This window comes from Enterobacter quasimori (assembly GCF_018597345.1).
GTDB lineage: Bacteria > Pseudomonadota > Gammaproteobacteria > Enterobacterales > Enterobacteriaceae > Enterobacter > Enterobacter mori.
Window position 1 is genome coordinate 56765 of record NZ_JAHEVU010000002.1, and the last position, 57671, is coordinate 114435.

Annotated in this window: 50 protein-coding genes and 1 pseudogene (2 of these 51 running past the window's edge); 41 read left to right on the forward strand and 10 right to left on the reverse strand. The window is 55.1% G+C overall.

Features of this window, described 5'->3' with window-relative positions; translation table 11 throughout:
• The 4 genes from fdx to sseB all read left to right on the forward strand — a co-directional run.
• On the forward strand, positions 1-163 hold the end of the coding sequence (fdx, locus tag KK102_RS08720) for an ISC system 2Fe-2S type ferredoxin (RefSeq protein ID WP_003860652.1). The gene continues 173 nt to the left of window position 1, outside the view; 163 of the gene's 336 nt are visible here — the last part of the coding sequence; its start codon lies off the left edge, out of view; the stop codon is at positions 161-163.
• Position 164: 1 nt separating this feature from the next.
• Positions 165-365: a Fe-S cluster assembly protein IscX gene (iscX, locus tag KK102_RS08725; protein WP_003860650.1), complete on the forward strand. Its 201-nt coding sequence runs from the start codon at positions 165-167 to the stop codon at positions 363-365.
• 60 nt (positions 366-425) lie between these two features.
• Entirely contained in the window at positions 426-1712 is a 1287-nt protein-coding gene (gene pepB / locus KK102_RS08730) for an aminopeptidase PepB (RefSeq protein ID WP_216357385.1), read from the forward strand.
• A 111-nt stretch (positions 1713-1823) separates the two neighbouring features.
• Positions 1824-2600: an enhanced serine sensitivity protein SseB gene (sseB, locus tag KK102_RS08735; protein WP_126544242.1), complete on the forward strand. Its 777-nt coding sequence runs from the start codon at positions 1824-1826 to the stop codon at positions 2598-2600.
• Between the two features lie 17 nt (positions 2601-2617).
• On the opposite strand, the gene KK102_RS08740 is transcribed toward sseB, so the two are convergent.
• The 4 genes from KK102_RS08740 to KK102_RS08755 all read right to left on the reverse strand — a co-directional run bounded on the left by KK102_RS08740 (position 2618) and on the right by KK102_RS08755 (position 7248).
• Positions 2618-3388: a MurR/RpiR family transcriptional regulator gene (locus KK102_RS08740; RefSeq protein WP_216357386.1), complete on the reverse strand. Its 771-nt coding sequence runs from the start codon at positions 3386-3388 to the stop codon at positions 2618-2620.
• A complete protein-coding gene (sseA, locus tag KK102_RS08745; protein WP_100165745.1) occupies positions 3388-4233 on the reverse strand; it encodes a 3-mercaptopyruvate sulfurtransferase in 846 nt (281 codons plus the stop codon). The genes KK102_RS08740 and sseA overlap by 1 nt, the downstream gene beginning before the upstream one ends.
• Before the next feature lie 90 nt (positions 4234-4323).
• The gene (locus KK102_RS08750) at positions 4324-5691 is read right to left on the reverse strand and encodes a 6-phospho-alpha-glucosidase (protein ID WP_024908648.1); all 1368 of its coding nucleotides are present in this window, start codon (positions 5689-5691) and stop codon (positions 4324-4326) included.
• Between the two features lie 12 nt (positions 5692-5703).
• Positions 5704-7248, reverse strand: coding sequence for a PTS transporter subunit EIIC (locus KK102_RS08755; protein ID WP_126544246.1), 1545 nt, complete (start codon positions 7246-7248; stop codon positions 5704-5706).
• Positions 7249-7534: 286 nt separating this feature from the next.
• Between KK102_RS08755 and KK102_RS08760 the strand changes: the two genes are divergently transcribed.
• The 27 genes and pseudogenes from KK102_RS08760 (at position 7535) to KK102_RS08890 (ending at position 39361) form a co-directional block, all read left to right on the forward strand.
• Positions 7535-12487 carry an alpha-2-macroglobulin family protein gene (locus KK102_RS08760; protein ID WP_216357387.1) on the forward strand — a complete coding sequence of 1651 codons (4953 nt, stop codon included), beginning with the start codon at positions 7535-7537 and terminating at the stop codon, positions 12485-12487.
• Position 12488: 1 nt separating this feature from the next.
• Positions 12489-14813, forward strand: coding sequence for a peptidoglycan glycosyltransferase PbpC (gene pbpC, locus KK102_RS08765; protein WP_216357388.1), 2325 nt, complete (start codon positions 12489-12491; stop codon positions 14811-14813).
• 156 nt (positions 14814-14969) lie between these two features.
• The gene (gene ndk / locus KK102_RS08770) at positions 14970-15401 is read left to right on the forward strand and encodes a nucleoside-diphosphate kinase (protein WP_010433958.1); all 432 of its coding nucleotides are present in this window, start codon (positions 14970-14972) and stop codon (positions 15399-15401) included.
• 147 nt (positions 15402-15548) lie between these two features.
• Positions 15549-16715: a dual-specificity RNA methyltransferase RlmN gene (gene rlmN / locus KK102_RS08775; RefSeq protein WP_089597809.1), complete on the forward strand. Its 1167-nt coding sequence runs from the start codon at positions 15549-15551 to the stop codon at positions 16713-16715.
• 293 nt (positions 16716-17008) lie between these two features.
• Positions 17009-18007: a cytoskeleton protein RodZ gene (rodZ, locus tag KK102_RS08780; RefSeq protein WP_216357389.1), complete on the forward strand. Its 999-nt coding sequence runs from the start codon at positions 17009-17011 to the stop codon at positions 18005-18007.
• A 26-nt stretch (positions 18008-18033) separates the two neighbouring features.
• Complete coding sequence (gene ispG / locus KK102_RS08785) at positions 18034-19152, forward strand: flavodoxin-dependent (E)-4-hydroxy-3-methylbut-2-enyl-diphosphate synthase (RefSeq protein WP_216357390.1); 1119 nt, start codon at positions 18034-18036, stop codon at positions 19150-19152.
• 80 nt (positions 19153-19232) lie between these two features.
• The gene (gene hisS, locus KK102_RS08790) at positions 19233-20507 is read left to right on the forward strand and encodes a histidine--tRNA ligase (RefSeq protein WP_216357391.1); all 1275 of its coding nucleotides are present in this window, start codon (positions 19233-19235) and stop codon (positions 20505-20507) included.
• Between the two features lie 13 nt (positions 20508-20520).
• A complete protein-coding gene (locus tag KK102_RS08795; RefSeq protein ID WP_042718337.1) occupies positions 20521-21141 on the forward strand; it encodes a YfgM family protein in 621 nt (206 codons plus the stop codon).
• Positions 21142-21151: 10 nt separating this feature from the next.
• Complete coding sequence (bamB, locus tag KK102_RS08800) at positions 21152-22330, forward strand: outer membrane protein assembly factor BamB (RefSeq protein WP_010433943.1); 1179 nt, start codon at positions 21152-21154, stop codon at positions 22328-22330.
• 112 nt (positions 22331-22442) lie between these two features.
• Positions 22443-23918, forward strand: a complete 1476-nt coding sequence (gene der / locus KK102_RS08805) for a ribosome biogenesis GTPase Der (RefSeq protein ID WP_126544253.1) — start codon at positions 22443-22445, stop codon at positions 23916-23918.
• 206 nt (positions 23919-24124) lie between these two features.
• Positions 24125-25357, forward strand: a complete 1233-nt coding sequence (locus KK102_RS08810; RefSeq protein WP_216357392.1) for a tyrosine-type recombinase/integrase — start codon at positions 24125-24127, stop codon at positions 25355-25357.
• Between the two features lie 111 nt (positions 25358-25468).
• Entirely contained in the window at positions 25469-26323 is an 855-nt protein-coding gene (locus KK102_RS08815; protein WP_216357393.1) for a DUF6387 family protein, read from the forward strand.
• A 110-nt stretch (positions 26324-26433) separates the two neighbouring features.
• Entirely contained in the window at positions 26434-26634 is a 201-nt protein-coding gene (locus KK102_RS08820) for a helix-turn-helix transcriptional regulator (RefSeq protein ID WP_187170701.1), read from the forward strand.
• A 40-nt stretch (positions 26635-26674) separates the two neighbouring features.
• The gene (locus KK102_RS08825) at positions 26675-27301 is read left to right on the forward strand and encodes a BRO-N domain-containing protein (protein ID WP_216357394.1); all 627 of its coding nucleotides are present in this window, start codon (positions 26675-26677) and stop codon (positions 27299-27301) included.
• An 80-nt stretch (positions 27302-27381) separates the two neighbouring features.
• Positions 27382-27693, forward strand: a pseudogene (locus KK102_RS08830) (ash family protein); the annotation flags it as partial.
• Between the two features lie 47 nt (positions 27694-27740).
• The gene (locus tag KK102_RS08835) at positions 27741-27986 is read left to right on the forward strand and encodes a host cell division inhibitor Icd-like protein (protein WP_216357672.1); all 246 of its coding nucleotides are present in this window, start codon (positions 27741-27743) and stop codon (positions 27984-27986) included.
• Positions 27979-28854, forward strand: a complete 876-nt coding sequence (locus tag KK102_RS08840) for a tyrosine-type recombinase/integrase (RefSeq protein WP_048209323.1) — start codon at positions 27979-27981, stop codon at positions 28852-28854. The genes KK102_RS08835 and KK102_RS08840 overlap by 8 nt, the downstream gene beginning before the upstream one ends.
• A gap of 115 nt (positions 28855-28969) precedes the next feature.
• Entirely contained in the window at positions 28970-29173 is a 204-nt protein-coding gene (locus KK102_RS08845; RefSeq protein ID WP_020686326.1) for a hypothetical protein, read from the forward strand.
• A gap of 10 nt (positions 29174-29183) precedes the next feature.
• Positions 29184-29498 (forward strand): DUF4222 domain-containing protein, encoded by a 315-nt coding sequence (locus KK102_RS08850; RefSeq protein ID WP_006809968.1) that lies wholly within the window; start codon positions 29184-29186, stop codon positions 29496-29498.
• Positions 29495-31258 (forward strand): DNA primase family protein, encoded by a 1764-nt coding sequence (locus KK102_RS08855; protein WP_216357395.1) that lies wholly within the window; start codon positions 29495-29497, stop codon positions 31256-31258. Before KK102_RS08850 ends, KK102_RS08855 begins: the two co-directional genes overlap by 4 nt.
• Positions 31259-31669: 411 nt before the next feature.
• Positions 31670-31843 carry a hypothetical protein gene (locus KK102_RS08860; protein WP_014830800.1) on the forward strand — a complete coding sequence of 58 codons (174 nt, stop codon included), beginning with the start codon at positions 31670-31672 and terminating at the stop codon, positions 31841-31843.
• Positions 31840-32625: a hypothetical protein gene (locus tag KK102_RS08865; RefSeq protein WP_216357396.1), complete on the forward strand. Its 786-nt coding sequence runs from the start codon at positions 31840-31842 to the stop codon at positions 32623-32625. The genes KK102_RS08860 and KK102_RS08865 overlap by 4 nt, the downstream gene beginning before the upstream one ends.
• 35 nt (positions 32626-32660) lie before the next feature.
• The gene (locus KK102_RS08870; RefSeq protein ID WP_216357397.1) at positions 32661-33152 is read left to right on the forward strand and encodes a helix-turn-helix domain-containing protein; all 492 of its coding nucleotides are present in this window, start codon (positions 32661-32663) and stop codon (positions 33150-33152) included.
• 630 nt (positions 33153-33782) lie between these two features.
• Positions 33783-35903: a KAP family P-loop NTPase fold protein gene (locus KK102_RS08875; protein WP_216357398.1), complete on the forward strand. Its 2121-nt coding sequence runs from the start codon at positions 33783-33785 to the stop codon at positions 35901-35903.
• Positions 35904-36451: 548 nt separating this feature from the next.
• Positions 36452-37996, forward strand: coding sequence for a peptide MFS transporter (locus KK102_RS08880; RefSeq protein WP_216357399.1), 1545 nt, complete (start codon positions 36452-36454; stop codon positions 37994-37996).
• A 58-nt stretch (positions 37997-38054) separates the two neighbouring features.
• A complete protein-coding gene (locus KK102_RS08885; RefSeq protein WP_216357400.1) occupies positions 38055-39089 on the forward strand; it encodes a Gfo/Idh/MocA family oxidoreductase in 1035 nt (344 codons plus the stop codon).
• A gap of 50 nt (positions 39090-39139) precedes the next feature.
• Positions 39140-39361: a zinc ribbon domain-containing protein gene (locus KK102_RS08890; RefSeq protein WP_216357401.1), complete on the forward strand. Its 222-nt coding sequence runs from the start codon at positions 39140-39142 to the stop codon at positions 39359-39361.
• On the opposite strand, the gene KK102_RS08895 is transcribed toward KK102_RS08890, so the two are convergent.
• The 3 genes from KK102_RS08895 to xseA are packed head-to-tail and all read right to left on the reverse strand — an operon-like array spanning position 39358 to position 42160.
• A complete protein-coding gene (locus KK102_RS08895; protein ID WP_024908659.1) occupies positions 39358-39708 on the reverse strand; it encodes a protealysin inhibitor emfourin in 351 nt (116 codons plus the stop codon). The genes KK102_RS08890 and KK102_RS08895 overlap by 4 nt on opposite strands.
• Entirely contained in the window at positions 39709-40728 is a 1020-nt protein-coding gene (locus KK102_RS08900) for a M4 family metallopeptidase (RefSeq protein WP_216357402.1), read from the reverse strand.
• A gap of 58 nt (positions 40729-40786) precedes the next feature.
• The gene (gene xseA / locus KK102_RS08905) at positions 40787-42160 is read right to left on the reverse strand and encodes an exodeoxyribonuclease VII large subunit (RefSeq protein WP_070533430.1); all 1374 of its coding nucleotides are present in this window, start codon (positions 42158-42160) and stop codon (positions 40787-40789) included.
• Between the two features lie 158 nt (positions 42161-42318).
• Here xseA and guaB point away from each other — a divergent pair, with 158 nt between their 5' ends.
• Together guaB and guaA are read left to right on the forward strand one after the other, a co-directional pair.
• Positions 42319-43785: an IMP dehydrogenase gene (gene guaB / locus KK102_RS08910; RefSeq protein WP_216357403.1), complete on the forward strand. Its 1467-nt coding sequence runs from the start codon at positions 42319-42321 to the stop codon at positions 43783-43785.
• A 67-nt stretch (positions 43786-43852) separates the two neighbouring features.
• A complete protein-coding gene (gene guaA / locus KK102_RS08915) occupies positions 43853-45430 on the forward strand; it encodes a glutamine-hydrolyzing GMP synthase (RefSeq protein WP_216357404.1) in 1578 nt (525 codons plus the stop codon).
• 190 nt (positions 45431-45620) lie between these two features.
• Here guaA and KK102_RS08920 read toward each other — a convergent pair whose 3' ends face one another.
• Positions 45621-46439, reverse strand: coding sequence for a hypothetical protein (locus KK102_RS08920; RefSeq protein WP_216357405.1), 819 nt, complete (start codon positions 46437-46439; stop codon positions 45621-45623).
• A gap of 19 nt (positions 46440-46458) precedes the next feature.
• Complete coding sequence (locus tag KK102_RS22385) at positions 46459-46704, reverse strand: helix-turn-helix domain-containing protein (protein WP_126544262.1); 246 nt, start codon at positions 46702-46704, stop codon at positions 46459-46461.
• Between the two features lie 152 nt (positions 46705-46856).
• On the opposite strand from KK102_RS22385, the gene KK102_RS08930 reads away from it, so the two are divergent.
• Positions 46857-48173 carry an N-6 DNA methylase gene (locus KK102_RS08930; protein WP_216357406.1) on the forward strand — a complete coding sequence of 439 codons (1317 nt, stop codon included), beginning with the start codon at positions 46857-46859 and terminating at the stop codon, positions 48171-48173.
• A complete protein-coding gene (locus tag KK102_RS08935; RefSeq protein WP_126544264.1) occupies positions 48161-48832 on the forward strand; it encodes a restriction endonuclease subunit S domain-containing protein in 672 nt (223 codons plus the stop codon). The genes KK102_RS08930 and KK102_RS08935 overlap by 13 nt, the downstream gene beginning before the upstream one ends.
• 65 nt (positions 48833-48897) lie before the next feature.
• On the opposite strand, the gene KK102_RS08940 is transcribed toward KK102_RS08935, so the two are convergent.
• A complete protein-coding gene (locus KK102_RS08940) occupies positions 48898-49728 on the reverse strand; it encodes a MurR/RpiR family transcriptional regulator (protein WP_008502123.1) in 831 nt (276 codons plus the stop codon).
• A gap of 292 nt (positions 49729-50020) precedes the next feature.
• Here KK102_RS08940 and KK102_RS08945 point away from each other — a divergent pair, with 292 nt between their 5' ends.
• The 6 genes from KK102_RS08945 to KK102_RS08970 all read left to right on the forward strand — a co-directional run.
• On the forward strand, positions 50021-51526 hold the full coding sequence (locus tag KK102_RS08945; RefSeq protein WP_126544265.1) for a CoA-acylating methylmalonate-semialdehyde dehydrogenase: 1506 nt from the start codon (positions 50021-50023) through the stop codon (positions 51524-51526).
• Positions 51527-51537: 11 nt separating this feature from the next.
• Positions 51538-53463, forward strand: coding sequence for a 3D-(3,5/4)-trihydroxycyclohexane-1,2-dione acylhydrolase (decyclizing) (gene iolD / locus KK102_RS08950; RefSeq protein WP_126544266.1), 1926 nt, complete (start codon positions 51538-51540; stop codon positions 53461-53463).
• 301 nt (positions 53464-53764) lie between these two features.
• Positions 53765-54751: an inositol 2-dehydrogenase gene (iolG, locus tag KK102_RS08955; protein WP_216357407.1), complete on the forward strand. Its 987-nt coding sequence runs from the start codon at positions 53765-53767 to the stop codon at positions 54749-54751.
• A 31-nt stretch (positions 54752-54782) separates the two neighbouring features.
• Positions 54783-55712 (forward strand): sugar ABC transporter substrate-binding protein, encoded by a 930-nt coding sequence (locus KK102_RS08960; protein ID WP_023308788.1) that lies wholly within the window; start codon positions 54783-54785, stop codon positions 55710-55712.
• A 48-nt stretch (positions 55713-55760) separates the two neighbouring features.
• Positions 55761-57308, forward strand: coding sequence for a sugar ABC transporter ATP-binding protein (locus KK102_RS08965; protein ID WP_216357408.1), 1548 nt, complete (start codon positions 55761-55763; stop codon positions 57306-57308).
• 11 nt (positions 57309-57319) lie between these two features.
• Positions 57320-57671, forward strand: partial view of an ABC transporter permease gene (locus KK102_RS08970; RefSeq protein ID WP_028014045.1) — the 5' portion only. It continues 677 nt past the right edge of the window; the window shows 352 of its 1029 coding nt (coding positions 1-352); the start codon lies at positions 57320-57322; the stop codon falls past the right edge of the window.

Below are 57671 nucleotides of genomic sequence, written 5' to 3' on the forward strand. Positions count from 1 at the left end.
TTTTGACTCTCTCGCCGAGAGCACCGAAGACGAAGACGACATGCTGGATAAAGCATGGGGTCTGGAGCCAGACAGCCGCCTGAGCTGCCAGGCTGCGGTGACCGATGAAGATCTGGTCGTGGAATTCCCACGCTACACTATCAACCACGCACGCGAGCATTGATATGGGACTGAAGTGGACAGACAGCCGTGAAATCGGCGAAGCGCTCTACGACGCGAACCCGGATCTCGATCCGAAGACCGTACGATTCACCGACATGCACCAGTGGATCTGCGATTTAGAGGATTTCGACGACGATCCAAACGCATCCAATGAAAAAATTCTGGAGGCGATTCTGTTAGTCTGGTTAGATGAAGCAGAATAAATAACAAAACGGGCTGCCTTCAGGCGGCCCGTTTGCTAGTTGCTAATAAGGAAAAATAAAATGACCGAAGCGATGAAGATTACGCTCTCTACGCAGCCCGCCGACGCGCGCTGGGGCGAAAAAGCCACCTACAGCATCAACAACGACGGTATTACCCTGCACCTGACGGGCAACGATGATTTGGGCCTGATCCAGCGCGCCGCGCGTAAAATTGACGGGCTGGGCATTAAGCATGTCTCTCTGGAAGGCGAAGGCTGGGACACCGACCGCAGCTGGGCATTCTGGGCAGGCTACAAGGGCCCGAAAGGCACCCGCAAAATTGAGTGGGCAAACCTCGACGAAGCCGGTCAGAAAGAGCTGGAAAGCCGCCTGCAAATTATCGACTGGGTGCGCGACACCATCAACGCCCCGGCGGAAGAGCTTGGTCCTGAGCAGCTTGCGCAGCGCGCCGTTGACCTGCTGTGCGGCGTGGCGGGCGACAAGATGTCCTACCGCATCACCAAGGGTGAAGACCTGCGCGAGCAGAACTACATGGGTATCCACACCGTGGGTCGTGGCTCAGAGCGCCCCCCGGTCCTGCTGGCGCTGGATTACAACCCAACCGGCGATAAAGACGCCCCTGTCTTTGCCTGCCTGGTAGGTAAAGGCATCACCTTCGACACCGGCGGCTACAGCCTGAAGCAGAGCGCGTTCATGGACTCCATGAAGTCCGACATGGGCGGCGCGGCCACCATCACCGGCGCGCTGGCGTTTGCGATTACCCGCGGTCTGAACAAGCGCGTGAAGCTGTACCTGTGCTGCGCGGACAACATGGTGAGCGGCAACGCCTTCAAGCTGGGCGACATCATTCGCTATCGCAACGGCAAAAACGTTGAAGTGATGAACACCGACGCCGAAGGCCGCCTGGTGCTGGCCGATGGCCTGATCGACGCGTCTGCCCAGAAGCCAGAGCTGATTATCGACATGGCGACCCTGACCGGTGCGGCAAAAACCGCGCTGGGCAACGACTACCACGCGCTGTTCAGCTTCGACGACAGGCTGGCCGCTCGCCTGCTGGCAAGCGCCGCTGCGGAAAATGAACCGTTCTGGCGTCTGCCGCTGGCCGAGTTCCACCGCAGCCAGCTGCCGTCCAACTTTGCCGAGCTGAACAATACCGCCAGCGCGGCGTACCCGGCGGGCGCAAGCACCGCGGCAGGCTTCCTGTCTCACTTCGTTGAGAATTATCATGAAGGCTGGCTGCACATCGACTGCTCCGCAACGTACCGTAAAGCGGCGGTTGAGCAGTGGTCCGCGGGCGCGACCGGTCTGGGCGTGCGTACCGTGGCGAACCTGCTGACGGCTGGGTAATCCTCATTGCCCTCACCCTAACCCTCTCCCACGGGGAGAGGGGATGGTTTGCTCCCTCTCCCTTGAGGGAGAGGGCCGGGGTGAGGGGGAAATGCATCATCTGGAATTGTTATGTCAGAAACCAAAAACGAATTAGAAACCCTGCTGGAGCAGGCGGCGACCGAGCCCGCCCACCGTCCGGCATTTTTCCGCACGCTGCTGGAATCCACCGTCTGGGTGCCGGGTACCGCCGCGGAAGGAGAGCAGGTTGTCGAAGACAGCGCGCTGGATCTGCTGCACTGGGAGAAAGACGACGGCACGTCGGTGATCCCGTTCTTCACCTCGCTGGAAGCCCTGCAGGAAGCGGTTGAAGACGAACAGGCGTTCGTGGTGATGCCGGTGCGTACCCTGTTTGAAATGACGCTCGGCCAGACGCTGTTCCTCAACGCGAAGCTGCCTACCGGAAAAGAGTTCACGCCGCGCGAAATCAGCCACCTGATGGGTGAAGAGGGCAACCCGCTCAGCACCCAGGAAGTGCTGGAAGGGGGCGAAACGCTGCTGCTGTCTGAGGTGGCCGAGCCGCCCGCGCAGATGATCGACTCCCTGACGACGCTGTTCAAAACGCTCAAGCCCGTCAGGCGCGCGTTTCTCTGCTCCATTAAAGAGCGTGCGGACGAAAAGCCGGTGCTGTTGATCGGTATTGAGGCCGATGGCGATTTCGACGAGATCGTTCAGGCGGCGGGCAGCGTGGCGACCGATACGCTACCGGGCGATGAGCCGATTGATATCTGTCAGGTGAAAAACGGTGAGAAAGGCATCAGCCACTTTATTACCGAGCACATCACGCCGTTCTACGAGCGCCGCTGGGGCGGCTTCCTGCGCGATCTCAAAACTAACCGCATCATCTGATTACGGCGGGGTGAATATCACCCCGTTGCTTCCAGCAGCAGTAAATCCATCAGCAGCACCAGATTCGACTCAAACGACGTCACCCCCGCGGCTTCGGCGGCGTAGTGTACCGCTTCGTCATAGAGGGCAAAGTGCACGTCCGCCATCCCCGCCAGCGTATTGGCCGAGGCGCGGGTAAAGGCAACGATCGTCATGCCGACGTTTTTGGCAATCCGCGCTTTATCCAGCACCTGCTCCGTTTCGCCGCTGCGCGAGACGGCAATAAAAACCTGATAGCGTGCGGCATTGCTGAGAAAAATATTCCGGCTGTCTCCCGGCCCGGAGATAAACGCCGTTTTGCCCAGCACCTGCAGCTTCTTGGTCAGGTACTCCGCAAACAGATAAGAAAAACCGGCGCCGTAGAGAAAGAAGCTCTCTTTCTGGCGCAGCAGGTCGGCAAACTGCTGGCGCTTCTCCTGCGTGACCCAACGGAAGGTGTGCTGATAGTTGGCGATAAACTGATTAAACAGCGCCGGGAGTTCTGGAAGGGAGGGCGCCTGAGCGGCAATATGCGGCGTGTCGGAAAGCAACTGCTTGCAGTGCCAGATAAACTCGCTAAAGCCGCTGAACCCCAGCTTTTGGCACAGCCGCATGATGGTGGCGGTCGAAACAAACGTCGCCTGCGCCAGCTCGCGCACCGTGATGTTGCCCACCAGCAGCGGATGCTCCGTGAGGTGGGCGAGGACGCGATACTCCGCGCGGGTCAGCGATGTCCCGCGCGTTAACAGCGTGGCCAGGCGGTTATCCATTATTTCGCAGGTTCGACAGGCAGATCGTCTCGCGCACCCCATTCGCTCCAGGCGCCGTCGTAAAGCGTGACGTCGTTCGCGCCGAGCGTGGCGAGTGCCAGGATCACTACGCAGGCCGTTACGCCGGAGCCACAGCTGGCAATAATCGGACGATGTAAATCCACGCCTGCACGATCAAAAATGGCGCGCAGCTCGTCGGTGGTTTTCAGCTCGCCCTCAAACACCAGATCGCCCCACGGCACGTTCAGCGCGCCCGGAATATGTCCGCGCTTCAGTCCCGGACGCGGTTCATCCGCTTCGGCATTAAAGCGTGGAGCAGGACGGGCATCGACGATTTGCGCCGTTTTTTCATGGCTCACGACCAGCACGTCGGTCAGGCGTTTCACCACGTGCGCGTCGAACGTGGCATCGAATTCGCCTTCCGGCAGCGTCACGTCGCCCTGCTGAAGCGGCAGCTCGTCGCGCTTCCAGCCCGCAAGCCCGCCCGCCAGAATCGATACTTTTTCCACGCCAAAGTTTTTCAGCATCCACCACGCCCGCGGGGCGGAGAAGAGGTTACCCTCATCGTAAACAACGAGGTGTTTGTCTTTGCTGATGCCCAGCTCGCGCATCGCCACGGAAAATGCTTCCGGGCGCGGCAGCATGTGCGGCAGGGGAGAGGTGTGATCGGAGAGGGCTTCGATATCAAAAAATACCGCGCCAGGCAGATGTCCGGCACGGTATTCACCGGGCACGTCGCGATGCTCTTGCCCTGGCGGGGCCATACGCGCGTCAATAATCTGGACTTCCGGATCGTCGCCGTGCTCAATCAGCCAGTCGGCGGCGACGAAATATGAGGTGGACATGAGTTGCCTCCATTCTTTTCCGTAAAAAAGGATTGTCGGTGTTTTTTCTGACACCGACAAGCAAACCACGTTCAACTCGCGAGCAAGCCCCTATTTTTTCACCGTTTCGCCGTCCTGCCAGGCTTTTTGCAGCGCAGGCCAGTAGTCTCGGTTGGCCTCGATCATCTCATCCAGAATCGCTTTCGCGTGCTCCATGGTCGGCACGGTGCGGTTGAGGGTGAACGCCTGCAGCGCTTTCTCATAGCTTCCCTCGATTGTTGCCTCCACCAGCAGCTGTTCCGAGGCGAGCTGCTGTTGCAAAAGGGTCTGATGGAACAGCGGCACCTGACCGACGCGAATCGGTTCCGGGCCTTCGGAGGTGATATAAGCGGGTACTTCCACCACGGCATCGTAAGGCAGGTTGGTAATCGCGCCGCGGTTTTCCACCATCACCAGATGGCGGCTTCGCAGGTTAAAGGCCAGCGAACGGGCGACATCGACGATAAACTCGCCGTGAACGCCCACGTGGAAGGCATCCGGCAGGATCCCGGTGCGCTTGTATTCTTCAGCTGCGGCGAACAGCTTTTTCTCGCGCCCGTCCATCACTTCATTGGCGCGGGTATAGTCCGGGTTCTGGTGCGCCACAATCTGGTTCGGCATCAGGTAATACTGCAGATACGGGTTCGGCAGATACTCCGGGAAGTTGTCCATAATCGGCTTAATGTTGCGCCAGGTCTTCACCCAGGAGGGATCGGAATGCTGCGGGTCGGTTTTGGCCGCATCTTCCGTCAGCAGGCCAAACTTCGCGATATGCTTACGCAGCGCCGGGAGCTTGTCTTCGCCGTCCACCAGCACGCGGGTAAACCAGCCGAAGTGGTTCAGGCCGAAGTAGTCGACTTCGAGCTTGTGGCGATCGACGCCCAGAATCGCCCCCATATTGCGCATCGCTGCCACCGGCATATCGCAGATGTTCAGCACCCGCGCGTTCGGGCGCAGGCGGCGTACGCCCTCCGCGACGATCGCCGCCGGGTTGGAGTAGTTCACGATCCAGGCCTTCTCGTGCGCGTAGCGATCCACCAGATCGATAAGCTCCACCATCGGCAGGATCGTGCGCAGTCCGTACGCCAGACCCCCGGGGCCGCACGTTTCCTGGCCGACCACGCCGTGACGCAGCGGGATCTTCTCATCCTGCTCGCGCATTTTATACTGGCCGACGCGCATCTGGGCGAAGACGAAATGCGCGCCGCTGAAGGCCACTTCCGGGTCGCTGGTGACGGTAAATTTGATACTCTGGCTGTGGTCGCGAATGACCTTCTCGACGACGGGCGCAATGGTGTTCTGACGCGCCTCGTCGATATCGTAAAGGCGAATTTCGGCCAGCGGGAAATCCTGGAGGCGCACCATCAGGCTTTTCACAATACCCGGCGTGTAGGTGCTGCCGCCGCCGGCAATCGACAGGATAAATGGGGGTGTAAACATCTTTAGCTCCTTTCAGAGAAACGTCTCAACGGCTTCTCGCATTTTTTTGACGTGCAGCCCGTAGACCACCTGAACGTTGTTACCTTGTTTGATAATCCCTTTCGCGCCGGTCGCCTTCAGCCGCGGCTCGTCGATGATGGCGACGTCCTTCACCGTGACGCGTAAGCGGGTGTAGCAGTTATCCACCACTTCAATGTTTTCCCGACCGCCCAGACCCACCACGATGGATTCGCCCAGCCCGTCGTTATTGCCCTTCGCCTGGTACTCCTGCTTGCTGTAGAGGCGCGTCTCCTGGTCCTCATCTTCACGGCCCGGCGTTTTCATGTTGAAGCGCAGGATCAGGAAGCGGAACACCACGAAGTAGAGGGCGAACATGATCAGCCCGACCAGGATGTACATCGGCCAGTTGGACTTCTCCGTGCCGAGCGGCAGGTTGTAGAGGATGAAGTCGATAATTCCGTTGGCGCCGATGGCGTGAACGCCCAGCAGGGAGAACAGCATCATCCCGATGCCGGTCAGCACCGCGTGCACCACAAAAAGCAGCGGGGCGACGAACAGGAAGGAGAACTCAATCGGCTCGGTCACGCCGACCAGCAGCGAGGTCAGCGCCGCCGGGATCAGAATGGCTTTCGCAACGGCTTTACGCTCCGGCTTCGCGGTCATGTACATCGCCAGCGCGGCGGCAGGCAGGCCGAACATCTTGCTGATGCCGCGCGCGTCCCACACCACGGTGCTGCTGAGCTGCTTCACGTCCGGACAGGCCATCTCGGCGAAGTAGATGTTGCGCGCGCCCTGATAGGTTGCGCCACATACCTCCTGCGTGCCGCCCAGCTCGGTATAGAGGAACGGCGTATAAACCAGATGGTGCAGGCCGGTGGGGACCAGAATGCGTTCCAGGAAACCGTAGATTGCCACGCCAAACGGCCCGGAGCCTTTGATGGCCAGCGCCAGGGCGCTAATGCCGTGCTGGGCAAACGGCCACAGTTCACTCATCACCACGCCGAGCAGCATGGAGACGGGGAGCATGACGATAGCGACAAAACAGTGGCCGGAGTAAATCGCCATCGCGCCGTTAAACTGTACGCCGGAGTATTTGTTGTACAGATACCCGGAGAGCGCACCGGTGAGGATCCCGGCAAAAACGCCCATCTCGAGTACCTGCACGCCCAGCACCATGCTTTGCCCGGCGGCCTTCATCTGGTCGGCAGGCGCAAGCGCGCCCTGCAGCTGCAGCGTGACGTTCATGGCGTTGATGAACACTACAAATGTCACCAGCCCAATCAGCGCGGCATAGCCTTTATCGCGCGTCGCCAGGCCAATCGGGATACCGACGGCAAACACCAGCGCCAGGTTAACCAGTACCGATACGGCAGATTTCGCGATGAGTTGGCCGATATTCTGAATCAGCGGATGGCCAAGAAACGGCAGATACTCGGCGAGATTACCGTTACCCAGCACGTTCCCAAAGGCGATAAACAGACCGACGATCGGTAAGATAAGTACCGGTCCGTACAATGATTTTCCGAAATTTTGCAGGGCGTTCACGGCTCGTTTCATGGCGTTCTCTCTTTTTGAACCGCGCACTCGGGGTGCGACATGGTCATAAAACTAGCAGTCTTCAGGCACGCTTATCCAGCTATCTTCTTGTTTTAAAAACAAATGACGTGAAAGGTAACATGTGACGTTACGCGCTGTGATCGCGGTTCCATCGCGGCGTAGCGGCGGGATGTCATTCTGCGAGGCGCTTTCCAGATTCTAAAATTGGACTTTTTGAATTAATGAAACTTGCGGATAATACTTATCCGGACGACGACCAACAGGCTCCATGGGCCAGGGACAAAGGATGAAACCGTTTCGCTTAGCCGCGCTCACTCTTGCGCTGCTTACCACGTTTACGCTTGTCGGCTGTGATAACAGCGACGATAAATCTCAGGCTGCGGCTCCCGCGGCATCCACCGCATCCACACCGAAAGCCGCGGAAAAGCCCACTGCTGAAACGCTGGCTAAACTCGCCGCCCAGAGTGAGGGAAAAGCGCTGACCCTGCTGGATACCTCTGAAGTTCAGCTCGACGGTGCCGCCACGCTGGTGCTGACCTTTTCTGTTCCGCTGAATCCCGATCAGGATTTCGCGAAAACCGTGCACGTCGTGGATAAAAAAAGCGGCAAGGTTGATGGGGCGTGGGAACTTGCGCCTAACCTGAAAGAGCTTCGCCTGCGTCATCTGGAGCCTAACCGCAACCTGGTCGTCACCGTTGAACGTGACCTGCAGGCGCTGAACAAGGCGACGTTCGGCATTGATTACGAAAAAGCCCTGACCACCCGGGACGTTGAACCCACTGTTGGTTTTGCCAGCCGCGGCTCACTGCTGCCGGGTAAAGTGGTGGAAGGCCTGCCGGTGATGGCGCTCAACGTCAACAACGTGGACGTGAACTTCTACCGCGTGAAGCCGGAGTCGTTAGCTTCCTTTGTCAGCCAGTGGGAATACCGCAATTCTCTGACCAACTGGGAATCCGATAACCTGCTGAAGATGGCGGAGCTGGTTTACACCGGTCGATTCGACCTTAATCCGGCGCGCAATACGCGCGAAAAATTGCTGTTGCCCCTGAAGGAGATTAAACCGCTCCAGCAGTCTGGCGTTTATATCGCGGTCATGAACCAGGCAGGGCACTACAACTACAGCAACGCCGCAACGCTCTTTACCCTGAGCGATATCGGCTTGTCCGCTCACCGCTATCACAACCGCCTGGACATCTTCACCCAGAGCCTGGAAAACGGTGCTGCGCAGTCCGGCGTCACCGTCACCCTGCTGAACGACAAAGGGCAGACCCTTGCCGAAGCGAAAAGCGACGACGATGGCCACGCAAAGCTTGAGACCGACAAAGAGGCCGCGCTGATCCTGGCCAGTAAAGACGGCCAGACCACGCTGCTTGACCTCAAGCTGCCGGCTCTTGATCTGGCGGAGTTCGACATCGCAGGGAGTCCTGGCTACAGCAAGCAATTCTTTATGTTTGGCCCACGCGATCTTTATCGCCCGGGCGAAACGGTGATCCTTAACGGTCTGCTGCGCGACAGCGACGGAAAACCGCTTCCCGATCAGCCTGTGAAGCTCGACGTGCTGCGTCCGGATGGACAGGTTGCGCGTACGATTGTCGTCAAGCCAGAAAACGGACTCTATCGTTTCAACTATCCGCTGGACAGCGGGGCGCAGACCGGCATGTGGCATATCCGGGCCAACACGGGCGATAACCTGCAGCGGCTGTGGGACTTCAACGTTGAAGACTTTATGCCGGAGCGTATGGCGCTCAACCTGACCGGGCAAAAAGCCCCGGTTTCACCGCAGGATAACGTGGACTTTAACGTGGTGGGCTATTACCTGTACGGCGCCCCGGCCAACGGTAACTCTCTGCAGGGCCAGCTCTTCCTGCGTCCGCTGCGTGACGCGGTGGCCGCGCTGCCGGGCTTCCAGTTTGGCGATATCGCCGAGGAGAACCTGAGCCGCAGCCTGGATGAAGTGCAGCTTACGCTGGACGAGCAGGGACGTGGGCAGGTTTCTACCGAAAGCCAGTGGAAAGAGGTGCACTCTCCGCTGCAGCTGATCCTGCAGGCCAGCCTGCTGGAGTCCGGCGGCCGTCCGGTAACGCGTCGCGCTGAGCAGGCCATCTGGCCGGCGGCTGAGCTGCCGGGTATTCGCCCTCAGTTCGCCAGTAAAGCCGTTTACGACTACCGCACCGATACCACCGTCAACCAGCCGATTGTTGACGAGAACGGCAACGCCAGCTTCGATATCGTTTACGCCGATGCCAGCGGCGCGAAAAAAGCGGTGTCCGGTTTGCAGGTTCGCCTGATCCGCGAGCGGCGCGACTACTTCTGGAACTGGTCTGAGAGCGAAGGCTGGCAGTCTCAGTTCGATCAGAAAGACCTGGTCGAAGGCGAGCAGGAGCTGACGCTTAAGGCCGATGAAACGGGTAAAGTCACCTTCCCGGTGGAGTGGGGCTCATACCGTCTGGAAGTGAAAGCGCCTGATGAGATGGTCAGCAGCGTGCGTTTCTGGGCAGGGTATAGCTGGCAGGATAACAGCGACGGCACCGGGGTTGCGCGCCCTGACCGGGTGACCCTGAAGCTGGATAAGCCAGCCTATCAGCCTGGCGATACCATCAACTTGCACATTGCAGCACCGGCTGCGGGCAAAGGCTATGCGATGATCGAATCCAGCGAAGGGCCGCTGTGGTGGAAAGAGATCGACGTACCGGCAAACGGGCTCGATCTTGCGATCCCGGTCGACAAAGCCTGGAAGCGTCACGATCTCTACCTGAGTACGCTGGTGGTACGGCCTGGAGATAAATCCAAATCCGCCACGCCGAAACGCGCGGTTGGCCTGCTGCATCTGCCGATGGGCGACGAAAATCGCCGTCTGAATATTGCGCTCGATAACCCGCAGAAGATGCGTCCAAACCAGACGCTCTCGGTGAAGGTGAAAGCCAGCGTGAAAGAGGGGGCCGTGCCGCAGAAGGTGAACGTTCTGGTCTCGGCGGTGGACAGCGGCGTGCTGAACATTACCGATTACGTCACGCCGGATCCGTGGCAGGCTTTCTTCGGCCAGAAGCGCTACGGCGCGGATATCTACGATATTTACGGCCAGGTCATTGAAGGGCAGGGCCGTCTGGCCGCGCTGCGCTTTGGTGGCGACGGGGATGAACTGAAGCGCGGCGGAAAACCGCCGGTGAACCACGTCACCATCATTGCCCAGCAGGCACAGCCGGTCACGCTGGATGCCAACGGGGAAGGCACAATTACATTGCCGATTGGAGACTTCAACGGCGAGCTGCGTCTGATGGCGCAGGCCTGGACGGAAGAGGATTTCGGCAGCAGCGAAAGCAAGATTATTGTGGCCGCGCCGGTCATTACCGAGCTGAATACCCCGCGCTTCCTGGCAAGCGGAGATACCTCGCGACTGACGCTGGATATCACCAACCTGACCGACAAGCCGCAAACGCTGAACGTTGCCCTGACCTCTACCGGCAAACTGGCGCTGGAAGGCGCACAGCCGCAGCCGGTTCAGCTGCCTCCGGGTGCGCGCAGCACGCTGTTTATTCCGGTGCGCGCGCTGGACGGTTATGGTGACGGTGAAGTGACCGCGCAGGTGACAGGTCTGCAGCTTCCGGGCGAGACCTTCGCCCCGCAGCAGAAGAGCTGGAAAATCGGCGTGCGTCCGGCGTTCCCGGCGCAAACGGTGAATACCGGTGCCATGCTGAACCCGGGTGAATCCTGGACCGCACCGGCGCAGCACAGCAACGGCTTCTCGCCTGCCACCCTGCAGGGGAAACTGCTGCTGAGCGGCAAACCACCGCTCAACCTGGCACGCTATATTCGCGAACTGCAGGCCTACCCGTACGGATGCCTGGAGCAAACCACCAGCGGCCTGTTCCCGTCGCTCTACACCAACGCGGCGCAGCTGTCGGCGCTTGGCATTAAGGGTGATACGGACGATAAACGCCGTGCAGCGATCGATATTGGTATCTCCCGTCTGCTGCAAATGCAGCGTGACGACGGTGGTTTCGCGCTGTGGGATAAAAACGGTCCGGAAGAGTACTGGCTGACGGCCTACGTGACCGACTTCCTGGTGCGCGCGGGCGAGCAGGGCTACAGCGTGCCTGCTGATGCAGTGAATAACGCCAATAGCCGCCTGCTGCGCTATCTGCAGGATCCAGGCATGATGTCCATTCGCTATAGCGACGATACGCAGGCCAGCAAATTCGCCGTGCAGGCCTATGCCGCGCTGGTACTGGCGCGTCAGCAAAAAGCACCGCTGGGCGCGCTGCGTGAAATCTGGGATCGTCACGGTCAGGCGGCATCTGGTCTGCCATTGATGCAATTGGGCATGGCGCTCAAACTGATGGGCGATGCCCCGCGCAGCCAGCAGGCGCTGGACCTGGCGCTCAAAACGCCGCGCAACGACAGCAAAAACTGGATGGCCGATTACGGCAGCCAGCTGCGTGATAACGCGCTGATGCTCTCCCTGCTGGAAGAGTACAAATTGCTGCCGGAAGCGCAAAACGCTCTGCTCAATACCTTATCTGAAGAAGCGTTCAGCCAGCGCTGGCTGTCAACGCAGGAGAGCAATGCGCTGTTCCTGGCAGGACGTTCGCTGCAAACCTTGTCTGGTGCGTGGCAGGCAACGACCAGTCTTTCAGAACAAGCGCTGAGCGGCGATAAATCGCAGGTGCAAAACGTCAACGGTGACCAGCTTGGCGCGCTGCAGGTGACTAACACCGGTACTGCGCCGCTGTGGGTGCGCCTCGACAGCACCGGTTACCCTGACTATGCCCCTCAACCGAGCTCGAACGTGTTGCAGGTCGAACGTCATATCCTGGCAACCGATGGCAGCAGTAAATCGCTCTCTTCACTGAAGAGCGGTGAACTGGTGCTGGTGTGGCTGGAAGTTAAAGCCAGCCAGAACGTGCCGGACGCGCTGGTGGTGGATCTCCTTCCTGCGGGTCTTGAGCTGGAAAACCAGAACCTGGCGAACAGCAGCGCCAGCCTGCAGGACAGCGGTAGCGAAGTGCAGAATCTCCTCAGCCAGATGCAGCAGGCCGATATTCAGCACATGGAATTCCGCGACGACCGCTTTGTGGCTGCCGTGCCGGTAAACGAAGGTCAGCCGGTCACGCTGGTCTATCTGGCCCGTGCCGTGACGCCAGGAACCTACCAGGTGCCGGTGCCGATGGTGGAGTCTATGTACGTTCCGCAGTGGCGGGCAACGGGGGCGGCCAGCGGCCCGCTGATTGTTGTTCCGTAATATGCGAATGGCACGTTTGACACGCTCCCGCTGGCTGTGGCTGGCGGGAGCGCTTCTCGTTTTATGGGGGCTGATTGTTGCCGCTGACCGCCTGTGGCCGTTGCCGCTGAAAGAGGTTAACCCCGCCCGGGTGGTGGTGGATGAGAAAGGCACGCCGCTGTGGCGCTTTGCGGACAGCGACGGGATCTGGCGCTACCCGGTTACGATCGAAGAGGTCTCTCCCCGTTATCTTGAGGCGCTGATCCAGTATGAAGATCGCTGGTTCTGGGATCATCCTGGCGTAAACCCGCTCTCTGTCCTGCGTGCCGCCTGGCAGGATCTCAGTTCTGGCAAAGTCGTCTCTGGCGGCAGTACGCTCACCATGCAGGTAGCACGCCTGCTGGATCCGCATCCGCGCACCTTTGGCGGTAAAATTCGTCAGCTCTGGCGGGCGATGCAGCTGGAGTGGCATCTTTCCAAGCGCGACATTCTCACGCTCTATCTCAACCGCGCACCCTTTGGCGGTACGCTGCAGGGCGTAGGGGCTGCAAGCTGGACCTATCTCGGAAAACCACCATCGCAGCTCAGCTATTCCGACGCGGCGCTGCTGGCGGTGCTGCCGCAGGCACCGAGTCGATTACGTCCGGACCGCTGGCCTGAACGGGCTGAAGCAGCGCGAAATAAAGTGCTCGACCGTATGGTCACGCAGGGCGTCTGGTCTGCGAAGCAGGTCAAGGAATCGCGGGAAGAATCGGTATGGCTGGCGCCCCGACAGATGCCGCAGCTGGCACCGCTCTTTGCACGCATGATGCTTGGCAAAAGCCGCGACACTAAAATTGTCACCACGCTGGATGCCGGACTGCAGCGGCAGCTGGAAGAGCTGGCGATGAACTGGAAGTCCCGACTTCCTGCGCGCAGTTCGCTGGCGATGATCGTCGTGGATCATACGGACATGAAGGTGCGCGGCTGGGTCGGATCGGTGGATATTAACGATGACAGTCGTTTCAGCCATGTGGATATGGTCAATGCGATCCGATCCCCGGGATCGGTGTTAAAGCCCTTTATCTACGGTATGGCGCTGGACGATGGCCTGATCCATCCCGCCTCGCTGCTCCAGGACGTTCCCAGAAAAACCGGTGATTATCGGCCAGGGAATTTTGACAGCGGGTTTCACGGACCGGTCAGCATGAGTGAAGCGCTGGTGCGCTCCCTCAACCTGCCCGCGGTTCAGGTACTGGAAGCCTACGGGCCAAAACGATTTGCCGGTATGCTCAGTAACGCGGGGTTGCCGCTGATCCTGCCCGCGGGGGCGCAGCCGAATCTCTCCCTGATCCTCGGTGGGGCAGGCGCGCGGCTGGCAGATATCGCCGCTGCCTACAGCGCTTTTGCCCGACACGGTAAGGCGGGAAGGCTGCGGTTACAGCCGGGCGATCCGCTGACTGAACGTCCGCTGTTGTCACCGGGCTCGGCGTGGATTATTCGCCGTATTCTGGCCAATGAAGCGCAGCCGCTGCCGGATAATGCGCTACCGCAGGTTGCGCCGCTGGCGTGGAAAACCGGCACCAGTTACGGCTACCGTGATGCCTGGGCCATCGGTCTGAATGCCCGCTACGTGATTGGCATCTGGACCGGACGACCGGACGGCACGCCGGTGGCGGGGCAGTTTGGTTTCGCCAGTGCGGTTCCGCTATTAAACCAGGTCAATAACCTGCTTCAGTCGCGCTCAACGGTAGACGAAGCCCGCCTGCCGCGCGATCCGCGTCCGGCAAGCGTCGGGCGGGGCGTGATCTGCTGGCCGGGTGGCCAGCCGCTGCCGGAAGGCAGTGAAAACTGTCGACGTCGCCTGTCGACCTGGCTGCTGGAAGGCAGTGAACCGCCCACGCTGCTGTTGCCGGAGCAGGAAGGCATACGCGGCATTCGTTTCCCGGTCTGGGTGGATAAAACGGGCAAACGTGTGGCCGCAGATTGCCCTGATGCAACTGAAAAAGTCCTGGACGTCTGGCCGCTGCCGCTGGAGCCGTGGCTGCCTGCAACCGAGCGTCGCGCGGTGCGGATCCCTCCTTCATCCACAACATGTCCTCCGCTGTCGCAGGACGCACCTGCGCCACTCATCCTGACAGGCGTACGCGAAGGGGCCGTTATCAAACGTCTGCCGGGTGAATCCCGCGTTTCGCTGCCGCTTCAGGCGACCGGCAACAGCGGTGAGCGCTGGTGGTTTTTGAACGGTGAACCGCTGAGCGTGAAGGGAAGGGTTTACACATTACAGCTTGATAAATCGGGCGATTATCAGTTACTCGTTATGGATGAGACCGGGCAGGTCGCGACGGTGAATTTTACGCTGCAGTGACCTGAAAACAGCTTTCAGATGTGAGCTGTTGCTAAAACTCGTCTTATTTTAAAAAAATGTTACCTGAATCCATAGGCAATGGCGCCATTGCTCATTATAATCCGCGCCACACCATACTCAGGTATGCAAAACAACAGAACATTGACAGAGGTTATCATGGCTATTGAACGTACTTTTTCCATCATCAAGCCAAACGCGGTGGCAAAAAACGTTATTGGCAGCATCTTCGCTCGCTTTGAATCAGCAGGGTTTAAGATCGTTGGCACCAAAATGCTGCACCTGACCGTTGAACAGGCTCGCGGTTTCTACGCTGAGCACGAAGGTCGCCCATTCTTTGACGGCCTGGTCGAGTTCATGACCTCCGGCCCAATCGTGGTATCCGTACTGGAAGGCGAAAACGCAGTACAGCGTCACCGTGACCTGCTGGGCGCAACCAACCCGGACAACGCGCTGGCCGGTACTCTGCGCGCTGATTATGCGGACAGCTTCACCGAGAACGGCACCCACGGTTCTGATTCCGTTGAGTCTGCCGCGCGTGAAATCGCGTTCTTCTTCGCAGAAGGCGAAGTGTGCGCTCGCACTCGTTAATATTTTCGTAAATGCCGCGTGCAAACGTGGCATCCCTGCGTCAGACTTTGTACAATGCAACGCCCCGGACGAGCAGACTGCTTTCCGGGGCGTTTCTTTTCAACCCTCCACGGGCCATAACGTGTAACAACGAGGCCGGATAAAATTATGTCTGAATTAGTGAATACCTCCGAAGTCGCCATTCCTGCGGTTCCAAATAAAAATGGAAAAATCAACCTGCTGGATCTGAACCGTCAGCAGATGCGCGAGTTCTTCAAAGATATGGGTGAGAAACCGTTTCGTGCCGACCAGGTGATGAAATGGATGTACCACTACTGCAGCGACAACTTTGATGACATGACTGACATCAACAAGGTCCTGCGCAACAAGCTCAAAGAAGTGGCTGAAATCCGCGCACCGGAAGTGGTGGAAGAGCAGCGTTCGTCTGATGGCACCATCAAATGGGCGATTGCCGTTGGCGATCAGCGCGTCGAGACTGTCTATATTCCGGAAGATGACCGTGCCACGCTGTGCGTCTCTTCTCAGGTAGGATGCGCGCTGGAGTGCAAATTCTGCTCTACCGCGCAGCAAGGCTTTAACCGTAACCTGCGCGTGTCTGAAATTATCGGCCAGGTATGGCGTGCGGCAAAAATCGTGGGTGCAGCGAAAGTGACCGGCACCCGTCCAATCACCAACGTGGTGATGATGGGGATGGGTGAGCCGCTACTGAACCTGACCAACGTGGTTCCGGCAATGGAAATCATGCTCGACGACTTCGGTTTTGGTCTGTCCAAACGCCGCGTCACGCTGTCTACTTCAGGCGTTGTGCCTGCGCTGGACAAGCTGGGCGACATGATTGACGTTGCGCTGGCAATCTCCCTGCACGCGCCAAACGATGCGATCCGTGACGAAATTGTGCCGATCAACAAAAAGTACAATATCGAAACTTTCCTGGCCGGCGTGCGCCGCTACCTGGAGAAATCCAACGCCAACCAGGGCCGCGTGACCATCGAGTACGTGATGCTTGATCACGTCAACGACGGTACCGAGCATGCGCATGAGTTGGCAGAATTGCTGAAAGATACGCCGTGCAAGATTAACCTGATCCCATGGAACCCGTTCCCGGGCGCGCCTTATGGCCGTAGCTCGAACAGCCGTATCGATCGTTTCTCTAAAGTGTTGATGGAATACGGATTCACCACCATCGTGCGTAAAACGCGTGGTGATGATATCGATGCCGCGTGCGGACAGCTGGCGGGTGATGTCATTGACCGTACCAAACGTACGCTGCGTAAACGCATGCAGGGCGAGACAATCGCGGTCAAAGCTGTTTGATTATTATGCAGTCACGGCGCACGATCTGCGCCGTGAAGCATAATCTTACTGAATAATCAGTCAGATTCGTGATGTTTGATTAATAATTACGGTGCGTTTCATATGACTTTCGGGCAGTATGTAACGACGTAACAACAGTTTAGCCAGGCGGGCAGAGCTGCACTGTCATCTACCGGCTGACAGTCTTATACTGTCTGTTCAAGGTTAACTGACCAGAAGTTTCGCGGTGCGGGTGGCATTGTGACTCACCGGCACCTGAACCCTTATTTTTCACGTACCAGTAGTTGTAGCGAATGAATACTGAAGCCACTCACGACCAAACTGAAGCACTCTCCACTGGCGTTCGTCTTCGCAACGCCCGTGAACAACTCGGACTCAGCCAGCAAGCCGTTGCAGAACGCTTGTGCCTGAAGGTTTCCACGGTTCGCGATATTGAAGAAGATAAGGCGCCTGCCGATCTGGCTTCAACATTTTTGCGCGGTTATATCCGCTCTTACGCAAAACTGGTGCATATCCCCGAAGAAGAATTACTGCCAATGATGGAGAAGCAGGCACCGGTCCGTGCAGCAAAAGTTGCGCCGATGCAGACCTTCTCTCTGGGCAAACGCCGTAAAAAACGTGACGGCTGGCTGATGAGCTTTACCTGGCTGGTGCTGTTTGTGGTGATTGGCCTGACGGGCGCATGGTGGTGGCAAAACCACAAGGCGCAGCAGGAAGAGATCACCACGATGGCCGATCAGTCTTCTGCCGAGCTTAATCAATCCGGCAATGACAACGCACAGAGCGTGCCGTTGAACACGGACAGCGCGGCACCGTCCAGCGAGCCGCAAACAGCTGCGACCGATGCCGCTCAGGCTCCGGCCACCACGCCTGACGCCGCAGCAGCCACGCAGGCGCAGGATCAGAACGCGGTTGTTTCTCCTTCACAGGCCAATGTGGATACTGCCCCTGCGGCGACGGCACCAGCGGATAATACTGCTTCGGCACCCCTGCCTACCGACCCGGCAGCCACTGCGACACCTGCAGTCGATCCTAACGCGCTGGTGATGAATTTCACCGCGGATTGCTGGCTGGAAGTGACTGACGCCACAGGCAAAAAGCTGTTCAGCGGCCTGCAGCGTAAAGATGGCACGTTAAACCTAACGGGTCAGGCACCTTACAAACTTAAAATCGGCGCTCCGGCAGCGGTACAGATCCAGTATCAAGGAAAACCTGTCGACCTGAGCCGCTTTATCAGAACTAACCAGGTTGCGCGTCTTACCGTTAATGCCGAACAATCAGCAGCACAGTAACAGACGGGCAACGCGGGAGATTTTTCATGCATAACCAGGCTCCGATTCAACGTAGAAAATCGAAACGGATTTACGTTGGGAATGTGCCAATCGGGGACGGGGCACCCATCGCCGTCCAGTCGATGACCAATACGCGCACCACGGATGTGGAAGCAACGGTCAATCAGATCAAAGCATTAGAACGCGTAGGCGCGGACATTGTTCGTGTCTCCGTCCCGACGATGGATGCCGCCGAAGCGTTCAAACTCATCAAGCAGCAGGTCAGCGTTCCGCTGGTTGCTGATATTCACTTCGACTACCGCATTGCGCTGAAAGTCGCTGAATATGGCGTCGACTGCCTGCGTATTAACCCAGGTAACATCGGTAACGAAGAGCGTATCCGCACTGTAGTGGACTGCGCCCGCGATAAAAATATTCCTATCCGTATCGGTGTGAATGCCGGTTCCCTGGAAAAAGATCTGCAGGAAAAATACGGTGAGCCAACGCCGCAGGCGCTGCTCGAATCCGCTATGCGTCATGTCGATCATCTCGATCGTCTTAACTTCGATCGGTTCAAAGTCAGCGTAAAAGCGTCCGACGTGTTCCTTGCCGTAGAGTCCTATCGTCTGCTGGCGAAGCAGATCGACCAGCCACTGCACCTCGGGATCACCGAAGCGGGCGGCCTGCGTAGCGGTTCTGTGAAGTCTGCGATCGGTCTGGGTTTGCTGCTCTCTGAAGGGATCGGCGATACGCTGCGCGTCTCGCTGGCGGCCGATCCGGTCGAAGAGATCAAGGTCGGTTTCGATATCCTGAAATCGCTGCGCATCCGCGCCCGTGGGATCAACTTCATTGCCTGCCCAACCTGCTCGCGTCAGGAGTTCGACGTGATCGGGACGGTAAATGCGCTTGAGCAGCGCCTGGAAGATATCATTACCCCGATGGACGTCTCCATCATCGGTTGCGTGGTGAACGGTCCGGGTGAAGCGCTGGTGTCAACCCTGGGCGTGACCGGCGGTAACAAGAAAAGTGGTCTCTATGAAGATGGCGTTCGTAAAGATCGTCTGGATAATAGTGACATGATCGACCAGCTCGAAGCACGGATTCGTGCCAAAGCCGCCATGATGGACGAGACGCAACGCATCAACGTTCAGCAGGTTGAAAAATAACGTGATGGGAAGCCGCGAGCTTCCCATGTATGATTGAACCCATTCTTTGGGTTTTTTTTGTATATAGAAAGAGAATAAACGTGGCAAAAAACATTCAAGCCATCCGCGGCATGAACGATTATCTGCCTGGCGAAACCGCCATCTGGCAGCGCATTGAAGGCACGCTGAAGCAGGTGCTCGGTAGCTACGGTTACAGCGAAATCCGTTTGCCGATTGTAGAGCAGACCCCGTTATTCAAACGCGCGATCGGCGAAGTCACCGACGTGGTTGAAAAAGAGATGTATACCTTTGAGGACCGCAACGGCGACAGTCTGACCCTGCGTCCGGAAGGTACGGCGGGCTGCGTACGCGCCGGCATCGAACATGGTCTTCTGTACAATCAGGAGCAGCGCCTGTGGTATATCGGCCCGATGTTCCGCCACGAACGTCCGCAGAAAGGTCGTTATCGCCAGTTTAATCAGCTGGGTGTGGAAGTCTTTGGCCTGCAGGGCCCGGATATTGACGCTGAACTGATTATGCTGACCGCCCGCTGGTGGCGCGCCCTCGGTATCGCCGATCACGTTTCCCTCGAGCTGAACTCTATCGGTTCTCTGGAAGCGCGCGCTAACTACCGCGATGCGCTGGTGGCGTTCCTGGAACAGCATAAAGAGAAGCTGGACGAAGACTGCAAACGTCGCATGTACAGCAACCCGCTGCGCGTTCTGGATTCCAAAAACGCAGACGTTCAGGCATTGCTGAACGATGCGCCTGCGCTGGGTGACTACCTGGATGAAGACTCTCGCGAACACTTCGCGGGCCTGTGCAAGCTGCTTGAAGCGGCAGGCATTGCCTATACCGTGAACCAGCGCCTGGTGCGCGGTCTGGACTACTATAATCGCACCGTGTTTGAGTGGGTAACGACCAGCCTTGGTTCGCAGGGCACCGTGTGTGCGGGCGGCCGTTATGACGGCCTGGTTGAACAGCTTGGCGGCCGTGCGGCTCCTGGCGTTGGCTTCGCAATGGGTCTTGAGCGACTTGTTTTGCTGGTTCAGGCAGTTAATCCGGAATTTAAAGCAGATTCCGTTGTCGATATATACCTGGTGGCCTCAGGTGCGGATACGCAGTCTGCGGCGATGCAGCTTGCCGAACGCGTGCGCGATGAGCTGCCGGGCGTTAAGCTGATGACCAACCATGGCGGCGGCAACTTCAAAAAACAGTTTGCTCGTGCCGATAAGTGGGGCGCAAGTCTTGCACTGGTGCTGGGCGAGTCCGAAGTGGCTAACGGCGAAGTGGTAGTGAAAGACCTGCGCTCTGGTGAGCAAACAACGGTAACGCAGGACGGCGTTGCGGCGCACTTGCGCACTCTATTGGGCTAAGGAGAAAGACTGCGTGGAAATGTACGAGAACGAACACGACCAGGTCGACGCGATTAAACGCTTCTTTGCTGAAAACGGCAAAGCATTGGTTGTTGGGGTTATTTTGGGTGTAGGTGCGCTGGTAGGCTGGCGCTACTGGAACAACCATCAGGCTGATGCCGCTCGCGGTTCGTCTTTGAGCTACGAAAACACCGTTAGCGCCATTCGTGCCGACCAGCCGCAAACGCTGACGGCAGCGGAGAAATTTGCGGCTGACAACAAAAACACCTACGGCGCGCTGGCCGCGCTGGAAGTGGCTCAGCAGTACGTTGATAAAAACGAACTGGATAAAGCCGCTGCACAACTGTCACAGGGTCTTGCTGCTGCAAGCGATGAAAACCTGAAAGCAGTGATCAACCTGCGTCTGGCACGTATCCAGGTTCAGCAGAAAAAAGTCGATGACGCGCTGAAAACGCTCGATACCATCAAAGGCGACGGTTTTGCTGCCATCGTTGCTGATTTGCGCGGTGAAGCACTGCTGAGCAAAGGTGACAAAGCGGGCGCGCGTAAAGCGTGGCAAGCTGGCGTAGATAGCAAAGCTTCACCTGCGCTGAGCGAAATGATGCAGATGAAAATAAATAATTTGTCCGTCTGAGAGGGACCCGATGCAATTGCGTAAATTACTTCTGCCAGGACTGCTTTCTGTTACGTTATTGAGTGGTTGTTCACTGTTCAGTGGCGAAGAAGATGTTGTAAAAATGTCCCCGCTGCCAACGGTTGAAAACCAGTTTACCCCATCCACCGCGTGGGACGTCTCCGTGGGCAGTGGGATTGGCGATTTCTACTCCAACCTGCATCCTGCGTATGCGGACAGCGTTGTCTATGCCGCTGACCGCAAAGGTACCGTGAAAGCGGTGAACGCCGATGACGGGAAAGAAGTCTGGTCCGTTAACCTGGCGGAAAAAGACGGTTGGTTCTCCCGTAAGCCTGCGCTGCTTTCCGGCGGCCTGACCGTCGCTGGCGGTCACGTTTACGTGGGAAGCGAAAAAGCGCAGGTTTATGCGCTGAACACCAGTGACGGTTCTGTTGCATGGCAAACGACCGTTGCCGGTGAGTCTCTGTCTCGTCCTGTGGTGAGTGACGGTCTGGTGCTGATCCATACCAGCAACGGCCAGCTGCAGGCGCTGAACGAAGCGGACGGTCTGGTGAAATGGACCGTTAACCTGGATATGCCAGCGCTGTCTCTGCGTGGAGAATCCGCTCCGGCAACGGCTTTCGGTGCTGCGATTGTTGGCGGTGATAACGGTCGCGTGAGCGCAGTACTGATGCAGCAGGGCCAGATGATTTGGCAGCAGCGTATCTCCCAGGCGACCGGTTCAACAGAAATCGACCGTCTGAGCGACGTGGACACCACCCCGGTCATTGTTGATGGCGTTGTTTATACGCTGGCGTATAACGGCAACCTGACCGCGCTGGATCTGCGCAGCGGCCAGATCATGTGGAAACGTGAACTGGGCTCCGTGAATGACTTCATCGTTGACGGTAACCGCATCTATATGGTTGACCAGAACGATCGCCTGCTAGCGCTGAGCACTGAAGGCGGCGTAACGCTGTGGACGCAGAGCGATCTGCTGCACCGCCTGCTGACCGCACCAGCCCTGTACAACGGCAGCCTGGTGGTCGGTGACAGCGAAGGGTATATGCACTGGATCGATCCAGAAAACGGGCGCTTTGTTGCACAGCAAAAAGTTGACGGTTCTGGTTTCCTGACCGATCCGGTAGTGGCTGACGGCAAACTGCTGATTCAGGCAAAAGACGGCACGCTGTACGCGATCACGCGTTAATTACCCGGCGGTTGTAGTATACTAAACGGCTCCTGTTCACTCAGGAGCCGTTTTGACATTTTTAAAAACGCCGCAAAAGCGACGTTTATTTGAATTTTATGAGGCTTCAAACATGGTACCTGTGGTCGCGCTTGTCGGGCGCCCTAACGTTGGAAAATCCACTCTTTTTAACCGTTTAACACGCACCCGTGATGCGCTGGTTGCGGATTTCCCGGGGCTGACGCGTGACCGTAAGTACGGTCGTGCAGAGGTGGAAGGACGCGAGTTCATCTGTATCGATACCGGCGGTATCGACGGCACAGAAGACGGCGTTGAAACCCGCATGGCGGAACAGTCTCTGCTGGCGATCGAAGAGGCAGACGTGGTGCTGTTCATGGTGGATGCGCGCGCTGGCCTGATGCCTGCGGACTCCGCTATCGCTAAACACCTGCGTTCACGCGAAAAGCCGACCTTCCTGGTGGCGAACAAAACCGACGGCATTGATGCCGATCAGGCTATCGCAGATTTCTGGTCTCTGGGCCTGGGCGACATCTATCCTATCGCGGCATCGCATGGCCGCGGCGTTACCAGCCTGCTGGAAACCGTGCTGCTGCCGTGGGTTGACGAAGTGAACCCGCCGGAAGAAGTGGACGAAGACGCTGAATACTGGGCGCAGTTCGAAGACGGAGAAGAGGGCGAAGAAGAAGAGCCTGAAGACGACTTCAACCCACAGGATCTGCCGATCAAGCTGGCCATCGTCGGTCGTCCAAACGTAGGTAAGTCTACGCTTACTAACCGTATTCTGGGTGAGGATCGCGTAGTCGTGTACGACATGCCGGGCACCACCCGCGACAGCATTTACATCCCAATGCAGCGCGATGAGCGTGAGTATGTTCTCATCGACACCGCCGGGGTGCGTAAGCGCGGGAAAATCACCGATGTGGTGGAAAAGTTCTCCGTTATCAAAACACTGCAGGCGATTGAAGATGCCAACGTCGTGCTGCTCGTCATTGACGCACGCGAAGGGATCTCCGATCAGGACCTCTCTCTGCTCGGCTTTATCCTGAATAGTGGGCGCTCACTGGTGATCGTGGTCAACAAGTGGGATGGTCTGAGCAACGAAGTGCGCGAGCAGGTGAAAGAGACCCTCGACTTCCGTCTGGGCTTTATCGACTTTGCGCGCGTGCACTTTATTTCTGCGCTGCACGGCAGCGGCGTGGGCAACCTGTTCGAATCCGTTCGCGAAGCCTACGACAGCTCCACCCGTCGTCAGAGCACCGCTATGCTGACGCGCATCATGAATATGGCAGCAGAAGACCATCAGCCGCCGCTGGTGCGCGGTCGTCGCGTGAAGCTGAAATATGCCCACGCCGGTGGTTATAACCCGCCAATCGTGGTGATCCACGGCAACCAGGTGAAAGACCTGCCGGATTCCTACAAACGTTATCTGATGAACTACTTCCGTAAATCGCTGGACGTGATGGGTACGCCTATCCGTATTCAGTTCAAGGAAGGGGAGAACCCGTTCGCCAATAAGCGTAATACCCTGACGCCAAACCAGATGCGTAAGCGTAAGCGCTTGATTAAGCACATTAAGAAAAGCAAGTAACGAATCAAGAAGATCCAATAAACATCATTGTTATCATAAAGCCCGCATAAGTCGGGCTTTTTTGCTATCAAGGGCTGTTATAAAGACGCAACAAAACGCATAATTGCTGTGTACCCAAATGTGTACCCAGCTATGAGCTCTATTACTTTGGGTACAAATTCAGTCGATTTTGGGTACACAGTACGAGCCTATGTCGGGGATTTGTAATGCCAAAACTCACAGATATTCAGATTCGATCATGGATCAAATCTGGGGAATGCTTTGAAGGTCGAGCCGATGGTAACGGCCTCTACCTCAGATACCGGAAGGTGGACAAAAGTCCAAACTGGCGGTATCGCTATCGTTATGCCGGCAAAGCAAGAGCCATGCTAATTGGTTCATATTCTGATCTCTCCTTGGCCAAAGCGCGCGATATTGCTAAAGAACTGTCTGCTCGAGTAGCGCTTGGTTATGACGTTGCGGGAGAGAAACAGGAAAGGAAACTTGAGGCGCTGGCAAAAATTGAGGCTGAAAAGAATGCCCTAAGCGTCGCTGAATTGGCCGCTGAGTATTATGCCCGGCAGATTGAAAACACGTATAAACATCCTGAGCTTTTCCGTAGCAGCTTGCAAAAAAATATCGTGGCTCTCATTGGGAAAATGAAGGTAGAGGATGTTCGCCCGAGGCATGTTGATGTCGTTTTGCAGGATGTTATCAAGCGCGGTTCACCAACAGTCGCCAATGATGTTTTGAGAATGCTAAAGCGTCTATTTGATTACGCTGTGGTTAGGGGCATTATTGAGGTTAACCCTGCTATCTCTTTTAGTGCTAAGGATGCTGGTGGCAAGGAGCAGGGACGTAAACGAGCCTTATCACGCGAAGAGTTAATGATGTTCTTCAGGGCGTTGCGAAATGGGCGAGGTATCAGCCGAGAGAATGAGCTGGCATTCAAAATTATTTTAGCGCTTGGTGTGCGTAAAATGGAATTATGTGCAGCTGAATGGTCTGAGTTCGACCTTGCCAACGAAGTCTGGCACTTACCCGGTTCACGAGCCAAGAATGGCGATGATATTGATATTCCTCTGCCTCAACCAGTGATCGAATGGATTAAAGAGATTCGCTTATTTGCTGGCGATAGTCGTTGGTTAATTCCTGCAAGGCGAGCACAAACAGCGTCGCATATTAGCCGTGCAACACTAAATATGGTTATGCCATCCGTGATGAAAGAAATGTCAGGTGTCGAGCCTTTCAGTATCCACGATCTAAGGCGCACTATGCGCACGCAAATGGCCGGGTTAGGGATTGATCCACTGATAGCAGAGCGTTGCTTGAATCACAAGATACCGGGCATAGAGGGTATCTACAACCGCCACCAATATTTTAATGAGAGAAAAGCTGCGCTTGCGCAATGGGCCGATTTGCTTGTGGTCTTAGAAAACGGTGATGACTACAGTTTGTAACGCTTAGTAAAGCGAAGCGCAGGGATCGAATGAGCCTAACCGTTCGGGACGAAAAGTGCATTCCCTGCTATCTGGCTCAATTTCTTTCAACGCATTTAATAGGGGGAATCATTGAAAAGGGCAAAATATAACGAAATAACATCATGGTTTTCTTTAGAAAACTACGATTATATATTAGGTCTGAGTGTTCGCCATGTTTTAGCTGAGACATTCATGATGAATTATCACTATACAAGTCTGGAGTATAGAAAAGCGGAATCCTTCTCTGTCATGAATTTTCCCATGATAGATGATATAGCTCTTTTTGCAGATGATATAAGCAGAGAAAACGAACTTTCATATGATGATAGGGGGATTATGCCAATACCGTTCTCTATCATCTGCGCATTCGTAAATTCTTGCTTAGACGATGGGCGTATTAAACTTGATAGTTCAGGAAGATTGGAACCTAGGGAAGATATAGCTAATCATGATATTTATCAACAGCCAATGCGCTACGACATAGATGATCCGACCTCTGATGGGACTACTGGCATTTTTGTAGATATCGGATTGGATTTAATGAGTGATGAGGAGATGCTTGCCGGATTTAAAATTTTGCTAAAAAAATGGAGAGAACAGACCGGGATTCACGAGCGTACTACTGATGAGCGTAGGCGTTTTGGTTCATCAACTTTAGCAAAAATTCATCAATACAGAATCATCCCTTTCTTGGACATAGCGCGTTGGGCACGGATTAATGAAATGACAGTATCCAATGAGCTTTACGCAAGATTGTTGTTCCCTAATCCTTTACCCAATGGTGAAGTAAAAGGTGGTGCTCACATAAGGGACACGGTTAGACCATTCGCAGAGTCGGCTACAGACGTTCTCAACAGCGTTGTTCTTAAGAAATACTATGCAGATAACCCTCATGTTGAAAATATGAGATTTTCAGAGTTCCTAAAATTGGTAGAGTTTCAATAATCTGAAATTCTAAGGAATGTGATTTTTTGGAACTGTATAGATCAGAACTGTTTTTTTATTCAGTATACCCGTAACGGAGCAATAACTATCGCAAAGAGGTTACGGGCAGCATGAACCCACAAACAATCCCCACTAAAGGCTACATCCGACGCTTTCGCTTGGCTGAATTGCTAGGTGTCAGCGTATCTACTATCGACAGAAAGGTCCGCAATGGCACACTACCAAACCCAATAAAATTAGGAGAGAAAATCACCGCATTTGATGCGCAGGAGATCAATCGCTGGCTGCTAGAGCGGCGCAAAGCTAACTGAGTCAGATCTTCACTTCTGTAAATTAGATTCGAGGAACAGTATGAAATCAAATAATGGCCTTAATGGTCAGGGCTTCCCTCACCCTGAAAACTGTAGTGATGATATTTCCGTTATCAATTTTGAGGGGCTTAAAGTTCGCATTGTTAAGCTCAATGGTGAACCGTGGTTCGTTGCAAAGGATGTTTGCGCGGCGCTGGAATTATCCAATTCGCGTATGGCGTTGCAGGCTCTGGATGATGACGAGAGAAATACCGTAACTTTAACTTACGGTATTCGTGGAAACCCAAATCATAGTGCTGTCTCTGAATCTGGTTTCTACAAGCTGATCGCCCGTAGCCGCAAAGCTACTACGGCAGGCACATTCGCCCATCGTTTCAGTAATTGGGTATTTCGCGAGGTGATTCCCTCAATCCGCAAAACTGGCTCTTATGGCGTGCCATTCGTGTTCCTGAACGATTTTAGCCGGCGTATGGCAGCCTATCAGCAGGAGGCCAGTAAACGCGGTTATAAGTTGCAGCAATGTAAGGGTGCTAAAGAGGCTCTTGAGCGCGAGGAGATTCAACTATGGCGTAAGTATCAGCCTGAGCTATTAGGTGAAGATGTTCACGAGCCGTTAACTGAAGTTCGCTCAGCTACGGATGGAAACAAAAATCGAGTTCATGAATAACTTGCGTGCTCTTGCGATGTAGAGCACTCAAAATAAGTTTGTCGCGACAGCTCACTAAACAATTCGAAAAGGTTAATGCCATGAAGAACAATTATGCCCGTCTGGGGCAGGGCTTCGCTCATCCTAAAAACTCCTTGCCTTGTTATTCAACTGAAGGGTATGCTTTAAAAGCACCAGCAAAATCTGGTGTCGGGCGTGAGAACCCGGATAAGCAAAAGGCGATACCAGACGCCTATAGCGTCTTTTTTTGTGTCGTAAAGCCAGTACATCTTCATTCAGCGGGGAAGATCCGCGTCGAATCTATGGTGGCGCTGGCGGGGCAGCCGAAAGGCTGGCCGGTATCCTTTTGCACCGGTATTCTCACCCCCGTCAGTGTCACCACCCTTTATGAGCGTGAGAACTCAGGTGGTGACTCCAGTAAGCAAAAGGAGGCTGCCACATGGCTACTACCCCAACCCAAAAACTGCCCAAATTCACCTGGCTTTTCCTCGGTACGCCGAAAGGCCGGATCTGCACTCCCGTTGTTATCCGCATCGTTGCCGATAGTGAGCAAGAAGCCCGCGAGTTTTATTCCCGCTGGGATCTTATCTTTGCCGCCAAAATTCGCTCTGAATGTTCGCTTTATCAGTACAGCAGCGGCGCGTTTGAACTGGATGTTGCGAAATTGGGAGGTAGCCATGTTTAACCTCCAGACCCTGACAGCTAAAGCCCGCGAGCTGCGCGGCAACGTGGTAAAAGCCACTACCACGAAAGGCACCCGCACCATGACCCCCGTTTACGAACGGGAAGAGCAGCGCAAACTGCGCGAACGTATCCAGCAGACCCAGCCGGACTGGGTTTTACTCTGGTGGGATATTGCGACCGTTACCGGCTGGCGTACCAGCGACGTGTGCAACTTCCGTTACTCCTGCATCAACTGGGAAACCGGCATTGCCACAATCATCGTAGCTAAGCAGACCAAAGCAGCGGAAGCCAGAGCTACCCGGAAGGGGATCGAGATTGTTCGCCAGCAGCGCAAGGACGCTGCCCGGCTTGCTGGCGATCACATTGCTTACATGCAATGGGATAGCGTGAGCTGCGACGAACTGGCCGCCGGCATGACGGAAGAAGAACAGGCGATCGTGTTTGAGCTGGTGGCAAAGGCTGAAGTTAAGCACGATACCAAACAGCTGCCGCCGGGCATCATCAAGCGGCTGCGCGAACGCATGGAGCGCAATCTTATCGGTGACGACCTGGTATTTTCCCGCAGCCAGATCGAAAGTAACCGTTGCCAGTCTCTGGAAGGTAGCGTGAGTCGCCAGACAATCTGGAAGAAACTGCACAACGTTATGGTGTGGTTTACCCGCGTAGTAAACACGCGTCTGCGCCTTAGCGCCTATTCCAGCCGCAAAATTGCCGCCTTTAATCTCATGTCCGCCGGCGGCGAACAGGGTTTGCTGGTTGCCTCTGAAATGCTCGGGCACAGTAACCCGGCAATCACCCGAACTTACCTCCAGTTGGGCAGTAAGGCCTCCGCCATTCAATCCCGTCTGGCCATGGAGGTATCTGTATGAAAATGGTTATCCAATTTTGCCGTCTCGGCGCTTTTGCCGATCACATATCTGAGCAATTAAATAGTGCGCGATATTGTTTTGCCAGCCAGTCATTAAGGGAAGGGGAGGTGAAATTATGACTCCTGTTTACGATCTGGTTCGCCGGGCCGACGGCAAAAACGTTTTCAGTTTCCCGGCCGGCGGCCGCTATCTGGTGGACACGTCAAATGGTCTTCAGTCGATGCGCCCCCTTATGGACGACGAAATCATTTTTACGGTGGAGAGTGCCGCGCGCTTTCTGAGGAAAATTGGTTATCAGGTAATCCCGCCAGCGGCGTGAGGTAAAAAATATGACGATTAAAAATTCCGGCTTAGCTGCTGGTGGCCGCGCTCACCCTGAAATCAGGCCGGGCGATAAATGGAAGGACAGTCGGGGCAACATCGTAATTATCGAAAGTTACCGATTCGACAGAGTGACATATTGCCGCGAAGGGTACAGCTCGCCGTGTTTTTGCACGCCAGAAAGACTGGTGCGGGAATTTGAATTTGTTTCTTCCGCGCCGGTCGCCGGTGAAAAAGATATCGATCGGATTATGCGGGTGCAGGGCATCGAACGAATTCGGGTTATGCGGGAAATCATCAGGGAGCGAGGGAACAGAAAATGAAGAATGCACCAAACCTTAAAAAGCAGCCGGCGGATCTCATGGAGGAGTCAATTATCTTTGCCGGTACTGATGCCTGGACGTTCGCCAAAGCATGGCAGGAAATGAACCCGATTGGCGATACGGTGCCGCCGGTTGTGCTGGATAAAAAGCAGCTGGCGGAGCTGGAGAATATCCGCATTGTGGATGATGGCCGGCTCTATGCCCGGGTTTGCCGCGGCGGGCATCTGACCGAACGTCAGATAACCATTCTCGCCACAAAGCTGGCGGTGGCCGGCGTGGAGCGCGCGCAATTCTACTCTGAAGGTTATCAGCTTCTGGAGGACTGGACTCCACAGCTGCCGCGCCTCAAAGCCGATGCGGAAGCCGGCAAAAGCATGGTGATCGGCAAACCGCTGACGGATGTAAACCTCCGAGACCTGGCTGATAACGAAAAGGCGCTCATACTGGCCGCGCGTTACACCGGCATTGCGATCAATGAAAACAGCGAGGGCGTGTACGTCTACCGTGCCGGCATCTGGGAGAAAACGTCTCTGCTCGAGCTGAGCCGCGAAATGGTGGCTATCTACAACGAGAACAAAACCAACTTCAGCAAGCGCGCGATCAACAACGTTATCGACGCCCTGAAAATCGTTATCCCGGTAATGGGAGAGCCGCGGCGCAGCCTGATCCCCTTTGCAAACGGCGTCTACGATATGGAAACCGGCGTATTCTCCGAACACAGCCAGGATAACTGGCTGACCAACCATAACGGCGTGACCTACACGCCGGCGGTGCCGGGCGAAAACCTCCGCGACCACGCGCCGAACTTCCATAAATGGCTAAGTTACGCATCAGATAGAGACGCAATTAAGATGCAACGCATCGCTGCAGCGCTCTTTATGGTGCTGGCGAACCGGTACGACTGGCAGCTGTTCCTCGAGATAACCGGGGAGGGCGGCAGCGGGAAAAGCGTCTTCACCCATATCGCGACGATGCTGGCCGGCGTGCATAACACCGCCAGCGGGAACATGGCGGCGCTCGACAGTGCACGCGGGCGGGCGCAGTTCGTCGGCAAGAGCATGATAACGCTTCCTGATCAGCCCAAATATTCAGGTGAGGGCACCGGGATAAAGGCAATCACCGGCGGGGATGCGGTGGAGATCGACCCGAAACACGAGCACCAGTACACCGCCGTTCTGCGGGCGGTGGTTGTGGCCACGAACAACACGCCGATGATTTTCACCGAACGCGCCGGCGGCGTTTCCCGGCGCCGCGTAATTTTCCAGTTTAACCGGCGCGTCAGCGAAGAGGATAAGGATCCCGACCTGGCAGAAAAGATATCCGCTGAAATTCCGGTGGTTGTTCGCCGGCTGCTGGCGAACTTTTCGAACCCGGAAAAAGCGCGGGCGCTGCTGCTGGAACAGCGGAACAGCGAAGAGGCATTAGAGGTGAAACAGAAAACGGATCCGCTTTATGCCTTCTGCGCGCATCTTGAGCGGCTGGCTGATTGTGCGGGAATGATGGTAGGAAACCGTAATCCGCCTCACTATCCGCGAATTTATCTCTATCACGCTTATCTGGCATTCCTGGAGGCCAACGGTTTCGACAAGCCGCTGACGCTGAATAAATTCGCAGAGGGGATGGAAAGTGCGATGAGGGAGTTTAATCACGAGTACCGTAAGGAACGGAGAGCTCGTGGCATGGTGACTAACGTTGAACTTTCGGAAAGTGCGGAAGACTGGTTACCTCAGACGCATCCTGTAGCCGGTCATAAAGAATGAAGTTCAGATAAATATGGATAAAGGTATACATGGTATACATCGAGAGAATAATTTTTATATAAATCAGTGAAATAAACCATGTATACCTTGTTTTCAGGTATACACAGGGTGTACATGGTGTTCATTCTCTCATTAATCATCTGATGGTTTATTAAACAGAATGATGTATACCGTGTAGACCTGAAATCCCAAAATGTAGGCTGGTGTTCATGGGTTAATATATTGTTTTATAAGTAATATATTGCCTTTATGAACACCATGTATACCTTGAGGGCAAATTCTTTAAAACGCATCCACTCTTTTCACGTTGTGAACCCCTGCTATTTCATTAATATCGTTTCATAAATCGCAATTGATTATTTGATTGTTGCGATTAATGAAACTTTAACGGTCGCTTTAACAGGGGGCATCATGAGCAAGGTTAACGTTAAGCCCGTTCTGCTGAACGGGGAACAGATTCAGGCTCTGAAAACCATTCAGGAGAGGGAACGCCAGAAGTCGGGCATGGGGATCGCGCCGTCAATCCATGCTGTTGCGCGCAAGGTATTTGATGCAGGGCTATCAAAAATGGAGGCTGGCCAGTGAGCTACTCAATCAAGATAGGGAAACACAGTATCGAGCTGGCAGGTTATGCCGGTAAGGTTGTTGCGCCAAATACTCAGATGGCCGCTTTATTCCGTGGTATGGCGGGCGAACTCACCAGCCTGAGGACAACGGCGCAGCAGGCCGAAGCTGAGGCGGATTTGCTGGACGTTATCCGCAACGATCCGGATCTGAACGAACAGGCAAAAAATCGCAGGGCAGGTGAAGCCCGGAACCCGGACACGCTCAAAGACTTTACCCGCGGGGTGGCAGCCGTAAGCGAGCAGGCCGCAAACATTCTCGATTACCTGAAGAACAAGCTCTCTCCGGTTAAACCACTGGCATCTGATGACGTTCAGGGATTCATGCGTGACAGCGAAATGCGCCAGGCATTCGCCCGACTGGATCGCCGCAGCCAGGAAAAAATGCTGCTGTCGATGCACAGTGGAAAGCATCAGGAGCTGGCGGACGCCTTACTGAGGGCGCCCGCAGTGTGTTCGGGACTCGATACGGAACAGCTAAAACGTCTCGGCTTCTCCCGTATTGCATCAGAGAACGGGCAGGTGATTAACGCGGTTGCCGATCTGGTCGACGCGGTAAGGAAGGACGTCGCGCAAATTACAGCTGTCCGAACCTGGTATAACAATCTCGTCTACGGGAAGAACGACGATCCATCAGACGTACAGCCACGCATGACCGGCCTTGACCAGTTAAGCGAACATGTCAGCGCGATGCTCAAAGGCAGCCAGCGGCAGACACATTCAGAAGAGAAGCAGGCCGCCTGAGGGCGGCTTTTTTCTGCCCGGAGGAATACACCAGGATGCTGTTAAGTAAATCAGCCTACGCCAGGCATATGGGCGTCAGCCGGCAAACTGTTTACGGCTGGATAGCCCGCGGTGAAATTGTAATTTCAGGCGATAAAGTAGATGTCGAAGCATCGCAGGCTAAACAAAATTCTGCTGGTGCTGGCGAAAACCTGACTGAAATGACGTGGGCGCAGGCCGCCGCGTGGGTATGGGGGCATGACGGCGGGAAAGAGCTGCCGGCTGATATTAATGCTGGCCAGCGAATAGAGGCCGCAGCCGCTGAGCTGGGTTTTGATGTTCAGCACGAGCCCGATGAACAATTGCTGATTCTCTTCCGGCCGGATGAAGAAACCCACAGCTTCTATGGCAAAGACCGTGCAGCAGGCGCTTTACGGTTTCTTCGTTCTGAGCTGGCTTACGTTGCCACAATGCACCCCGATACGCTGGATGACTGGAACAAAACTGGTTTAATGTCACTCTGCCTGCTGGACGGCGAAAAACTGTAAACCCCCCAGCCCCTCAAACTTGACACTTTTCGCGAGAAACTGGGAAAAGTGTCAACCCAACCTAACGGATCCTGACGCCTACGAACAGCAGCTACAGCAGAAGTGTAAAGGGCTGGCGTTGAGATTTGTTGAGCCTAGGCTGTTAACTTTTGTTAATCCTGATGCGGAGCAGGGCAGGTGCCAGCCTGTTATGGTTTGTTATGCCTTACTAGGGAAAACTAGGGGGAAAGTGTCAACCGCTACCGCTTCAGAAAACTTCAGGTAGACGAACTCGTGAAGGGGAGGTGTTAAGCACTCCCCCCTTTGCAACCATCCTCGAGCCTCTTTCGGATCTCTGTTCTGGTTTGCCCGGACGTTGGCGTTCAGATTGAGTTGTCAAAAGTTGTCAATCACCGGCACCGCCAGCGGGGATTTTTGGCTGTAGACGCTCTAAGTTACAGTTGTATTGCTGTGTGAATTTGATTATTTTATGTAAATCGTTGTTTTAAAATACAATAATTCACGAGGCGTCATCATTTATGTTGCATGAATGCTTGATAAGCAAGGTTTTAACATTTGTTTTATAAGTAGCTATATTGTGTTATTAATACCGCTAAATGCTGTGGATATTTTCAAAGGACAAAATTTAATATGAGTACATATCATAATGATCACCCTATTCGAGGTGGTGAAAACGACCCTGATTTATTAAATAGACTTGATTTTGCCAATCATTTAGCAAATATTCTTTTGTTAAATCATGATGATGATTGCATTACTGTATCATTAGAGGCGGAGTGGGGATATGGTAAGACGTCAGTAATAAATCTCATAAAAGGGGCTTTGAATGAAAAAGATTCTTTTCCAATTATAATTGAATATAATCCTTGGTTAGCTGGTCAGCCTGAATCTTTAATTCAGGACTTTTTGTTACAGTTTTCTGCACAACTAAATATAAAAGATAAATCGGAATCTGCATTAAAAGCTTCTAAAGCTTTGATTGCATATTCAAGTCTATTCAGTGCAGCAAAGCTAGTTCCAGGAGCTGAGCCTTGGGCTTCCATTTTAGAAAAGGTTTTCTCAAGGTTTGGAAGTGCAACAAAAAAGATTGCAGAATTGAAAAAACTCGATCTGTTAGGAAGGAAAAAACAAGTTGAAGAGGCAATCAAAAAAATAAAATATCCTATTGTTGTGATTATAGATGATATTGATAGATTAACTCCTTCCGAAACATTTCAAGTCCTGCGATTGGTTAAAGCTGTAGCTGATTTTTCAGGAACTTCTTTTTTACTCGCATTTGACCCTAAGTATTTAGTTTCAGTATTAGATAAAAATAATATTGTTAACTCCTCCGAATATATTAATAAAATAGTTCAATTGCGAGTGCCGCTTCCCGTAATTTCAGATCGGGGTATGAATGAACTCGCTAATATAGAGTTTGAGAAACTTAGTGATAAGCCTCTAACTGACCGCTTTGAAAATGATCAAGAAAGATTAAGCTGGATTTATCATAATTATTTTAAACAACTTATAAAAAACCCGAGGGAATTAAAAAGATTTTTTAATCACTTAAGGTTTGTTTTAGAACAAATTGAAGGAGAAGTATGTTTTTCTGATCTCTTTGCCTTATCATTAATCTCTACAAAATCCAACATTATTTACGATCATATCAAAAATACACCAGAAGCCTACATAGGAAAGAGATTTAATAATGATGGGCTATTAATTGATAAGATTCAAGATATTGTCGATAGGTTTAGTGCTGAGCGGAATGATAAATTAAAAAACTTCAGTGATAGAGATCGTAAGCTAATGCAGGACCTTTTGGGCGATATTTTCCCTCTTGTACAATCAGGTGCGTATTCACATTTTAGAGTTTCTGATCCTGATAATGCAGGTAGAGTGGCTGCACCACAAAGGCTTCATATTGCCTTCCATTATAAAACTCCTAATGGGTATATTTCTGATGATGATATTTTAAAATTTATAAAAGGAGAGGATGACAGAAATGAGTTCCTGGAGGAAGTTATTTCTCAAAAAGCAGAAGAAAGATTTTTCGAAATGATGAATATTTACGCTGGTTTTTGTAAGGACGATAGTTTTGATATATTAACGTGTATCTATGATAACTTCCTTTTCTCTCAAGAATTACAAAAATCACTAGAAAGCAACTACGGCTTCCTAACAAAAGATCTTTATAAACGAATGAATTGGCTTACGAATAAGATAATATCTGAAAGTGATAATAAATACGAGTTAATTAGAAGGCTTGTTGGTAGGCATGAAAGTGCTCCACTAGGTGCAGACGTTTTATATGAATCTAGAGATCAGATTCAAAATGGTGGCCATAATAAATCGTGGATCAACCTTGAACAATTAACTGAGCTTGAAAGTATTTATCAGGAAATGGCAGTGAAAGTATTAAAGGATAGGACTTATTTAGATTATCATCTTGAGTCTCATATATTCTTTGAGTTAAAAAGAACTTCTGTGCAATTGACATCGAGTTTCATTAATTCCCTTCTAATAGAAGATGGGCTTGTTAGAGTTTGTGAGATAATTAGTGAAACAGGTAGTGACTCAACAAATGGACCTTTTGTTAGGATCAGTGAAAGTTACTTCGGTGAGATATTAGATATGGATAAAATAAGAAGTGAAGTTAAAAAGTTAGATTTTTCACTTTATTCTCCGCGTATTCAAGCGGTGTTTAATAGCATTTTGGATGGTCGGAAATATTATTTAAGAGATGCTTCTGTTGGCGAGAACTGGTAGCATTTATTGAAAAGCTTGAAATGGGATTTAACCCCTTTAGAGGTTTTTTCTTAGTTCTAATAACGATTTCAAGCTGAATGTTTACTCATGAAACTATTTCGGTAATAAACTTTATGAATCGAAACCAATTAATTTTGTGTACCCAAGTGTGTACACTTTTTCATTATCTATATAGTTTTTGATTTGTTTTTATAGCAAAAACAGATGGTTAATAATTTAATGTGTTTTAACATTAAGAAAAGCAAATAAACATTGCCGATCTCACGAAAACCCGCCTCTGTCGCGGGTTTTTTTTCGCGCTTCCACAGCAATGGCTAACCCGGTGTGAAGTCAATCACTATTCACCCCTAACCATCTTTAAATCCAGAAAAGTAGACAATCATCGAATTTTCGTCTTAAAGTCCCGGGTCTGGTACTGGACAAAACTAGCGTCTGGTTATCAAATGGTTAACTAATTTTTCGCCGCATGTAAAAAATCGGTCAGATACGTAACTGACCGGCGTACCTGCTGGTGTTTACAAGCACGACACATACCTTTCGGGAGAATTATGCAATCCTCTGTTAATCCAAAAGAGAGCCGAACGTTCTTCGGCCACCCGTATCCACTCGGTTCACTGTTCTTCACCGAGATGTGGGAACGTTTCTCATTTTACGGCATTCGTCCGCTACTGATCCTGTTTATGGCTGCGACCGTTTATGACGGCGGCATGGGGCTGGCGCGTGAAAACGCCTCGGCGATTGTCGGTATCTTTGCCGGTACCATGTACCTGGCCGCGCTGCCGGGGGGCTGGCTGGCGGATAACTGGCTCGGTCAGCAGAGAGCCGTCTGGTACGGTTCGATCCTGATTGCGCTCGGTCACCTGTCGATTGCCCTGTCGGCCATCATGGGCGACAACCTGTTCTTTATCGGCCTGATGTTCATCGTGCTCGGTTCTGGCCTGTTCAAGACCTGTATCTCGGTAATGGTCGGTACCCTGTATAAAAAAGGCGACGCGCGTCGTGACGGCGGTTTCTCGCTGTTCTATATGGGCATCAACATGGGCTCGTTTATCGCGCCGCTGATTTCCGGCTGGCTGATTAAAACTCACGGCTGGCACTGGGGCTTTGGTATCGGCGGTATCGGGATGCTGGTGGCGCTGATTATCTTCCGCGTGTTTGCCGTTCCGGCAATGAAACGCTATGACAGCGAAGTCGGTCTCGACTCCACCTGGAACAGCCCGGTGGTGAAGCGCAACGGCGTGGGCGCATGGCTGCTGGCGCTGGCCGTCGGCGTGGCAGCTATCGTGACGCTGATTGCGCAGGGCGTCATTGTGATTAACCCGGTGGCTGTTGCCAGCGTGCTGGTGTATGTGATTGCCGCCTCCGTCGCGCTCTACTTTATCTATCTGTTCATCTTTGCGGGCCTGAACCGCAAAGAGCGCGCCCGACTGCTGGTTTGCTTTATCCTGCTGGTCTCAGCCGCGTTCTTCTGGTCTGCGTTTGAGCAAAAGCCAACCTCGTTCAACCTGTTTGCCAACGACTACACTAACCGCATGATCGGCGATTTTGAAATCCCGGCGGTGTGGTTCCAGTCAATCAACGCCCTGTTCATCATCCTGCTGGCACCGGTGTTCAGCTGGGCGTGGCCGAAGCTCGCGAGCATGAACATTCGCCCGAGCAGCATCACCAAGTTTGTTATCGGTATTTTGTGTGCCGCAGCGGGCTTTGGCCTGATGATGCTGGCGGCACAAAACGTGCTGAGTAACGGTGGGGCGGGCGTATCACCGTTCTGGCTGGTGGGCAGCATTTTGATGCTGACGCTCGGCGAACTGTGCCTGAGCCCGATTGGCCTGGCGACCATGACGCTGCTTGCGCCGGAAAGAATGCGCGGCCAGATGATGGGGCTGTGGTTCTGCGCCAGCGCGCTGGGTAACCTGGCGGCGGGCCTGATTGGCGGCCACGTGAAGGCCGACCAGCTGGATATGCTGCCGGATCTCTTTGCGCGCTGCTCCGTCGCGCTGCTGATTTGTGCCGCGGTACTGATCGTCCTCATTGTTCCGGTACGCCGCATGCTGGAAAATGCGCAGACTAAACCGGCAGCTAACGCCTCATAAACCTCGAGCTTGCCGGGGCGGCGTTATGCCCCGGCAATTTACTCAACGAGGTAAGAATATGCTGTTAGGGTTTGTGGGTCTTGGCGCAGTCGTTGAAACGGCTTACTTGCCCGCAATACGAAAATGCTTTGATAATCTCCCTCACTGTTTAGGCTTTGATATCCAGCCCGTAAAACAGCCGGAGGGGGTAACGCGCTGCGCCACGCTGTCTAAACTTCTCTCCCGGCCGCTTGATACCCTGTTTATTACCACATCTTCACTGCACCATCTTGAGGTGCTTGAATACGCTCTCGCCTCATCGGTTTCCCGCATCGTGGTTGAAAAACCGATCGTCGCCACGCTTGCCCAAATCGAAAAGCTCAACGCGCTGCTGGCGACCCCCGACGCCGCATCCCGCGTGCTGGCGCTCGATCACTGGATGGCGCGTATCGAAACGGTGAAGCGGTCGCTGGTTGGCAGCATCTTTGACATCGTCAAAATCGATGGCTTTTTGCAGGAACCGAGCGGAGTTAACGCCGCAGGGGAGCCCATCGCGCTTAATTTTGCTACCGGCGAACCGGACGCGCGTACGCTTCGCCACCCGGACGGCGTGATTCTGGATATCGGTACGCACGTGCTCGCGATGCTGCGCGAAACGGTGCGCTATCTGGGCGGGAATGATGAGATGACGTTACAGGTGGTGACGGCTAAAGACCGCCTGGGCCGCGCTATCGCAAAAGGCGACCTGACCACGGCGGAGGGCGAGGCGCATCTGCAGGGCCGCATCAGCGGCGTGCCGGTGGATATCTGGCTTAACAAATACGCGGGACCTACAGGCGGGCAAAAAGGCTTACGGCTCTGGTTGCGCGACGGGCGGACCATCAGCTACGACCGGCGCGGCGCTGAAGATGTGCTGAAGATGATCGATGGCGACACGCGCCAATGCTGGACAATTCCCGGCTCGATCTACGAGCACTGTCTTGCAGAGCAGATCCTGGGCGCCAACAGCCTGTTTGAGCGGGATCCGCACGAGGTGAGCCGCACGACGCGTCGCCGAATCGAGGAAGTTGAGCTGCTGCTGACCTTGCAGCAACAGCTGCGTGGCCCGCACTGAACGCAACGTGGTAAAATTATCGCAGACCTCAACGCTTTGAAGGAGTCACCATGACGATTACCTGCCCGGATTGCCATGCGCCGCTTGAGCCCCTGAACGGGGTGGCACACTGCGAGAACTGTAATAAGGATATTGCGCTTGAAGCCCGCTGCCCGGAGTGCCATCAGCCACTCCAGGTCTTAAAAGCCTGCGGGGCGGTGGACTATTTCTGCCAGAACGGCCACGGTCTTATCTCTAAAAAACGCGTGGAGTTTGTTCGGGCCGAAGGTTAATCGCACACGCAGCCTTCGCCTTTCTTCCACAGCTCGACCAGCGACTCGGGCGCTTCCTGCTCCGGCACCAGCACGATGATATCGGCGTAGTGCGCCTGATTTTGCCCGGTCCAGATAATCTGGATGCGGAAATAGCGCTGGTCGCCGCTGCCGGGTGACGAGGCCTGTCCCGGCGGCTGACCGCGCGGAAAGGCCTGCTCCAGGATGCTCACCAGGCGCTGGCGCTGGGCCTCATTGAGCGAGGAGAGCGCGATGGTGCGCTGGCCGCTCAGCTTGGGAATAAAAGCGACGCCGCCTTCCCGGGCCAGCTCAACCACGGCGTCATCCGTCAGTTCCGGAACCTGCATTTACAACACTCCCACCTGTTCCCAGGCTTGTTTAATGGCCGCACCAGCGTCGCCGCCGGAGCGTTTCTCTCCGTGCGCGATCGTCAGTTTTGCGAAGGCCTCAAAATCTGCATCCTGCGCCAGATTGCGATCGCAAACCGTGTCGTACCAGGCATAACCCGCTTTTTCCCAGGCGTAGCCGCCGATCGCCGTCGCGGCCAGATAAAATGCCCGGTTAGGGATGCCGGAGTTCAGATGCACGCCGCCGTTATCCTCGCGCGTTTTAATGAAATCTTTCATGTGCGCAGGCTGCGGGTCTTTGCCGAGCAGAGGATCGTCATAGGCGGTGCCGGGTTCAGACATTGAGCGCAGCCCTTTGCCGTTAATTCCCGCCGCCAGCAGCCCTTCACCAATCAGCCAGTCCGCTTTATCGGCGGTTTGCTTCAGATGGTACTGCTTCACCAGTGAGCCAAACACGTCCGACAGCGACTCGTTCAGCGCGCCGGACTGCTCAAAATAGATAAGCCCGGCTTCGGTCTCGGTCACGCCGTGGCTCAGCTCATGCGCCACGACGTCTATGGCGATGGTAAAGCGGTTAAATATTTCCCCGTCGCCGTCGCCAAATACCATCTGCTGACCGTTCCAGAAGGCGTTCTGATATTCCCGACCGTAGTGAACGGTGCCAGTTAAAATAAGCCCTTTGTTATCGAGCGAATCGCGCTGATATTCCTTCCAGAAGAAATCATGGGTAATACCCAAATACTCGTAGGCTTCGTCTACCGCCACATCGCCGTTCGACGGCTGACCTTCATAACGCACCTGCGTGCCCGGCAGCTCCTGGGTCTGCTTCGCGTCGTAGATATCCCGCTCCAGCTGTCCAGCTTTATTCACGTGCGGCGCGGCGGGTTTGCCCGGCATATGGGCCATCAGCGTCTGGACGTGGGTTAAGGTCTGGCGGGCACAGCGCTGCTGCGGTTCGGAACCGCTTTCGATAATACGGCGAAGAATATACGGGGGAATAACGCTATGAAGATGGGGCATGCTGCTCTCCTTATTAAAAAAGGGAATAGCAGCAGTATAGTAAGTAACCGGCGAAGAATTATCCGGTTTTACGCTGACGCGTCTTTTTCACCGGTTTAATTGATTTCACTTCGCTTTCTACCCAGCCGTCCGACAGACGCGTCGTCAGCACATCACCAGTACTCACCTGTTTGGTTTGCTTCAGCACCTTGCCGTCCGTTGCCGTCGTCACGCTATAGCCGCGCGCCAGCGTGGAGAGAGGGCTGACCGCTTCAAGGTGGGTCACCGCATTGCCAAAGCGTTCGCGGGTGGCGCTCAGTCGCGCGCGGAGAGTTTCCGCCAGACGGTACTCAAGCTGCTGAATCCGCGTTTGCGCACGATAAATTTTCGGCTGCGGGTTCTGCTGGTTCAGACGCTGCGTCACGCGCTGCTGGCGCGACACCGCGCGCTTGATCTGGGTGTCCATCGCCACGTTCATGCGCTGGCGCAGGCGCTCCAGTACGGTCTGCTGACGCGCCAGGCGCAGCTGCGGGTGCTGCTGCTGTAGACGGTGATGAAGCTGGGTAAAGCGCCGGGTCCGGTTGGCGAGGTAGTAGTCCATCGCCATCTCCAGACGCTGCTGGCCGCTCTGGATCTGACGCAGCAGCTCCAGCTGGTTGCGGCTGACCACTTCCGCCGCCGCGGACGGCGTCGGCGCGCGGAGATCCGCGACAAAATCGGCGATCGTCACGTCCGTTTCGTGGCCGACGGCGCTCACCACGGGGATAAGGCTGGCAAAGATTGCCCGCGCCACGCGCTCGTCGTTAAAGCTCCACAAGTCTTCCAGCGAGCCGCCGCCGCGTCCGACGATTAAGACGTCGCACTCCTGACGCGCGTTCGCCAGCGCTATGGCGCGCACAATCTGGCCCGGCGCATCGTCACCCTGCACGGCGGTCGGGTAGATAATGACGGGCAGGGAAGGATCGCGACGCTTCAGGACGTGCAAAATATCGTGCAGTGCCGCACCGGTTTTCGAGGTGATGACCCCCACGCAGTGGGCAGGGGAGGGCAGCGGCTTTTTGAACTGCTGGTCGAAAAGTCCCTCTTCCGAGAGCTTAGCCTTTAACTGTTCGTACTTCTGCTGCAGCAGACCTTCGCCCGCAGGCTGCATGCTCTCGACGATAATCTGATAATCACCGCGCGGCTCATAGAGGGTGATATTGGCGCGCACCAGAACCTGCTGGCCGTGCTGTGGACGGAACGTCACGCGGCGGTTGCTGTTGCGGAACATCGCACAGCGCACCTGGGCGGTATCGTCTTTTAGCGTAAAGTACCAGTGGCCGGAGGAGGGCTGCGTGAAGTTAGAGATCTCACCGCTGATCCAGACCTGCCCCATTTCCTGCTCAAGCAGCAAACGCACCGTCTGATTAAGGCGGCTGACGGTATAAATTGAGGGGGATTGAGAGGATAACATGTGAGCGGGATCAAATTCTAAATCAGCAAGTTATTCAGTCGATAGTAACCTGCTGAGAGGCAATCGCAAGCTTTTTTATAAAAAAGTGTAGATGCAATCGGTTACGCTCTGTATAATGCCACGGCAATATTTAACCACCCAGGTCAGAGATATTGCCCATGCTACGTATCGCTAAAGAAGCACTGACGTTTGACGACGTCCTCCTCGTTCCCGCTCATTCCACCGTTCTGCCGAATACTGCCGATCTCAGCACGCAGTTGACGAAAACCATTCGCCTGAACATTCCTATGCTCTCTGCGGCAATGGACACCGTGACTGAAGCGCGCCTGGCAATTGCCCTGGCACAGGAAGGTGGCATTGGCTTTATTCACAAAAACATGTCTATCGAACGTCAGGCGGAAGAAGTTCGCCGCGTGAAGAAACATGAATCCGGCATCGTGTCCGACCCACAGACCGTTCTGCCAACCACCACCCTGCACGAAGTGAAAGCCCTGACCGAGCGTAACGGCTTCGCCGGTTACCCGGTGGTGACCGAAGAGAACGAGCTGGTTGGTATTATTACCGGTCGTGACGTGCGTTTCGTGACTGACCTGAACCAGCCTGTCAGCGTGTACATGACGCCAAAAGAGCGTCTGGTTACCGTTCGCGAAGGTGAAACCCGCGACGTGGTGCTGGCAAAAATGCACGAAAAACGCGTTGAAAAAGCGCTGGTTGTTGACAGCAACTTCCACCTGCGCGGCATGATCACCGTTAAAGATTTCCAGAAAGCAGAACGTAAGCCTAACGCCTGTAAAGACGAGCGTGGCCGTCTGCGCGTTGGCGCTGCGGTTGGCGCAGGTGCCGGTAACGAAGAGCGCGTTGACGCGCTGGTTGCCGCGGGCGTTGACGTCCTGCTGATTGACTCCTCTCACGGCCACTCCGAAGGCGTTCTGCAGCGTATCCGTGATACCCGTGCCAAATACCCTGACCTGCAGATCATCGGCGGTAACGTAGCTACTGGCGCAGGCGCTCGTGCGCTGGCTGACGCTGGCTGCAGCGCGGTGAAAGTGGGTATCGGTCCTGGCTCTATCTGTACCACGCGTATCGTGACCGGCGTGGGCGTTCCGCAGATCACCGCCGTGTCTGACGCGGTTGAAGCGCTGGAAGGGACCGGTATTCCGGTTATCGCTGACGGCGGTATCCGCTTCTCTGGCGACATCGCGAAAGCGATCGCTGCGGGCGCAGCGGCGGTGATGGTAGGCTCTATGCTGGCCGGTACCGAAGAATCCCCGGGTGAAATCGAACTCTACCAGGGCCGTTCTTACAAATCTTACCGCGGTATGGGTTCCCTGGGCGCGATGTCCAAAGGTTCCTCTGACCGTTACTTCCAGACCGATAACGCCGCTGACAAACTGGTGCCGGAAGGTATCGAAGGTCGCGTTGCCTATAAAGGCCGTCTGAAAGAGATCATCCACCAGCAGATGGGCGGCCTGCGCTCCTGTATGGGTCTGACCGGCTGTGGTACCATTGACCTGCTGCGTACTAAAGCGGAATTCGTACGCATCAGCGGTGCGGGTATCCAGGAGAGCCACGTTCACGACGTGACGATCACCAAAGAGTCCCCGAACTACCGTCTGGGCTCCTGATTAATTTCCGCGCCCGGCTTCTGCCGGGCGCTCTGTTTTTGTTTCACTTGCCTCGGAATTAGCGTCAATGACGGAAAACATTCATAAACATCGCATTCTCATCCTGGACTTCGGTTCTCAGTACACTCAGCTGGTGGCGCGTCGCGTACGTGAACTGGGCGTTTACTGTGAACTGTGGGCGTGGGATGTCACGGAAGCACAGATTCGCGAATTCAATCCAAGCGGCATCATCCTGTCCGGCGGCCCGGAAAGCACCACCGAAGAAAACAGCCCGCGCGCGCCGCAGTACGTATTCGAAGCTGGCGTGCCGGTATTCGGCGTTTGCTACGGTATGCAGACCATGGCCATGCAGCTGGGCGGCCACGTAGAAGGCTCCAGCGAGCGCGAGTTCGGCTATGCGCAGGTTGAAGTGGTTAACGACAGCGCGCTGGTGCGCGGTATCGAAGACTCCCTGACCGCAGACGGCAAACCGCTGCTGGACGTGTGGATGAGCCACGGCGACAAAGTCACCGCTATCCCGTCTGACTTCGTGACTGTTGCCAGCACCGAGAGCTGCCCGTTTGCCATCATGGCGAACGAAGAAAAACGTTTCTACGGCGTGCAGTTCCACCCGGAAGTGACCCATACCCGTCAGGGTATGCGCATGCTGGAGCGCTTCGTGCGCGACATCTGCCAGTGTGAAGCCCTGTGGACCCCGGCAAAAATCATCGACGACGCCGTTGAGCGTATCCGTCAGCAGGTTGGCGATGACAAAGTGATCCTCGGCCTCTCCGGCGGCGTGGACTCCTCCGTGACCGCGATGCTGCTGCACCGCGCCATCGGCAAAAACCTGACCTGCGTCTTCGTGGATAACGGCCTGCTGCGTCTGAACGAAGCCCAGCAGGTTATGGATATGTTCGGCGACCACTTTGGTCTGAACATCGTTCACGTAGAAGGCGAGCAGCGCTTCCTGGACGCGCTGAAAGGCGAGAACGATCCGGAAGCGAAGCGTAAGATCATCGGCCGCGTGTTCGTGGAAGTGTTCGACGAAGAAGCGCTGAAGCTGGACGACGTCAAATGGCTGGCGCAGGGCACCATCTATCCTGACGTGATCGAGTCTGCGGCCTCCTCCACCGGTAAAGCGCATGTCATCAAATCTCACCACAACGTTGGCGGCCTGCCGAAAGAGATGAAGATGGGTCTGGTTGAACCGCTGCGCGAGCTGTTCAAAGACGAAGTGCGTAAGATCGGTCTGGAACTGGGTCTGCCGTACGACATGCTCTACCGTCACCCGTTCCCGGGTCCGGGTCTGGGCGTGCGCGTGCTGGGCGAAGTGAAGAAAGAGTACTGCGACCTGCTGCGTCGCGCGGACGCGATCTTCATCGAAGAGCTGCACAAAGCTGACCTGTACAACAAGGTGAGCCAGGCGTTCACCGTGTTCCTGCCGGTTCGCTCCGTCGGCGTCATGGGCGATGGTCGTAAGTACGACTGGGTTGTTTCCCTGCGTGCGGTTGAAACCATCGACTTCATGACCGCGCACTGGGCCCACCTGCCGTATGACTTCTTAGGCCGCGTGTCTAACCGCATCATCAACGAAGTGAACGGTATTTCCCGCGTGGTGTATGACATCAGCGGTAAGCCACCGGCTACGATCGAGTGGGAATAAGCCGATAACCCTTCCTGAGTTTTCAGAAACAGGTAAAACTGCAATCAACCCTCTGTTTTTACAGAGGGTTTTTCTTTAATTTTTATAAATGATTTTTCTATGTTGCGCCTTGCCCTTGAAGGCATATGCTGGCCGATATCCAGCATTGGTGAGCTGTACTGCATTTCATGCTAATCGCTGATGAAGAGCGCTAAACCAAACTATCCTCATCATCCTCAAATATCTCAGCAATTTTGACTTGTCTTTCTGACATGCCAACTCCAATACCGATGCATTTTCTTAGAAAGAGCTGAAGGTCTGCATGAGGAATTCGTTTAAGCTTACCAAAGTTGGTATCCTCATTGTAATCTTTGCCCTCGGACTCTTTTCGGCCATAAGAATTGATCGAGAGAGGTAAATTTTGTCGGTACTTTTCCTTTCCAATACGGCTTAATACGCATGGTGTTTCATAATTACCGAACCATCTACCACCCGCATTAGTCAGTCTGTCATCTCTCGCTCTGACAAGCTCGATTACGGAGAAAACATCCAGATCGACAATAGTAGGAGTGACCGCTCCTGGGTTATTCCAGTGGGGGTTGAGCTGGTAGGCGATGATAAGCAATGCATCTCTGTCAGGGATGACGTTTTTAACTGTCACTTTTTGCGTAAGCCGGGCCGATGGTTCCCTGCGGGTAGGGGGGCGTTTCATCGTGAGATTTGGATTGTCAACATACAAGAGTTTTAGCTCTACGCGTAATCCAGAGGCGTGTATATAGTCGGGATACCCTTCCCGTTCGCCAAGAAGACCTGCGTGTTTGCTGAGACCAACTTGTGGAATATTGTCCAAATGGGGAATTAGCGCATCCATCAGCGAACCAACAATAGTACCTATTTGCGAGGGTTCAAAAGCGCTAAGCACTGCCGATGGGAGCATGAGGGTGTCAAACTGAGTTCCAATAAGTGGAAGTAACTCCTGCTTAAGAGCCGCAAGACGCTGTCGGCTTAATCCCGTTCCTTCAAAAACCATATTATGCCCTCTGTTTTCGCTAAACTGTGCGAGCTGATAAAAGAGATGGAGGCAAGACGCTACTTATCTCGACGCCAAGGGCTGAACACCAGAAAAAAGTCTCAATAACATCAATCCTGCGCTCACATGTTTCCACTTTGGATACATATGACTGAGGCCGATTCAGCATTTCTGCCAGGTCCGCCTGCGTGAGATTTTTAGCCCTCCTGCAAGCCCTGAGTCTGGCGATGAATTCGATATAAATGGGATTATTAGCTGATTTCATTTTGCGCCCGGTACCTGTCCGTTTTTTAAAAAGCGTAGCTTTTCAATGAGAAGCATGCAGCAGTATTTTAAAAAACCCAAAATGGTATAATTATTTTTATTGTGACGATCGTCGATGAATGGTACTGTTGTCCAGTCAACTGGAGGCTGCACATGGCAAAGCGACACGCTAATCATTCTGGAAATTTAGAGTCACTGTTTTTACGCCTTGAGGAACTTGTTCTTGCAAATTCCGGTGAGGATGAGTTTGAGGAAGTTTTCAAACTTCTTATAGCAAAGATCTATAGTGAGTTTTACCCGGACTCTATTGAGTTTCGCACTTACGAGACGGAGAGGGAAACTGCGACACGATTTAATAGTCTGTTGAATCAAGCTCAAAAAAAATGGTCGGGGCTATTTGAAAGTGAGGTGATCTCAAATCTGACAGACGAACACCTTCACATATGTGTAAATGCCCTGAAAGATCATAAAATTTCGGAAAATGGGCTTGACGTTTTGGATAGCTTCTTCGAATTTATGGTCTCAAAATCTGCTAAGGGTAATAAGGGCCAGTACTTCACTCCTCGCTACGTAATAGAGTTTTGCGTCCGCATGCTGGAGCCCAGCCCAGGAGAAACCGTTCTTGATCCCGCGTGTGGATCAGGTGGCTTTTTGTTTAATAGTTTAGATTTTATTCGTAAAAATAATGCACTTTCTTCGATTGAGTTGAATAGTTACTGCTCAACAAAATTGTGGGGCTTTGATATTGATCCCAAAGCAATTAAGGTTGCGAAGGCATTAATGATTCTTGCAGGTCATGGTGTTAGCAATGTAGTAAGGCTTAACAGTTTGGTTCGATCCGGAACGAACGGTTCTTCATTTACCTCCCCCGATGGAAGTTTCCTTACGGTAGAAGATATCACGCGCGCGCGCCTCAGGAATCATAAAGGATTTGATATTATTTTAACCAATCCGCCATTCGCTGGCGAGGTGCTCGAGCAACATATACTTGATAAGTATGACGCCGGTCGTGGGAAAAACAGGATTGAACGCGACGTGCTGTTTATTGAGCGATGTGTTGATCTTCTCCGGCCCGGTGGGCGAATGGCAATGGTACTTCCCCATAATAAATTCTCAGGGATGGAATTTAGTGAAAACAGGAAATGGCTCCTTAAGAAATGCCGGATACTTGCAGTTGTAGGACTCGGGCGCAATACCTTTTTGCCTCATACCCATCAGAAAACAAGTATATTATTTCTCCAGAAAAGAGCGGTAGGGGCTGTAGGTGATGTTGGCGAAAATATTTTCTTCGCTGTGAGTGACCGTGACGGTAAAGATAAAAAAGGAAGGAATATCTTAAGACCCGATCACACTCAACATAACGATAACTGGGCGCGGATTGATCACGATTTCGATGAAATATTAGACGCGTTTAATAAATTCCGCAAAGATGAAGGCCTTGAGTTTGGAGAGTATTCATGGCAAGCATAACAATCGTTCCTGTCAAAAATTTGGCTCGGGGTAAAATACTTTCTCCCGAACGCTACGATCCCAGACGAACATTAACGAACGATGGCTCAGATAAAGCATCAATTACGATTGGCGAAATAGCGCAGGTGGTCAAAAAAACGATCAATCCTGCATCCAGGTCTTCAGAAGGGCGAGAGTTTGTCGTTCTTGATACGTCTGATGTAAGAGAGGGATTTGTAATTGGTAAAAAGCAACCCTCTGCTGCTAAAGATATTGGTAGTACAAAGAAAATTTTTCAACAGAACGACGTTTTGATTTCCAGACTGAGACCTTACTTAAGGCAAGTCGCCATAGTTGATGAAGGCTTTGCAAAGAGATTTAACAACTACGAGCTAGCTTGCTCGACAGAATTTTTTGTTTTACGGTCACTAACCGATGAACCACTTGATTTTTTAGTTCCCTATCTTTTATCAGATAAGGTTCAAAATGCACTCTGTGCTGCGCAAGAAGGCGGACACCACCCGCGCTTCGATGCATCAGTGTTACTCTCAATGCCAATTCCGGAGTCATTGATTCAGCAAAGAACAGTGATATCGGAGTCTGTGAGGTTGGCTGCTCAGGCATATCGTCATTCTGAGGAGCTTATGCAGCGTTGGGTTTGTACTGCTAATAGTTACTAAAAAGTGAGGAAATAATCTCCTGCTGAATTAATCACTAAACCCTCTGTATTTGCAGGGGGATCACCTTATTTCCCCTCACCCAACCGATACGCCAGCGCCACCACCAGCGACTGCACCAGGCACAGCGTCGCCGACTGAGACCGAAACGCGTCCACCTGCGCCTCCTTCACCACAAAGCAGAGATCGCTGAACGTCGCCAGGGGGCTAATCTGGCTGTCCGTAATCACAATCTGCCGCGCGCCGACGCTGGCGGCGGTTTCGCTAACCATCACCGTCTCTTCCGCGTACGGCGAGAAGCTGATCGACACCACGATGTCGCGCGCCTTAATGCGGCTGATCTGCTCGCGCAGCATCCCGCCCATGCCGTCGAGCAGGATAGGGCGGCACTCCAGATGGCTCAGTGCATAGGTAAGGTATGCGGCAACGCTAAAGGAGCGGCGCAGTCCGGCGATGTAGATGGTATCGGCGTCGGCCAAAAGCTGTACCGCGCGCTCCAGCATCTCCGGCTCGGCGCGAGCGGCCAGCTGCTGCAGCGCCTGCGCGTTCGAGCGGGCAAACTCCTGCAGGATATCGAGCGGCGTTTCCGGCACGGCCTCGCTCTCCATCTCGCGGAACAGCCGGGCGCGATCGCTGTAGCTGGCGGTCTCCTCCACCAGGTTCATGCGAAACAGCTGTTTCATTTCGTTGAAGCCGGTGAAGTCAAAGGCGTTGGCAAAGCGGATCAGCGTTGACGGCGGCACGTCGGCGCGCTCGGCAATGACGGCAACCGTATCGAAGGCCACGCTGTTGGTGTTGTCCAGCACGTAGCGTGAGACCTGCTGCAGCCTCTTGCTCAGGCTATCGTAGCGATCGCGGATTTGCTGCTGCAGTTCGTTCAGGCTGGTTGCTGTCGTCATCTTATCCCCCAAATACAGTCATATGATTCTAAACGCAAAACCGCGTCTTTTAAATGTCGGCCATCCATCTGGCAGCAAAAATGAAACAGAAGCTTCAGTCATTTCCTCGCCCGAAATCCCTTAATAGCGCACGCGGCGTCAGTGGTGCTGGCTGTTAACATAAAAATCCATCCTTGATCACAATAATCACCATTTATTTTATTTCAACTTAAAATGGAATATTTGTTTCATATATAGTGATCAGTACACAGTGTTCAGGTCACAGTCACGTATCAACAGCGAGAGGTTAAGGATGGAGACGGTAGCGAATTTTATTCACGGCGAATGTGTCACCGGTTCAGGCCAGCGCGTTCAGGCGATCTTCAACCCGGCCACCGGCGAGCAGATCCGCCAGGTGGTGATGAGTACGGCGCAGGAAACGGAGCAGGCGATTGCCGCCGCGCAGCAGGCGTTTCCGGCATGGGCGCGTCATGCTCCGCTTAAGCGCGCGCGCGTGATGTTCCGCTTCAAGGCGCTGCTGGAAGAGAACATGGATCGCCTGGCCCGCCTCATCAGCGAAGAGCACGGCAAGGTCTTCTCCGACGCGGTGGGCGAACTGACCCGCGGCCTGGAAGTGGTGGAGTTTGCCTGCGGTATTCCACATCTGCAAAAGGGCGAACACTCGGCGAACGTCGGGACCGGCGTTGACAGCCACTCGCTGATGCAGCCGCTCGGGGTCTGCGCCGGGATCACGCCGTTTAACTTCCCGGCGATGGTGCCGATGTGGATGTTCCCGATTGCGCTGGCGACCGGGAATACCTTCGTGCTGAAGCCGTCGGAAAAAGACCCTTCACTCGCGCTCGCGCTGGCGCAGCTGCTGAAAGAGGCCGGCCTGCCGGACGGCGTCTTCAACGTGGTGCAGGGCGATAAAGAGTCCGTTGACGTGCTCCTGACCGACCCGCGTGTGCAGGCGGTGAGCTTTGTCGGCTCCACGCCGATTGCGGAATACATCTATCAGACCGCGTCCGCCTACGGTAAGCGCTGTCAGGCGCTGGGCGGCGCGAAAAACCACTGCATTTTAATGCCGGATGCCGACATGGAGATGGCGACCAACGCCATCATGGGCGCGGCCTACGGCGCGGCGGGCGAGCGCTGCATGGCGCTTTCGGTGGTGCTGGCGGTGGGGGATAACACCGCCGATGACCTCTGCGCCCGGCTCGAAAAACAGATTGCCGCGCTGCGCGTCGGGCCGGGGCTGGACCAGACCCCGGAAAACGAAATGGGGCCGCTCATCTCCTCCGCGCACCGCAGCAAAGTGCTGGGCTACATCGACAGCGGGGAAGCGCAGGGGGCAAAACTTCGCGTGGACGGCCGCGGCTTCAGCGTGAAGGGCCACGAGCAGGGCTATTTCGTCGGACCGACGCTGTTCGATAACGTCACCCCGGAGATGACCATCTATAAAGAAGAAATTTTCGGCCCGGTGCTTTCTGTGGTGCGCGTAGCAGATTACGCCAGCGCGGTGGACCTGATTAACCGCCATGAATATGGTAATGGTTCGGCAATCTTCACCCGCGACGGCGGCTGCGCGCGTCGCTTCTGCGAAGAGGTGCAGGCGGGCATGGTGGGCGTCAACGTGCCGATCCCGGTGCCGATGGCGTTTCACAGCTTCGGCGGCTGGAAGCGCTCCATCTTCGGCGCGCTCAACGTCCACGGCAGCGACGGCGTGCGTTTCTACACCCGAATGAAAACCATCACCGCGCGCTGGCCGGAAATGCAGCAGGAGACAGGCGCTGCGTTCTCCATGCCGACGCTGGGCTGACAGGAGGTTTTATGCAAACCGAACGTATGACCATGGCCCAGGCGCTGGTCCGGTTCCTTAATCAACAGTACGTTAGCGTGGATGGCCACGAAACGCCCTTCGTCGAGGGCGTCGCCACCATCTTTGGACACGGCAACGTGCTGGGTATCGGCCAGGCGCTGGAGCAGGATCCCGGCCATCTGCAGGTGATGCAGGGCTGTAACGAGCAGGGCATCGCCCATATGGCGACGGGATTTGCCAAACAGCACCGTCGTCAGCGCATCTTTGCCGTCACCTCCTCCGTCGGGCCGGGCGCCGCCAATATGGTCACGGCGGCGGCAACCGCCACGGCGAACCGTATCCCGCTGCTGCTGCTCCCGGGCGATATCTACGCCAGCCGCCAGCCGGACCCGGTGCTGCAGCAGATTGAGCAGTATCACGACCTCAGCATCAGCACCAACGACTGTTTCCGTCCGGTCTCCCGCTACTGGGACCGCATTAACCGCCCCGAGCAGCTGATGAGCGCGATGCTCAGCGCGATGCGAACGCTTACTGACCCGGCAGATACCGGTGCGGTGACGATTTGCCTGCCGCAGGACGTGCAGGGGGAAGCGTGGGATTACCCGCTGAGCTTCTTCGCGCGTCGCGTGCACCACATCGAGCGTCGTCCGCCCGATCCGCAGCGACTGGCGCAGGCGCGGGCGCTGATCGCCCGCAAGCGTCGTCCGCTGGTGGTGTGCGGCGGCGGGGTGCGCTATTCCGGCGCGCATGAGGCGTTTCGCGACTTTGTCGAGACGCTGCAGCTGCCGTTTGCCGAAACCCAGGCCGGAAAGGGGGCGCTGGTAAGTGACCACCCACTTAACCTCGGTGGCGTAGGGGTGACGGGCGGAATGGCGGCCAACCAGCTCGCGCCACAGGCCGATCTGGTGATTGGCATCGGCACGCGCCTGACCGACTTTACCACCGGCTCCAAGGCGCTCTTTTCCCATCCGGACGTGGAATTCCTGCTGCTGAACGTGGCCGAGTTTGACGCCCTGAAGCTGGACGCCACGGCGCTGATTGCCGACGCTCAAACCGGACTCGAGGCATTGACCCACGCGCTCGGTGATTACCGCAGCGGCTGGGGAGAGACGATCGCTGAGGCGAAATCCGCCTGGCGCGACGAGTGCCGTCGCCTGTGGGATCGCCAGTGGCGTCCTGACGACGCGCCCGAAGTGGCGGGGCACCTGGACGCGCAGCTGGCGGAGTACGGCGAGACGCTCAACACCCGCCTGACCCAGACGCGGGTGCTGGGGCTGATCAACCAGCATATTGAAGATAACGCCATCGTGGTGGGCGCGGCCGGTTCGCTGCCGGGGGATTTACAGCGCCTCTGGCAGGTCAAAACGCCGGACAGCTATCACCTGGAGTACGGCTACTCCTGCATGGGCTATGAGATTGCGGCAGCCATCGGCGCGAAGCTTGCCCGACCCGAGCAGCCGGTTTATGCCATGGTGGGGGATGGCTCCTACATGATGCTGCACTCCGAGCTGCAAACCGCGGTTCAGGAGGGGATTAAGATCACCGTTCTGCTGTTTGATAACGCCAGCTTCGGCTGCATTAACAACCTGCAGATGGGGCACGGCATGGGCAGCTTTGGCACGGAAAACCGCCATCGCAACCCGGAAACCGGACGGCTTGACGGCCCGCTGGTGAAGGTCGACTTTGCGCAAAACGCGGAGAGCTACGGCTGCCGCGCGTGGCGGGTGCACGACGAGCAGAGCCTGCTGGCGGCGCTGGAGGCATCACGGGCGCATCCGGGCCCGACGCTGCTGGACATCAAGGTGCTGCCGAAGACCATGACCCACGACTACGCCTCCTGGTGGCGAACCGGCGATGCGCAGGTGGCGGAATCATCTGCCGTGCGTAAAGCCGCGGAGCAAACGCAGGCGCAGGTGAAAAAAGCCCGTCAGTATTAAGTTTTTCCGTCGTAACGAAATTTTCATTTCATTTTTCCCTCACCCTAACCCTCTCCCCAAAGGGGAGAGGGGATGCTGTGCTGCACTCTTTTCTCCCTCGCCCCTCTGGGGAGAGGGCCGGGGTGAGGGGAGCTGCTGTACGTCCTCCCATGTTGTGAGATTGATAACAAAATTTATCTCATTCATCTCAAAAGTGTTAACCCACACTCAAAAATATAATTTTCACTATTTATAAAAATGAAATAAATGTTTTATTTATAGGGTCGTTAGTTCACAGCATTCACCAACACCGGGAGCCGTTATGTTTAACATTGCTTTACTGGGCGCTGGCCGAATTGGCCAGGTACATGCAGCTAACATCGCCAGCCACGGCGCGACCACGCTCTGGTCCGTGGTTGACCCGAATCAGGAATTTGCCGCCCGCCTCGCCACCCAGTATCAGGCCCGCCAGCAGAGCCTGGAGGAGGCGATGACCGACCCTAACGTTCACGCCGTGCTGATCGCTTCCGCCACCGATACCCACGCCGACCTGATTGAAATGGCCGCCCGCCACGGCAAGGCCATCTTCTGCGAAAAGCCGGTCCATCTTGACCTCGCCCGCGTGCGCGACTGCCTGAAGGTGGTCAAAGAGTATGACGTGCCGCTGTTTATCGGCTTTAACCGCCGCTTTGACCCGCAGTTCCGCCGCGTGAAAACCGACGCGCAGGCCGGGCGCATCGGCAAGCCGGAATCGTTGCTGATCATCTCCCGCGACCCGTCTCCGCCGCCTGCGGAATACGTGCGCGTTTCCGGCGGCATGTTCCGCGATATGACCATTCACGACTTTGACATGGCCCGCTTCATCATGGGCGAAGAGCCGGTGTCGGTGTACGCCCAGGGCAGCAACCTGGTCGATCCGGCGATTGGCGAGGCGGGGGACATCGATACCGCGTTTATCGTTCTGAAATATGCCTCCGGCGCGATGGCGACCATCGTTAACAGCCGCCGTTCATCTTACGGCTACGACCAGCGCCTGGAGCTGCACGGCTCCGAAGGGCTGCTGTGCGCGGGCAACATTCTGGAAAACCAGGTGCAGCACTACGGCAAACAGGGCTGCACCAGCGCGCTGCCGGAACACTTCTTCCTGCAGCGCTACAAATCCGCTTACGCCGCGGAATGGGAACACTTTGTCGCGGTCCTGCGCGGCGAAGCGGTGCCTGACTGCAGCGGCGATGATGGTGAACGTGCGCTGTACCTCGCGGATAAAGCGCTGGAGTCGCTGCGCAGCCAGCGCGAGATCGTCCTCTAAACACCACAACCCTACACAGAGAGACATAATAATGAAAAAACTGATCGTAGCCGCCCTCATCGCCATGACGTCCGGGGCCGCCCTCGCCGAAAACGAGCAAATTGTTTTCAGTACGCCAAACCTGGCCATGCCGTTTGAAGTTCACATGCAGCGCACGGCGGTGAAAGCCGCAAAAGAGATGGGCGTGAAGCTTCAGGTGCTGGACGGGCAGGGCAGCTCGCCGAAGCAGGTGGCTGACCTTGAAAACGCCATTACCCGCGGGGCGCAGGGCTTTATCGTTTCCCCGAACGACGTGAACGCGGTCTCCAGCGCGGTGGATGAAATTCAGGATGCGAAGCTGCCGGTGGTCACCCTTGACCGCTCCGTCGACAGCCAGAAGAAGGTGCCGCACTTTGGCGCCAACAACTACAAGGGCGGCCAGGCGATTGGCGACTTCGTCAAAACCAAATTCCCCAACGGGGCGGACATCATTCTGCTGACCGGCCAGCCGGGCTCCTCCTCCAACATCGAACGCACTAAAGGGATCCGCGACAGCCTGAAGGCGGGCGGGGATAAGTACAAGATCGTCGCCGATCAGACCGGCAACTGGATGCGTTCTGAAGGGATGCGCATCGTGGAAAGCGTGCTGCCCTCGCTGCCGAAGCGCCCGCAGGTGATCCTCTCCGCCAACGACGATATGGCGCTGGGCGCGATTGAAGCGCTGCAGAGCCAGGGCGTGAAGCCGGGCGAAATCCTCGTGACCGGGTTTGATGCGGTGCCGGAAGCGCTGGCCCGCGTGCGCGACGGCTGGCTGGCGGTGACGGCGGACCAGCGTCCGGGCTTTGCGGTGCAGACGGCGATGAGCCAGCTGGTGGCCAACGTGCGCGAGAAGAAAGCCATCACCGGGGCCGACTACCCGCCGACGCTGATCACCAAAGAGAACCTGCAGCAGGCTGAGCGTATCGGTGAGGCCGGTAACTGATATGTCCCGAGCCGCCTCTGGCGGCTCATCATGAGGAGGAGCAGACCGATGTCGCAACCCTTACTGAAAGTGACCGACCTGGCAAAAAGCTTTTCCGGCGTCTGGGCGTTAAGCAGCGCCCAGCTGACCGTCGGCGCGGGCGAGATCCACGCCCTGCTGGGGGAAAACGGGGCGGGTAAATCCACGCTGCTGAAGGCGCTCGCGGGGGCGCAGCCGCAAACCCGCGGGGATATCTGGTTCAACGGCGAAACGCTGCCGGTGGACGACTCCCCGGTGGAACGGCAGAACAAGGGCATTATCACCATCTATCAGGAATTCAACCTGCTGCCCAACATGACCGTCGCGGAAAACATGTTTCTCGGGCGCGAGCCGCGTAAACGTAACCTGATCGTCGACGAAAAGGCGGTCAACCAGGAGGCGCAGGTCATTCTTGACTATCTGCAGCTGAACGTTGCGCCGACCACGCCTGTTGCCCGTCTGAGCGTGGCCCAGCAGCAGATGGTGGAGATCGCCCGGGCGCTGACCCTCAACGCCAGGCTCATCATTATGGACGAACCTTCCGCCGCGCTGAGCGACAGCGAGGTGGAAAGCCTGCACCGCGTGGTGCGCGAGCTGAAGAACCGCGGCGTGAGCATTATCTATGTCACCCACCGTCTGCACGAAGTTTTCCAGCTCTGCGATCGCTTCACCGTTTTCCAGGACGGCCGCTTCACCGGCACCGGCGCGGTGGCGGAGACCAACGTCGAACAGCTGATCCGCCTGATGGTCGGACGCGACGTGGCCTTTAACCGTCGCCCCGCCAGCGAAACCCACCATGAAGACAAACCCGTCCGCCTGGCGGTAAAGGGGCTGAGCCGCGAAAAGCCGCCGCTGGATCCGCACGGCATCGCCCTGCACGACATCAGCTTCCACGTCCACGCCGGGGAGGTCTTAGGCATTGCCGGGCTGGTGGGCGCGGGACGCACTGAGGTGGCCCGCTGCCTGTTTGGCGCAGACGCGTATACCTCGGGCAGCTTTGAGCTGGACGGCGTGCCGTACCAGCCGCGCGACCCGCTGTATGCGCTCGATCAGGGCGTGGCGCTGGTGCCGGAAGATCGCAAAAAAGAGGGGGCGGTGCTGGGGCTGTCGATTCGCGACAACCTGTCGCTCTCCAGTCTCTCCTCGCTGCTGCAGTGGCGCTGGTTCGTGAATACCCGCAAAGAGGACGATCTGATCGAGTCCTACCGCCAGGCGCTGCAGATCAAAATGGTCAACAGCGCGCAGGAGGTGCGCAAGCTCTCCGGCGGCAACCAGCAAAAAGTGATCCTCGCGCGCTGCATGGCGCTCAACCCGCGGGTGCTGATCGTTGATGAGCCGACGCGCGGCATTGACGTGGGGACCAAATCGGAAGTGCACCAGGTGCTGTTTGACATGGCGAAAAAGGGCGTGGCGGTGATCGTGATCTCCTCCGATCTGCCTGAAGTGATGGCGGTGTCTGACCGGATCATTACCCTCAGTGAAGGCCGGGTGACCGGCGAGATCCACGGTGACGACGCTAACGAAGAACGCCTGATGACGATGATGGCCATCAACCACAACGCCCTGAACGCGGCATAACGGAGTTTCTCATGACGCAGATGATTTCTAAAACGCAGGCCCCGGTCAAACGCGCCGGACGCATCGATCCCATTGCCTTCTTCGAGCGCTTCGGGGTGCTGATTTTCATGATCCTGCTGCTGATCTTCTTCCAGTCGCAGAACAGCAACTTTTTCTCTGAACGCAATATTTTCAACATCCTGACAGAAGTGTCCATCTACGGGATCATGGCCGTGGGAATGACCTTCGTTATTCTGACCGCCGGAATCGACCTCTCCGTGGGCTCCATTCTGGCGGTGTGCGCCATGACCGCGGCGTACGTGATCAAAGGCGACAACTTCACCACCGTCGACCCGAACGCCTGGGGCGGCATGAGCTGGCTGA

Bases quoted from the DNA above. Each gene is read 5' to 3' on its own strand.
- guaA (WP_216357404.1), top strand. From the start codon at position 43,853: ATGACGGAAAACATTCATAAACATCGCATTCTCATCCTGGACTTCGGT.
- KK102_RS08895 (WP_024908659.1), bottom strand. From the start codon at position 39,708: ATGCAGGTTCCGGAACTGACGGATGACGCCGTGGTTGAGCTGGCCCGG.
- KK102_RS08740 (WP_216357386.1), bottom strand. From the start codon at position 3,388: ATGGATAACCGCCTGGCCACGCTGTTAACGCGCGGGACATCGCTGACC.
- KK102_RS08890 (WP_216357401.1), top strand. From the start codon at position 39,140: ATGACGATTACCTGCCCGGATTGCCATGCGCCGCTTGAGCCCCTGAAC.
- KK102_RS08820 (WP_187170701.1), top strand. From the start codon at position 26,434: ATGAACCCACAAACAATCCCCACTAAAGGCTACATCCGACGCTTTCGC.
- KK102_RS08855 (WP_216357395.1), top strand. From the start codon at position 29,495: ATGAAGAATGCACCAAACCTTAAAAAGCAGCCGGCGGATCTCATGGAG.
- KK102_RS08940 (WP_008502123.1), bottom strand. From the start codon at position 49,728: ATGACGACAGCAACCAGCCTGAACGAACTGCAGCAGCAAATCCGCGAT.
- KK102_RS08845 (WP_020686326.1), top strand. From the start codon at position 28,970: ATGACTCCTGTTTACGATCTGGTTCGCCGGGCCGACGGCAAAAACGTT.
- sseA (WP_100165745.1), bottom strand. From the start codon at position 4,233: ATGTCCACCTCATATTTCGTCGCCGCCGACTGGCTGATTGAGCACGGC.
- rodZ (WP_216357389.1), top strand. From the start codon at position 17,009: ATGAATACTGAAGCCACTCACGACCAAACTGAAGCACTCTCCACTGGC.
- ispG (WP_216357390.1), top strand. From the start codon at position 18,034: ATGCATAACCAGGCTCCGATTCAACGTAGAAAATCGAAACGGATTTAC.
- KK102_RS08935 (WP_126544264.1), top strand. From the start codon at position 48,161: ATGGCAAGCATAACAATCGTTCCTGTCAAAAATTTGGCTCGGGGTAAA.
- KK102_RS22385 (WP_126544262.1), bottom strand. From the start codon at position 46,704: ATGAAATCAGCTAATAATCCCATTTATATCGAATTCATCGCCAGACTC.
- KK102_RS08840 (WP_048209323.1), top strand. From the start codon at position 27,979: ATGTTTAACCTCCAGACCCTGACAGCTAAAGCCCGCGAGCTGCGCGGC.
- KK102_RS08835 (WP_216357672.1), top strand. From the start codon at position 27,741: ATGGCTACTACCCCAACCCAAAAACTGCCCAAATTCACCTGGCTTTTC.
- KK102_RS08945 (WP_126544265.1), top strand. From the start codon at position 50,021: ATGGAGACGGTAGCGAATTTTATTCACGGCGAATGTGTCACCGGTTCA.
- KK102_RS08850 (WP_006809968.1), top strand. From the start codon at position 29,184: ATGACGATTAAAAATTCCGGCTTAGCTGCTGGTGGCCGCGCTCACCCT.
- ndk (WP_010433958.1), top strand. From the start codon at position 14,970: ATGGCTATTGAACGTACTTTTTCCATCATCAAGCCAAACGCGGTGGCA.
- rlmN (WP_089597809.1), top strand. From the start codon at position 15,549: ATGTCTGAATTAGTGAATACCTCCGAAGTCGCCATTCCTGCGGTTCCA.
- KK102_RS08810 (WP_216357392.1), top strand. From the start codon at position 24,125: ATGCCAAAACTCACAGATATTCAGATTCGATCATGGATCAAATCTGGG.
- pepB (WP_216357385.1), top strand. From the start codon at position 426: ATGACCGAAGCGATGAAGATTACGCTCTCTACGCAGCCCGCCGACGCG.
- KK102_RS08860 (WP_014830800.1), top strand. From the start codon at position 31,670: ATGAGCAAGGTTAACGTTAAGCCCGTTCTGCTGAACGGGGAACAGATT.
- KK102_RS08825 (WP_216357394.1), top strand. From the start codon at position 26,675: ATGAAATCAAATAATGGCCTTAATGGTCAGGGCTTCCCTCACCCTGAA.
- guaB (WP_216357403.1), top strand. From the start codon at position 42,319: ATGCTACGTATCGCTAAAGAAGCACTGACGTTTGACGACGTCCTCCTC.
- KK102_RS08750 (WP_024908648.1), bottom strand. From the start codon at position 5,691: ATGTTTACACCCCCATTTATCCTGTCGATTGCCGGCGGCGGCAGCACC.
- KK102_RS08880 (WP_216357399.1), top strand. From the start codon at position 36,452: ATGCAATCCTCTGTTAATCCAAAAGAGAGCCGAACGTTCTTCGGCCAC.
- KK102_RS08760 (WP_216357387.1), top strand. From the start codon at position 7,535: ATGAAACCGTTTCGCTTAGCCGCGCTCACTCTTGCGCTGCTTACCACG.
- KK102_RS08960 (WP_023308788.1), top strand. From the start codon at position 54,783: ATGAAAAAACTGATCGTAGCCGCCCTCATCGCCATGACGTCCGGGGCC.
- xseA (WP_070533430.1), bottom strand. From the start codon at position 42,160: ATGTTATCCTCTCAATCCCCCTCAATTTATACCGTCAGCCGCCTTAAT.
- KK102_RS08900 (WP_216357402.1), bottom strand. From the start codon at position 40,728: ATGCCCCATCTTCATAGCGTTATTCCCCCGTATATTCTTCGCCGTATT.
- pbpC (WP_216357388.1), top strand. From the start codon at position 12,489: ATGCGAATGGCACGTTTGACACGCTCCCGCTGGCTGTGGCTGGCGGGA.
- KK102_RS08920 (WP_216357405.1), bottom strand. From the start codon at position 46,439: ATGGTTTTTGAAGGAACGGGATTAAGCCGACAGCGTCTTGCGGCTCTT.
- KK102_RS08930 (WP_216357406.1), top strand. From the start codon at position 46,857: ATGGCAAAGCGACACGCTAATCATTCTGGAAATTTAGAGTCACTGTTT.
- KK102_RS08965 (WP_216357408.1), top strand. From the start codon at position 55,761: ATGTCGCAACCCTTACTGAAAGTGACCGACCTGGCAAAAAGCTTTTCC.
- iolD (WP_126544266.1), top strand. From the start codon at position 51,538: ATGCAAACCGAACGTATGACCATGGCCCAGGCGCTGGTCCGGTTCCTT.
- iscX (WP_003860650.1), top strand. From the start codon at position 165: ATGGGACTGAAGTGGACAGACAGCCGTGAAATCGGCGAAGCGCTCTAC.
- sseB (WP_126544242.1), top strand. From the start codon at position 1,824: ATGTCAGAAACCAAAAACGAATTAGAAACCCTGCTGGAGCAGGCGGCG.
- KK102_RS08870 (WP_216357397.1), top strand. From the start codon at position 32,661: ATGCTGTTAAGTAAATCAGCCTACGCCAGGCATATGGGCGTCAGCCGG.
- der (WP_126544253.1), top strand. From the start codon at position 22,443: ATGGTACCTGTGGTCGCGCTTGTCGGGCGCCCTAACGTTGGAAAATCC.
- bamB (WP_010433943.1), top strand. From the start codon at position 21,152: ATGCAATTGCGTAAATTACTTCTGCCAGGACTGCTTTCTGTTACGTTA.
- iolG (WP_216357407.1), top strand. From the start codon at position 53,765: ATGTTTAACATTGCTTTACTGGGCGCTGGCCGAATTGGCCAGGTACAT.
- KK102_RS08875 (WP_216357398.1), top strand. From the start codon at position 33,783: ATGAGTACATATCATAATGATCACCCTATTCGAGGTGGTGAAAACGAC.
- KK102_RS08885 (WP_216357400.1), top strand. From the start codon at position 38,055: ATGCTGTTAGGGTTTGTGGGTCTTGGCGCAGTCGTTGAAACGGCTTAC.
- KK102_RS08755 (WP_126544246.1), bottom strand. From the start codon at position 7,248: ATGAAACGAGCCGTGAACGCCCTGCAAAATTTCGGAAAATCATTGTAC.